Raw genomic sequence first — 54867 nt, forward strand, 5'->3', positions numbered from 1 at the left:
GCGGGTGACGTAGGCGGTGCGCAGGCCGAGGCGCTGCGCTCCGCGCAGGTCCCAGGCGTGGGCGGCGACCATCAGCAGCCGCTCCGGCGGTCGTCCGGAGACGGTGACGGCCAGCTGGTAGACCGCCGGGTCCGGCTTGTAGGTCCGGGCGTCCTCGGCGGACAGGGCCTGGTGCCAGCGCAGCCCGGCGTGGGCGTTGAGCCCCAGCAGCGCCGTCCGGCTCGCGTTGGAGAGTCCGATCAGCGGGAACCGTTCGGCGAGCCGGGCGAGCCCTGCCACGGTGTCGGGCCACGGCGGGAGCCGGCGACCCGACAGCGCCAGCGCCGCTACGGCGGCCGGGTCGTCGACTCCGGCGGCGTCGGCGACGAGCCGGGCGGCTTCCCGGTCCAGGGCGTCGCCGGCGAGGTAGGGCCGGCCGCCGTCGAGGATGCGACGCTGCTCGCGGTCGATGTGCTGCTGCCACACTGACAAGAGCCGCTCGGTCCTGGGAGCGTCGAGCGACGGGTCGAGTTCACGAATGCCGGCGCGGAGTCCGGCGGGTTCGTCGACGAGCGTGCCGAGCACGTCGAACACGACGGCATCGATCTCCAGCACTGACATGGGCGAGCTCTCCCGGACGAAGCTATGTAAGGGCTAAAGTGGCTGTTAACCGAACGTAGCGAGAGGTTCGCCAAGGATGCAAGTCACGTTGGACGATTACGCCTGGGCGGCGGGGGTCGCGACCGACCTGGTCAACACCACCGCCGAGGTCTGGCGCGGCGACGACCACCTGCCCGACCTGGCCGCCCTCGTCGCGTTCACCGACCTGCACGGCGACCAGTCCACAGACGACGAGGTTCCCGGCGCACTGTCCGAACTCGCCCGCCGCGCACGCACCGCCGACCTCCATGCGGTCCACGCCCTCCGGGAGACCGTGCGCGACCTGATCGATCACCCCGACCGCGCCCGCCTCATCGCCGGCGCCACCACGCTCACCTCACCCGCCCAGGGCGCCACCCTGATCCCCGACCCCGCACACGGGAACCGCACACGCTGGGCCGTCCCACTCCGTGCCGGAGCAACGATCGCCGACGCCCTCTCGCTGATCTGCGGCATTGGCATCCTCGGGGTCGTACACACCCTCGGCGAGCAGCGATTCCGCCCGTGCACCGCGCCCACCTGCCGGGGAGCGTTCATCGACACCACCCGGCCCGGCAGCCGCCGCTACTGCATGCCCGGCCTGTGCGGCAACCGCGTCAACGTCGCCAACCACCGCGCCCGCACCCGCCAAGCCCCAATACGCGACCGGCGCCCCAGCTCCGAGTAGGCCCTGCTCGGCGATGGACGTCAGCCTGGAGCAGGCCAGTCCTTCGGTATCCGCACCTTCGCGGCCTGTCGCAGGGCCTCGCCGTAGTGACGCATCTCGACATGAGCGGACACCGTGTGAAGCCTCACGTTCGTGGGGCCGAAAGACAGCCAATGCACGTCCGTGGCCTCACCCACCCGTGTTGCGTAGGACTTGGCCTCTGCGAGGTGGGCTGTCACCGCGTCTGCATCCTCGGCACGGGCAGCGATCACGCTTGCCCCGAGGTGAAGTTGCCCGGCAACCGCCTGCCTCTCCCGGGTCTCAGGGGATAGCTCCAGCAGCCCATGACCGGAAGCGACCAACCTCTGTCCGATGGTGTACTCGCCCTCCCGGAAGTAGACGAGCGCACGCATGTACTGGCGTACTGCGGACAGCAGCGGGTCGGAAGCCCTGGACGCGGCCCAGTCCATACGATCCAGAGCCACCGTCGACACGTCGTAGTAGCCCAGTTTCACGGCCAGGTCATGCGCGGTGCGGTAGGTACTCGACAGCGCAGCCCACAATACGGACGACGGGGACCGATACGCGGCTGTGGTGATCTCCGCAATCGTGTCGGGGAGATCAACAGCAGCATCGTGGAGCCTTGTAGCTCGGACCAGCTGACACAGCCCCTCGGCAGCTGCGACGAGCTGCGGAGTGGGCCGAGGCGTGATCGTAGGGTCGGCCCCCAGATCGTAGAGGTCGAGGGCTTCACGGATCGGCCGGACCAGCGCGGCCAACCGGTCTTGCTGGAGCTCGGTCACGTAGGGCTGACCGGTCAACGCCCTGACGTCGATGCTCAGGGCCTTGGCGACAGCGGCCACCAGGGCAGGGCTGGCCGGCTTGTGCCCGGACTCAACCTGGGTGAGCAGGCTGTACGAACAGGGCACCTTCTGAGCCAGCCCGCGCTGAGTCAGTCCAGTCCGTTTCCGGTGATGTGCGATCCGAGTGCCTGTGTGTTCGTCGCCGGGGAGCGGCATGCATGCCTCCCTTTCGTGACTCACTCAACGGAAACGCTACCCGCCCGGCCACGGAAGGCTACGGTGAACGGTGATCTCGGCCCCGATCGAGCAGGGTTTGCGGGTAAGGGGTGCGACGCGGTGAACTGCCGCCATGACCGCGAACCGCGTCTTGTACCTGTTGGGAAGCGCCGCACCACCCGTGCTGAACATCGCCGGCGTCATCGAGCAAGCACAGGCCGCCGACTGGGATGTCTGCCTCGGATTGACCCCCACCGCCGCACGCTGGCTCGAAGACGAGCTGCCGGCGTTGGAGGAGCGGACCGGGCACCCGGTACGCAGCCAGTACAAGCTGCCCCGAGAGCCGGACGTCTGGCCCCCCGCAGACGTCGCCGTCGTAGCGCCCGCGACCTTCAACACGATCAACCAATGGGCGCTGGGGATCACCGACAAGTTCATCGTCGGGGCGTGGCCGAGGCCATCGGCAAGGGCATCCCCACCGTGACCATGCCGTGCGTGAACGCCGCCTTCGTGCAGCACACACAGTTCGACACCAGCATTGCCACGCTGCGCGCGATGGGCGTACGCGTCCTGTACGGCGACGGTGGGTTCGTACCCAACAAGCCGGGCCAGGGCCGACCGGAAAACTATCCGTGGCACTTGGCCCTAGAAGCCGCCGCGTCAGCCGTCGGTGGGCCCGATTCCCGTGGGACATGAGCCGCCGTCGGACAGGTCACTTGGCTTGACGGCCGTGCCGACGAGCCTGTGCTGCTCTCCGGGCGTCCCCTGGGAAGGGCGTCAAGCGGCGTGCGGCACGAACGAGACCCGAGTTTCTTCCGTGTCGATTGACACGTCCAGTGCGGCGTCCAGTGCCTTGGCCAAGGTGCGTAGGAGTGGGAGCGTGGGCATGGTGCCGCCTCCTTCGAGGCGGTCGATGTCCTCCGTGGAGAGCCCCGTCCGCTCGGCGAGCGATGCCTGGTCGATGCCCAAGGCCGTGCGACGGTCGTAGACGGCCTGCCCGGGAAGAACCAACCGCCCGCCGCGTCCATGCGACGCAGGCCGCCCGGTCGGGGACCGTTGCCGAAGTCGCCGACATCGACCCCCATCCCGGCCAGGTCGGTCAGCTGCCCCGCGAGGCGCTCCACTTCGGTCACCACGTGAGCGGGGATGCCACCTGCAACGTGGGCGTGATCGGGGTCGTACTCCCAGCGCCAACCAGTGCTCACCGCGGCGGGAGGCCGAGCGCGGCGTGTGCGTCGTCCAGGATCTTGCCGATCGCGGACGCGGCGCGTCGGGCCTGCGTCGCATCGCCGGTCTCGGCGGTGTCCTCCCAGTGACGGAACTCTTTCGCGAGATTCGGCTGCCGCTGAATGTGGACGTAGACGGCCCACTGGGCGATGAACCGCTGGAGGGGGGAAAGATCGGAAGCCTGACGGGACTGATCGGCGGCCTGATCCAGCTCCCGGGTGAAGGAGGGCAGTGCGGCGGGGGCGATCTGCGCGACGGCCTGGCGGAGGGCCGTGACGGTGGCGGAGGGCTGAGGGATGAGTGGCTGCCCGGCGCTGGAGGTGGTCATTGCTGCTCCCATGGGCGAGATTCTTATCCCTGGGAGCAGCGTATCGAGTGCGGGCTCGACCACATCGCCCGAACGAGTGAGGACGCGGCCCTTCAGCTCCCAGCGGGGGCCACCCCGATCGGGCAGGAAACACCCGTGCCGCCGATGCCGCAATAGCCGGCCGGGTTCTTGTCCAAGTACTGCTGGTGATATGCCTCCGCCGCGTAGAAGGGGCCGGCGGGGAGGATTTCGGTGGTGATGTCGCCGTAGCCGGACTTGGTGAGGACGGACTGGTAGGAGGCGCGCGAGGCCTCGGCCTCGGACTGCTGCTCGGGGGAGTGGGTGTAGATCGCCGAGCGGTACTGGGTGCCGACGTCGTTGCCCTGGCGGAAGCCCTGGGTGGGGTCGTGGGACTCCCAGAAGAGCTTCAGCAGGGCGGCGTACGAGGTGACGGAAGGGTCGTAGACGACGCGGACCGCTTCGGTGTGGGCGGTCAGGCCGCTGCACACCTCTTCGTAGGTGGGGTTCTGGGTGTGGCCGCCCTGGTAGCCGACGAGGGTGGTCCAGACGCCGGGGGCCTGCCAGAACTTGCGCTCGGCGCCCCAGAAACAGCCGAGGCCGAAGTCGGCGATCAGGAGGCCCTCGGGGTAGGGGCCGGACAGCGGGTTGCCGAGGACGGTGTGGCGCTCGGGGACGGGGAATCCGGGTTCGGCTCGGCCCTTGAGCGCTTCCTCGGCGGAGGGGAGGTGGGACTTCTGGCGGCTGAACAACATCAATGGCTCCTAGGCTCCACATCGGGGAAGCGGTGGGTCGAAGCGGTCGGTGGGTCGTGGCGGCGGGGGCGCACGTCCTATAACAGGGTGGGGCGGTGGGCCATTCCAGGCGCCCCCGCACCCCTCAGCGCGGCAGCGTCGCCGGCGTGCCGCCCCGGCCCTCCCAGCCGGCCACCGCCAGCGCCCGGTAGACCGCGTACTCGGCGGCCGGGTCCGCGCCGTACGACCACGGGATCGCGCCCACGTGGCCGTCCACATGGCGGAGCTGCTCCATTGCCTCCGCGTAGCGCTCGGCGCGCACCAGGAACCAGATCAGCAGGTGGCGGACGTGGGGCTGGACCGGGTGGTCGGCCGGGGCCTCGCCGACCGCGAAGAGGGCGCCCTCGATGGCGCGGCTGACCACCGCGCTCTGGTAGAGGGTGCGCACCAGGTTGGCCTCCGGGAGGTGCTCGAAGACCGCGAAGAGGGGGAGAGCGGGGAGGAGGGTCTTGGCCGGGGCGGAGCCGGCGGCTGCGTGGCTGAAGGAGTCGGCGAGCTCCTGCGAGCCGTGCCACTTCTCGCACCAGTAGTGGAGCGCGGCGAGGTGGGCGCCCATGTGGTGCGGGGCGCGCTCGGTGACCTTGGACCAGAGCTCTTCGAAGTCGGCCTGCCGGTACGCGAGGCCGCGGGCGACGCCGAGCTCGACGATGTACGGCACCGGGTCGCCGGGGGCCAGCAGCGCCGCCTCGCCGCAGACCGTACGCGCCTCCTCCAGGATCATCCGGAAGTCGTCCGACGACGGGTCGCGCAGCGCCCGGCGGACCAGGAACTCGGCGTGCACGGCGGCCGCGCCCGGGTCCTTGGGCGCCGAGACCCGCCAGGTGCGCAGCCACATGCCGCCCTGGCCCGGCGCGTGGGCCAGCTCGAAGGCGGCGGCGCCGGCCAGCGTCTGCACGCGCTGCCAGCGGAGCTCGGAGTCCGCGTCGGTGAGGGCCAGCAGCCGGGCGGCGGGCTGCCAGTCCTGGGTGCGCTGGACCTCCTCCAGCGCCTCCAGCAGCTCGCGGTCCGGGCCGGGCAGCCGTACGTCCAGCCGGTCCTGCGGCACGAAGCCGTACGCGCCCGGGTCCGTGGCGAGCACCCCGCCGCGTTTGGCCTCGTCGGTGCCGCGGATCCGGCGCAAGGCCGGCACGACGAGGACACCGCCGATCATGACGATCGCGATGAGGAAGATCAGATTCTCCATTGTTGTCCCCTGCTGTCCCCTGCTGCTCCGGTGCTGTCCCGGCTGTCCCGTGAGAAGTCGGGCCCGGTCCCCCTAGGAGGAACGCCTGAGCTCCAGACTATGTGCCCGCGGAGTGCTTGAACCCGGTAGCACCGCGGTGGGCATTACCCTCGGCCCCATGACCGACCAGCACACCCAGCAGCCCGCCCCGCGCGACGATGCGCAGCGCGGCACGCAGAGCTTCGAGACGCTCGCCATCCACGCGGGGCAGGAGGCGGACCCGCTCACGGGTGCCGTCGTCCCGCCGATCTACCAGGTCTCCACCTACAAGCAGGACGGAGTGGGCGGGCTCCGCGGCGGATACGAGTACAGCCGCTCCGCGAACCCCACCCGCACCGCCCTCGAGGAGAACCTGGCGGCGCTGGAGGGCGGGCGGCGCGGCCTGGCCTTCGCGTCCGGTCTCGCCGCCGAGGACTGCCTGCTGCGCGCGCTTCTGGTGCCCGGTGACCATGTCGTCATCCCGAACGACGCCTACGGCGGCACGTTCCGCCTGTTCTCGAAGGTCGCGGAGCGCTGGGGCGTGGAGTGGTCGGTCGCCGACACCTCCGACCCGGCCGCGGTGCGGGCCGAGCTCCGGCCCCGTACCAAGGTGATCTGGGTGGAGACGCCCAGCAACCCGCTGCTCGGCATCACCGACATCGCCGCCGTCGCCGACATCGCCCGCTCCGCCGGGGCCCGGCTCGTCGTCGACAACACCTTCGCCAGCCCCTATCTCCAGCAGCCGCTCGCGCTGGGCGCGGACATCGTGGTGCACTCGACGACCAAGTACATGGGCGGGCACTCGGACGTCGTCGGCGGCGCGCTGGTGGTCTCCGACCCCGCCCTCGGTGACGAACTGGCCTTCCACCAGAACGCGATGGGCGCCGTCGCCGGGCCGTTCGACTCCTGGCTGGTGCTGCGCGGCGTCAAGACCCTCGCCGTACGGATGGACCGGCACAGCGCGAACGCCACCCGCGTCGCGGAGCTGCTGGTCGCCCACCCCAGGGTGACCGAGGTCTTCTACCCGGGGCTGCCCGGGCACGCGGGGCACGAGGTGGCGGCCAAGCAGATGCGGGCCTTCGGCGGCATGGTCTCCTTCCGCGTCGCGGGCGGCGAGCAGGCGGCGGTCGACGTCTGCGACCGGGCGCGGCTGTTCACGCTCGGTGAGTCGCTGGGCGGTGTCGAGTCGCTGATCGAGCACCCGGGCCGGATGACGCACGCCTCGGCGGCGGGGTCGGCCCTGGAGGTGCCCGCCGACCTGGTGCGTCTCTCGGTGGGCATCGAGGCGGTGGACGATCTGCTGGCGGATCTCAGTCAGGCGCTGGCCTAGGGCTTGGATTCTGGCTGGATTTGGGCCCTCGCCAGGCTCTCAGCAGGCCCTCACCAGCCTTCGACCGGCGGGCTGGTGTCGGTCGGCGGCATCGTCCACGGCTGGACGATCGCCGCCCACACCGCGAAGGCGATCACCGCGGCGATCAGCAGGACCCAGCCGGCGGCCCGTACGGCGCGGAGGCGGCGCAGCATCCGCCGCCCCCGTGTCGCCGCCCGGCCGGGCAGGTCCGGGGGCACCGCCGGATAGGGGCCGTCCAGCATCCGGCGGACCTCGTCCTCCTTGCGGTCGGGGAAGCTCATGCCGGGGCCTTCGCGTCCCCGCGGCGCACCGCGGCCCCGGGCGCGGGCGCGGGCGCGGCCCCGGGCGCGGCCCCGGGCGCGGGCGCGCCCGGCGGGCGGCTGCGCATCAGCGTCACCGAGCGCGTACAGATCGCCCGTACCCGCTCGACCGGCAGCCCGAGGGCGGCCGCGGCCTGCTCCTCCGCCACGCCCTCATGCAGCCGTAACACCAGCACCAGGCGCTCCTGGGGGGTGAGCCGCCCCAGGAGGCCGCCGCGGGGGCGGCGGTAGCGCCAGGCGCGATGGGCGAAGAGGGCGGCGAGTTCCCCGCGGGTGCGGTCGTACGGGTCCTCCCCGCGCAGCCGGTCCCAGCGGGCGTAGGTGCGGGCGAGCGCGGTGGTCAGCAGGCGCTCGGCGTCCTTGGATTCCCCCGGTGGTTCCCCCGTCAGCAGTGTCGCCGCATGCAGCAGCCGACCGCCCGCCCCCGCGGCGAACGCCGCGAACTCCCGGGCCCGGCGGCTCTCCCGTGCTGCCCGCCTCTCGCGCACCAGCCCTCCGCCTCCTGCCCCCTTTGGGACACGGGTCCCTTTCAGGACACGGCAGTCACGGCCATCCGGTCAAGAGGCGTGACGTCAGGGCGCGTTGGGCCGGGAACCCCTAGGAGGCGGACGCCGCCTGGGGCACGGGGGCGTGCGCGGCGGCCAGCGCGACGTTGAAGCGGCCGAGCAGGTCGCAGAAGATGTCCCGCTCCTCCGCGGTCCACCCGTCGGTGACCTGCGCCATCAGCGCGCGCCGCGAGGACCGCACCTCCTCCAGGCGGGCCTTGCCGCGCGGGGAGAGCTGGAGCACGACCGCGCGGCCGTCCTCGGGGTGGGAGGTGCGCTTGACCAAGCCGGAGTCGACCAGCGGGGCGACCTGCCGGGTGACGGTGGACGAGTCGATGCCCATGCCCGCGGCGAGCGCCTTGACACCCATCGGCCCTTCCTGGTCGAGCCGGTTGAGCAGGAGATACGCGGCGCGGTCCATGGAGTTGCGGGCCTGTCCGACGCCGCCGAGGCGGGTCTGTTCGGCGCGCCGGGCGAAGACCGCGACCTGGTGTTGCAGGAGGTCGAGTACGCCGGTGTCGAGGTGGGTCGTCATGTCCGATTGGGTGGGCATGGACTAAGGCTCACTTCATGCGGTGGTCTGTGGGATGGGGCACAGAGTACGCGGCTGGGGGCCCGCCCGTACGGGGGCTGCAGAAACCTGCCGCCTCGATCCGGCCCTCCCTGGTGCACGTGGGGCGAGCTGCGAGACTTGGGACCATGGCCCCACGCACGACCCCCGCTTCCGGTACCTCTTCTTCCGGTATTCCGCAGTCCGCTTCCGGAGTCCCGGCTTCCGGTGTCCCGGCGTCCGCGATCACGCTCGACGAGGTGCGCGCGGCGCAGAAGATGTTGTCGGGGGTCTCCCGGGTCACCGCGCTCGAAGGCAGCCGCTATCTGTCCGGCCTGGTCGGTGCTCCGGTCCATCTGAAGTGCGAAAACCTCCAGCGCACGGGCTCCTTCAAGCTGCGCGGCGCCTATGTGCGGATCGCCGGGCTCAGCCCCGAGGAGCGGGCCGCGGGCGTGGTGGCGGCCAGCGCCGGGAACCACGCGCAGGGCGTCGCGCTGGCCGCCTCGCTGCTGGGCGTGCGCTCGACCGTCTTCATGCCGCAGGGCGCGCCGCTGCCGAAGATCGCGGCCACCCGGGACTACGGCGCGGACGTGCAATTGCATGGCCAGATCGTGGACGAGACGATGCGCGCCGCACAGGAGTACGCGCGGGAAACGGGCGCGGTCTTCATCCACCCCTTCGACCACCCGGACATCATCGCGGGGCAGGGCACGGTGGGCCTGGAGATCCTGGAGCAGTGCCCCGAGGTGCGCACGGTCGTGGTGGGCGTCGGTGGCGGCGGGCTCGCGGCGGGGGTGGCGGTGGCGGTGAAGGCGCTGCGGCCGGACGTGCGGGTGGTGGGGGTGCAGGCGGCGGGCGCCGCGGCGTATCCGCCCTCGCTGGCCGCCGGGCACCCGGTGTCGATCGAGTCGCCCACGACGATGGCGGACGGGATCAAGGTGGGGCGGCCGGGCGAGGTTCCGTTCCGGATCGTGGACGAGCTGGTGGACGAGGTCCGTACGGTCTCCGAGGACGCGCTGGCCGGCGCGCTGCTGCTGTGCCTGGAGCGGGCGAAGCTGGTGGTCGAGCCGGCCGGGGCCAGCCCGGTGGCCGCGCTGCTCATGGAGCCGGAGGCCTTCGAGGGGCCGGTGGTGGCGGTGCTCTCGGGCGGCAATGTGGACCCGCTGCTGATGCAGGGCATCCTGCGCCACGGCATGGCCGCGGCCGGGCGCTATCTCTCGCTGCGGCTGCGGCTGACCGACCGCCCGGGGGCGCTCGCCACGCTGCTGGCGGCGCTGTCGGCGGTCGACGCGAATGTGCTGGACGTGGGCCATGTACGGACCGATCCGCGGCTCGGGCTGGCCGAGGCGGAGGTCGAGCTGCGCCTCGAGACGAAGGGGTCGGAGCACTGTGACGAGGTGCGGGCGGCGCTGCGCGAGGCGGGCTACACGGTGATCTCGTAGAGGTTTTCCACAGGCATGGACAGGCGGGGTAATTCGGGCGAAAGTTAGATCCTTCTATGAACACGCCCGATGGGGGACGCATATGCCAGGCGCCATCTATGCCGAAGGTCTGGTGAAGACCTTCGGCGATGTAAGAGCTCTGGACGGGGTCGATCTCGATGTACCGGAAGGGACCGTGCTCGGGCTGCTCGGGCCCAACGGGGCGGGGAAGACCACCGCGGTGCGCGTGCTGACCACCCTGCTCCAGCCGGACAGCGGTGCGGCGCGGGTCGCGGGCGTGGACGTGTTGCGCTATCCGAACGAGGTGCGCCGCTCGATCGGGCTGTCCGGCCAGTTCGCGGCGGTGGACGAGTATCTGACCGGCCGTGAGAACCTGCGCATGGTGGGCCAGCTGTACCAGATGAGCGCGCGGGAGGCGAAGGCGCGCGCGAGCGAGTTGCTGGAGCGGTTCCATCTGAAGGACGCGGCGGACCGCGTCGCCAAGACATACTCCGGCGGGATGCGCCGCCGCCTGGACCTGGCGGCCGCCCTGGTCGTCAGCCCGCCGGTGATGTTCATGGACGAGCCGACCACCGGTCTCGACCCGCGCAACCGGCAGGCGCTGTGGGAGGTCATCCAGGAGCTGGTGGCGGGCGGCACGACGCTGCTGCTGACCACGCAGTATCTGGAGGAGGCCGATCACCTGGCGGACGACATCTGTGTGATCGACCACGGCCGGGTGATCGCGCGCGGCACCTCCGACCAGCTCAAGGCCCGCACGGGCGGGGAGCGGGTGGAGGTGGTGGTCCATGAGCGGCCCCATATCGAGGTCGCGGAGGAGGTGCTGCGGGGCTTCGGCAAGGGTGAGCCGGCCGTGCAGCGGCACACCCGTAAGGTCACCGTGCCGGTCGTCGGCGGGGCCAAGCTGCTCGCCGAGGTGATCCGGGAGCTGGATGCGCGCGGGGTGGAGATCGACGACATCGGGCTGCGCCGCCCGACGCTCGACGATGTCTTCATCTCGCTCACGGGCCATGGCGCCGAGGGCGACGGGGCCGAGGGTGACGCGTCCGATGAGGAGGTCCAGTGATGGCCCAGGGACATCGCCCAGCGCTGGCTGGGGGAGAGACAACACCGGAGGCGGCTCCGGCGCGGGGGACCCGCGTCGCCGTGTCCCCCCGGATCCGGAGCGGGCCCGTTCAGTCGGTCCGCGACTCGCTGGTCGTCGCCCGTCGGAATCTCATCCGTATGATGCGGATTCCCGAGGTGGTGGTGTTCGGCCTGGTGCAGCCGATCATGTTCGTGGTGCTGTTCAGCTATGTCTTCGGCGGCGCGATCATGGTGCCGGGGCAGACCAGTGCCGACGCGAATGTGTACCGGGAATTCCTGATGGCGGGGATCTTCGCGCAGACCGTCACCTTCGCGACGGCGGGCGCGGGCGCCGGGATCGCCGACGATATGCACAAGGGCCTGATCGACCGCTTCCGCTCGCTGCCGATGGCCCGCGGCGCGGTGCTCACCGGCCGTACGCTCGCGGATCTGGTGCAGACGGCGCTGACGCTGGTGGTGCTGGCGATCGTCGCGGTCATCGTGGGGTGGCGGGTCCACGACGGGGTGCTGAAGGCGCTGGCGGCCTTCGGGCTGCTGCTTCTGCTGGGATACGCCTTCTCCTGGATCGGCGCGCTGATCGGGCTGTCCGTGCGGACCCCCGAGGCGGCCACCTCCGGCGGGCTGATCTGGCTGTTCCCGCTGACGTTCATCTCGAACGCCTTTGTGCCCTCCAGCAAGATGCCCGCCTTCCTGGGGCACATCGCCGACTGGAATCCGTTCAGCGCCACGGTGCAGGCGAGCCGTGAGCTGTTCGGCAATCCCGAGGGGCTGGTCTCGGACGCCTGGCCGATGCAGCACCCGGTGCTCGCCTCGGTCCTCTGGTCGACCCTGATCATCCTGTTCTTCCGGACGCTGGCGGTCCGGAAATACCGCTCGGCGACCGCCTGAGGGAGGCGGCCGCCGAGATCGGGGCGGTTCAGCTCTGGTAGGGCTTGGCCTCAAGGATCTTCACCGACGCGGTGCGACCGTTGGGCAGCTCGTACGAGGCGTCCTGGCCGACCTTCTTACCGTTCACACCCGAGCCCAGCGGGGACTGCGGCGAGTAGGTCTCGACGTCCGAGCTCGCGTACTCGCGGGAGGCGAGGAGGAAGGTCAGGGTGTCGTCAGGGTCGCCGTCGAAGGCGATCGTGACGACCATGCCCGGGGCCACCACACCGGTGTCCGCGGGGGCCTCGCCGACCTTCGCCTGCTGGAGCAGCTGAGTGAGCTGGCGCACGCGGAGCTCCTGCTTGCCCTGCTCCTCCTTGGCCGCGTGGTACCCGCCGTTCTCCCGCAGGTCACCTTCCTCGCGGGCAGCCTCGATCTTCTTCGCGATCTCGACACGTGCGGGACCCGACAGGTACTCCAGCTCGGCCTTGAGCTGGTCGTACGCCTCCTGGGTCAGCCAGGTGACGTTCTCGCTGGTCTGGGTCACAGGTGCTCCTCGTCGGTGCTGGGAATACAAATGAACGCCCTACTCAGAAGGGTGCGCCTTCAAAGCCGGGCGAAACCACGAGCCTAACAATTCCGGGTCGAAACGGGGAGGAGGATTGTGGGCGTAATGCGTACGAAACGCGTCAGCGCAGGTCGGGCGGGGCTCAGCCGCCCGACACAGGGTCGCAGCCGACAAGCTCGGCGGTGGTAGCCCGTCCTGTGGTGCGGACCGTCACGACCTTGACCGTGTCTCCCTGGCCCTTGCCGAAGGTGAAGTCCTTGCGACCCACCTCGGCGTGATCCGCGTCCAGGGTGCGGAGGGTGCACACTCCGGTGGTGCCCGTGTCCTTGGTGATCTCCAGGCGCACCTCGACCGCGTCGTCGGAGACCACCTTGAAGGCGATCACCCGGCCGCTGATCTCCTGCTGGCCCGTAATGTATGAGTAGCCGAACCAGGCGATCATGGCGAGGAACCCGGCGCCGAGCACGGCACCCAGGATCTTCAGCTTGCGGTCGGCACGCTGGTCCGCCGACCGGCCGTAACGCCCGTCCGGCAGCCCCTCACGCACCGTGGCCATGATCGTTCCTCCTGGTTGGCGGACGCGGAATTATTCGCCCCCGGTTTGGGTCACTATAGAAGCCGTCTTCCACGACGAATCACCGAGGATCGAGAGTTGACTGATCAGCTGCGTTTGATGGCCGTCCATGCCCACCCCGACGACGAGTCGAGCAAGGGCGCGGCCACCATGGCCAAGTACGTGTCCGAGGGGGTGGACGTGCTGGTCGCGACCTGCACAGGCGGTGAGCGCGGGTCCATCCTCAACCCCAAGCTCCAGGGGGACCCCTACATCGAGGAGCACATCCACGAGGTACGCGCCAAGGAGATGGACGAGGCGCGCGAGATCCTCGGGGTCAAGCAGGAGTGGCTGGGCTATGTGGACTCCGGGCTGCCCGAGGGCGACCCGCTGCCGCCGCTGCCCGAGGGCTGCTTCGCGCTCCAGGACGTGGACGAGGCGGCGGGGACGCTGGTCAAGCTGATCCGCGAGTTCAAGCCCCATGTCATCACCACGTATGACGAGAACGGCGGTTATCCGCACCCCGACCACATCATGACCCACAAGATCTCGATGGTGGCCTTCGAGGCCGCGGGGGACCCGGAGAAGTACCCCGAGGCGGGCGAGCCGTGGCAGCCGCTGAAGCTCTACTACAACCAGGGCTTCAACCGGCCGCGCACCGTGGCGCTGCACGAGGCGCTGCTCGCGCGCGGCCTGGAGTCGCCGTACGGGGAGTGGCTGGAGCGCTGGAAGGAGTTCGAGCGGGCCGAGCGCACCCTGACCACCTACATCCCCTGCTCCGAATTCTTCGAGATCCGGGACAAGGCGCTGATCGCGCACCGCACCCAGATCGACCCCGACGGCGGCTGGTTCCGGGTGCCGATGGACATCCAGAAGGAGGTCTGGCCGACGGAGGAGTACGAGCTCGCCAAGTCGCTCGTCGACACTTCCCTCCCCGAGGACGACCTCTTCGCGGGCATCCGCAACAATTGAGCTCATGATGAGCGCGACCAGCACCCTCGCCGCAACACAACTCGTGTCGCTCGCCAAGGAGCTCGACGAGAACAAGGTGACGCCGGGCGTCCTCGGCTTCATCGTCTTCGCAGTGATCGGCGGCGCGGTGTGGCTGCTGATGAAGTCCATGAACAAGCACATGAAGAAGGTGGACTTCGAGGAGGAGCCGGAGGCCGGGGAGACCCCGGCCGCCGCATCCTCGAAGGGAGCCCGGGGCGGCACCACGGGCGAGCGCACGGCCTGACGGCCGCCCTCCGGACCCGCCGCCCCTGGAGTGGCACCGGTGACGCGCGTGGCACCTGTGACATAGGGCGCCTTGTGTCATGGATCACCGTGTCATAGGTCACCCCGGTCGCCCTGGTCGTCGTGGTCACCTCGGTCAGCGGAGCCGTACGGGGCGTCCTGAACCTCCGCCGCAGCCGGCAGGACCGCCATGATCTCGCGCGCGTGGCGGCTCGGCACCATGCCGAGCTGCCATGCCTGCCATCCCGTCTCCGGCTCCACGCCGCGCTCCAGCACCAGCGTGAACGCCTCCGCGCACCCCTGGAGCCGGGCGTCCCCCGCCCAGTCGGCCGACCGCACCTCGCCCAGCAGCTCCATCAGCTCCTCCTGGGCCACCGCCGTGCCCACGACCGAGCCGCCCGCCGAGGCGAACGGGAGCAGCGTGCAGCGCAGGAACCGGGCCCAGCTCTCGCCGCGCCGGTCGCCGTATCCCGCGAACAGCCGTGCCGCCTCGTCCACCAGATCCAGCGCCTGCGACGCCCGGCCGTTTCCCGCGTCGATCACCGCCAGCTCCACACAGGACCACGCCTCGCCATGGGCCACCCCCACCCGGTGGAAGTCCTGCCGCGCGTCCTGGAGCAGCTGCCGGGCGAATCCGCTGTTGCGCAGCGAGCCCGTCTGCGCCGCCCGCAGATCCCGGGTGACCCGCGCCGAGTGGTGACGGGCGCAGGCCAGCCCGTACACATCCCTCATCCGGCTGAACATGGTGCGGGCCCGCTCCAGGTCGCGCACCGCCGAGTCGTGGTCGCCCCGCTCCTCCAGCGCCTGGCCCAGGTAGTACAGCGTCCACGCCTCGCCCCGCGCGTCCTCGTTCTCCCGGTGGCGGGACAGGGCCTGGCGCAGCCGGTCGACGGCCGCCGACGCATCCCCGGCCACCAGCCGGGCGCGGGCCAGCTGCGTCAGCGCCCACGCCTCGCCGCGCTGGTCGTGGGTGCGGCCATACGCCTCCAGCGCCTCGCGCAGCTCCCGCTCCGCGCGCGGCACATCGCCCATGCGCAGACACGCCTGGCCGAGCTGGAAGTGCGCCCACGCCTGGCCGTGCACGCTCTCGCTCTCCCGGTGCAGCTCCAGGGCCTCGTCCAGCAGCGCCAGCGCCTCGGCGAGCCGCCCCCGGTCGCGCTCCACCGCGGCCAGCGCGTGCATCGTCCACGCCCGGTCCGCGCGCAGCTCGCCGGCCGCCTGAAGCTCCATCGCCTCGGTCAGCTTCGCCGCGGCCTCGGTGAGATTGCCCTGGTGGTGCAGGGTGATGCCCAGGCTGCACAGCGCCCGGGCCGCGCCCGCCTCGTGCTGCGCCTCGAAATACAGGTCGACCACCGAGGACAGGGTGGTGCGGGCCTGGTCGAGCTCGCCCAGCTGCCGGGCCGCGATGCCGGTGCGCCACTGCACCGAGCGCATCAGCAGCCCCTGGTCGACGGCCTGCGTCAGCTCGCTGATCTCGCCGAGCCGGTACAGGTCGCCGCGCAGCAGGCAGTAGTCGCACAGCGCGCCCAGCAGATGCAGCACCGCGGACTGGTCGACGCCCTCGGCATGGCGCAGGGCCGCCGTGATGAAGCTCGACTCGTCGTCCAGCCAGCGCAGCGCCGCGTCCAGGGAGGTGAAGCCGTGGCCTCCGGCCGCGCCCCGGGTGAACATGTCGGCGCGGGTGGAGGTCTTGCCGTCGACCATCCGGATCACCGAGTCGGCCAGCTCCGCGTAGCTGCGGATCAGCCGCTCCTGGGCGGCGGTGCGCCGGGCCGGCTCCTCCTCGTCCATCAGCCGGCCGTGGGCGAAGCCGCGCACCAGGTCGTGCAGCCGGTAGCGGGTGCCGCGGACGTGCTGGATCAGCCCGGCGCGGGCCAGCGCGTCCAGATGGCGGACCGCCTCCTGGTCGTCCGTCTCCAGCAGCGCGGCCGCGGCGGCGGCGCCCAGGCTGGCCCGCCCGGCCAGCGCGAGACGGCGCAGCAGCCGCCGGGCGCCCTCGGTCTGGTCGGTGTACCGCAGCCACAGCGCCCGCTCGACGGGGCCCACCGGGCCGTATGCCTCCAGCGCGGTGACCAGGGCGCCGGGGGTGCGGAGGCCGAGCGAGGAGCCCGTGATGCGCAGCGCCAGCGGCAGCCGGCCGCACAGCTCGGCGATCCGCTCCACGGACTGCCCGTCATAGGGGCCCGCGCCCGTGGGCTCCTCGGCGGAGGCGCGCAGCAGTTCCTCGGCGCCCGGCTCGTCCAGCGGGCCCACCTCCAGCCGGTGGACCCACGCGGCCAGCTCGGGCGGCAGCGCGAGCGGGGCGCGCGAGGTGACCAGCACCAGGCTGTCGGACCGCTCCGGGACCAGGGTGCGCACCTGCTCGGCGTCGCTGGCGTCGTCCAGCACGATGGTGACCGGCAGCCCGGTCAGATGCTGGTGGTAGAGCTCGGTGAGCCGCCTGATGTGCTGCTCCTGGGCCGACCGCTCCCGGAACAGCAGCTGGTCGCGGGGCGCGCCGAGCCGGTTGAGCAGGTGCAGCAGCGCGTCTCGGGTGGGCAGCGGGGCCTGGTCGTGGCTGTCGCCGCGCAGATCCACCAGACACGCGCCGCGGAACTGGTCGCGCAGATGGTGCGCCGCCCGCACCGCCAGCATCGTCCGGCCCGACCCGGGCGGGCCCTCCAGCAGCACCACCGTCGGTCTGGTCTCCGTGCTCGCCCGCGCCTGCTGGACCCACTGGGCGATCTGGGTGATCTGCGCCCGGCGCCCAGCGAACGGGCCGTCCGCCTCGGGGAGATGGCCGAAGGACTGCTCCAGCACGCTGCGCCTGCGGGCCGCCTGGCTGCGGTCGGCACCGCGCAGCCGGGGCGCCTTCCCGGCGCGGCCCCCGGAGCCCAGACGGCTCGCGCCGCCCCCGGCCGAACCCGAACCGCCGCTCGCCCCCGGGCCGCCGCCCGAGCCGGACCCGGCGCCCGCCGCGGAGCCGGAGACCCGGTCGGTCCCGCTGCTTCTCCGCGTGGCGGCCGTCGTCATCCGATGCCGGTCGATGAACGGCCGGATGCCGCGCACCTCCACGGCCGTGAGCCACTGGAGCCTCAGCTGCTCCGCCCCGCCCGGCTGGTTGCGCAGCGCGGCCCGGCGGTGGGCGGCCGGCCAGTGGCCCGCCGTGAGCCCCACGACCGCGGCCGCCGAACCGGCCACCGCCGCGGTCACGCCCGCGCCCAGCGCCGTGCCCACCGAGGTGCCCCAGGAGAGGTCCGCGCCGATGGCCCCGGCCGCCGCGGCCGCGGTGGCCAGCATCGGCGTGCCCAGCTGCCGGCGCGTCAGCCGCGACGACAGCGGCCTGCTCTCCGCCTCCGACTCCTCCAGCGCGCGCACATACGCCCCGTACTCCTCGGCCGCGGTGGCCGCCATGCCCTCCATCGCGGCCCGCGCACGGCCCAGCAGCACCCCGCCGTTCGTCCGCCCGCCGGAGCGCCGCACCTCCTCCTCGACGGCGCGCGCGAGCAGCCGCTCGATCTCTCCACGATGACTGTCCCGCAGCGCGGTCGGTGATCCCGGCATCTTCGTCCCCCTCCTGCCAGCACCAAGTGTTCCGTTTCTGGCTCATATCCGGCAGGCCTGTGGATAACTCGCTTCGGACGTGAGTTGAGGGAGGATGGAGGCATGCCGAACCGTCTGGCGCACGAGACATCTCCGTACCTTCTTCAGCACGCGGACAATCCGGTCGACTGGCGGCCGTGGTCCGACGAGGCGTTCGGGGAGGCCCGCAGCCGCGGGGTGCCCGTGCTGCTGAGCGTCGGCTATTCCAGCTGCCACTGGTGCCATGTGATGGCCCGCGAATCCTTCGAGGACGAGGCCACCGCCGACTATCTCAACGCCCACTTCGTGTCCGTGAAGGTCGACCGCGAGGAGCGGCCCGACGTCGACGCCGTCTACATGGAGGCCGTGCAGGCCGCCACCGGCCAGGGCGGCTGGCCGATGACGGTCTTCCTGACGCCCGAGGCCGAGCCGTTCTACTTCGGCACGTACTTCCCGCCGGCGCCGCGCCACGGCATGCCGTCCTTCCAGCAGGTGCTGGAGGGCGTCCGCGCCGCGTGGGCGGACCGCCGGGACGAGGTGAAGGACGTGGCCGCGCGCATCGTGCGGGACCTGGCCCAGCGCGGCGGGGCCTCTCTGGAGTACGGGGACGCCCGGCCGCCGGGGCCGGAGGATCAGCCCACCGCGCTGATGGCCCTGACCCGCGAATTCGACGCCGTACACGGCGGTTTCGGGGGCGCGCCGAAGTTCCCGCCGTCCATGGTGCTGGAGTTCCTGCTGCGCCACCACGCCCGCACGGGCTCCGAGGCCGCGCTCCAGATGGTCCAGGCGACCTGCGAGGCGATGGCCCGCGGCGGCATCTACGACCAACTGGGCGGGGGGTTCGCACGCTACGCGGTCGACGAGACCTGGACCGTGCCGCACTTCGAGAAGATGCTGTACGACAACGCGCTTTTGTGTCGCGTCTATGCGCATCTGTGGCGGGCCACGGGCTCCGACCTGGCGCGCCGTGTCGCCGTGGAGACCGCCGAGTTCATGGTCCGCGAGCTGCGCACCGAGCAGGGCGGGTTCGCCTCGGCCCTCGACGCCGACAGCGACGACGGCAAGGGCGGCCACGCCGAGGGCGCGTACTACGTCTGGACCCCGGAGCAGCTGCGCGAGGTGCTGGGGGAGAAGGACGCCGAGCTGGCCGCCGAGTACTTCGGTGTGACGGAGGAAGGCACCTTCGAGCAGGGCGCCTCCGTGCTGCGGCTCCCCGACCGCGAGGCGCTGGCCGACGCCGGGCGCGTCGCCTCCGTACGGGAGCGGCTGCTCGCGGCGCGCGGGCGGCGGCCGCGGCCGGGCCGCGACGACAAGGTGGTCGCCGCGTGGAACGGCCTGGCGATCGCCGCACTCGCCGAGACCGGGGCGTATTTCGACCGCCCCGACCTCGTCGAGGCCGCGGTGGCCGCCGCCGACCTGCTGGTCCGCGTCCACCTGGACGACCGCGCCCGGCTCGCCCGCACCTCGCTGGACGGCACGGCCGGATCCCACGCGGGCGTCCTGGAGGACTACGCGGATGTCGCCGAGGGCTTCCTCGCGCTGTCGTCCGTGACCGGCGAGGGCGCCTGGGTCGAGATCGCGGGGCTGCTGCTGGACACCGTGCTGCGCCACTTCACGGCCGAGGACGGCACGCTGTACGACACCGCGGACGACGCCGAGGAGCTCATCCGCCGCCCCCAGGACCCGACGGACAACGCCGCGCCGTCGGGCTGGACGGCCGCCGCCGGGGCGCTGCTGTCGTACGCGGCCGTCACCGGCGAGGACCGGCCCCGGGAGGCGGCCGAGCGCGCGCTGGGGGTGGTGCGGGCGCTCGGGGCGCGCGTGCCGCGGTTCATCGGGTGGGGGCTCGCGGTGGCCGAGGCGCTGCTGGACGGGCCGCGCGAGGTGGCCATCGTCGGCCAGGGCGACGACCCGGCGACGCGCGCCCTGCACCGGGCCGCGCTCCTGGGCACCGCGCCCGGGGCGGTGGTCGCGGTCGGCGAGCCCGGCTCCGGGGAGGTGCCGCTGCTGCTGGACCGCCCGCTGCTGGAGGGGCGGCCCGCGGCGTACGTGTGCCGCCGGTTCACGTGTGACGCGCCCACGGGGGATGCGGGGGTGCTGGCCGGGAAGCTGGGGTGAGGTTTCTTGGGGGTGCCGTCTCGCGGCCACCCGTCGTCACAGGGTCAGGCCGCGGGCCAGGATCTCCAGCGCGTGGTCGATCTCCTTCTCCACGTCCTCGATCCGCCCGCGGTCGAAGCAGTAGAAGATCGCTTCCTGCACCGCCCCGAGGACTGCCGCCACGACCACCCGCACGTCGAGGTCGTCCGCGGCCCGCCCGCTGCGCTCGGCCAGCACCCCGCCCAGCATGTCGCGGGTCTGGGTCATGCCCTCGCTCATCCGCCCGCGCAGCGCCGGGACCTGCCGGATCAGGGTCAGCCTGACCTCCAACTCCCCGCGGGCGTCGTCGGCGTACTGGCGGATCAGGCCGACGAGCGAGTGGCGCAGGGACGTCACCGGCGGCTCGTCGAGGGGCCGCGCGCGCAGCGTCTCCAGGATGAGCGGGTCGTACTCGTCGGTGAGGACGATGTCCTCTTTGGTGGGGAAGTAGCGGAAGACCGTGCTGGGGGAGACCTCGGCGGCCTCCGCGATCTGGTCGACCGGGGTGGCGTCGTACCCCTGTTCCTGGAAGAGCCGGTACGCGGCGCGCCGGATCGCCTGCCGGGTCTGGATCTTCTTGCGCTCACGCAGTCCGAGCTTGGGCGGGGCCGCGGGGGTGGTACGTGCCATGAATCTCATTGTCGGGCATCGCTGTGCTCCTGGGCCATGGGTGGGGCCTCGGTGGTCTGACCGTCGGGTGTGGCGCGGCCTGGCATGAAGCTTGCGGTCAGGGCGGCCGCGGCCAGCGAGACGGCGGCGGTGACCAGCAGGGTCAGGCCCATGCCGTGGACGAACGCGCGGTCGGCGGAGGCGGCGAGCTCGGGGCTGTGCAGGCGCTCGGCCAGCAGCCGGGCCGCGATCACCGAGTCGTCGGCGATCTCCGCCGTGCCCGGCGGCAGTCCGGTGGTGTCCAACCGGTCCTGGTACGCGCTCGCGAGCAGGCTGCCCAGCAGGGCGATCCCGATCGCGCCGCCGACCTGCCGCAGCGTCATGAGCAGCCCCGAGCCGGTGCCCTCGCGGTCCTTGGGCAGCGAGCCGAGGGCCGCGTCCATGGCCGGGACGACGCCGAGGCCGAAGCCGAAGCCGGTGAGCGTCAGCCAGAGCGCGGTCATGCCGTAGCCGTCGCCCACCTGGGTGCGCGAGCCCAGGAACGCGGCCGCGGCGAGCACCAGCAGCCCGCCGGCGATCACGGGCCGGGCCCCGAAGCGCGCGGCGAGCGGGGCGGCCGTGCGGGCTGAGATCAGCAGCCCGCCCATCATGGGCAGCAGCCGCAGCCCGGTGCCGAAGGCGTCGTAGCCGAGCACGGCCTGGAGGTACTGGGGCAGGACGAACAGCAGGCCCAGCAGGCAGAAGCTCACCAGCATGGCGGTGACGGCGCTCCACAGGAAGGCCGGACGGCGCAGCAGCGTCAGGTCGAGCACGGGGCGTACGGCCCGCCTCTCGCGCAGCACGAGTCCGGTGAGCAGCGCCGCCGACGCGGCGAGCGCGGTGCAGATGAGCGGATCGGACCAGCCCCGGTGCGGGGCCTCGATGATGCCGTAGACGAGGGCGCAGAGCCCGGTGGTGCTCAGCGCGGTGCTGACGAGGTCGACCCTGGGGGCGGCCGGGTCTCGGGTCTCGGGGAGCAGGAACAGGCAGACGACCATGGCGATCGCGGCCATGGGGATGTTGATCAGGAAGACCGAGCCCCACCAGTAGTGGTCCAGGAGCCAGCCGCCGACCAGCGGTCCCAGCGGCATGCCGAGCGCCGCGGCCGCGCTGAGCGCGCCGATGGCCTTGGCGCGCTCCTCGGGGCCGAAGACGGAGGGCAGGACGGCCATGGACAGGGGCGTGATCAGTGCGGCGCCCAGGCCCATGATCACGCGGGCGGCGATGACGAGGCCCGCGGAGTCCACGAGGGTGCCGACGACCGAGCCGGCCAGGAAGATGCCCAGCCCCGCCACCAGCATCGAGCGGCGGCCGAACCGGTCGCCGAGCAGACCGGCCGGGAGCATTCCGGCGGCGAAGACGACGGTGTACGAGTCGGCGATCCACTGCTGTTGGCCGGTGTCGGCGCCGAGCGCCGTGGCCATCTGCGGCAGGGCGATGTTGAGGATCGTCGTATCGAAGCCGATCACCAGCAGGGCGGCGACCAGGGCTCCCAGCGCCCACCAGCGGCGCGGATCCGGGGCGTTCGGGATTTCCGGGGCAGGGGAGACAGCGGACAAGGCACACCTCCGAGAGTTACCGTCAAGTGACAGTAACTCTCAAAAGGTGGGGGCTGTCAATCGATGGGGAATGCGTTAGGCGTGCTGGTACGCCACCAGGGAAATGCCCACGTAGTGGACGACGAAGGCGGCCAGCGTGAAGGAGTGGAACACCTCGTGGAAGCCGAACCAGCGCGGTGAGGGGTTGGGGCGCTTGGTGCCGTAGATCACCGCGCCCACGCTGTAGAGCAGCCCGCCGACGACGATCAGGGTCATGACGGCGATGCCGCCGGTGCGCAGGAAGTCGGGGAGGAAGAAGACCGCCGCCCAGCCCAGCGCGATGTAGCAGGGGGTGTAGAGCCAGCGCGGGGCGCCGACCCAGAACACCCGGAAGGCGATCCCGGCGAGCGCCCCGGCCCACACCAGCCACAGCAGCAACTGCTGTTTGCCCTGGGGCAGAAGCAGCAGCGTGAAGGGCGTGTAGCTGCCCGCGATGATCAGGAAGATATTGGCGTGGTCCAGCCGGCGCAGGATGGCCGTGGCGCGCGGGCCCCAGTTGCCCCGGTGGTACAGGGCGCTCACGCCGAACAGCGCGCAGGCGGTGAGAGTGAAGACGGCGCAGGCCAGGCGCCCGCGCGGGCTGTCGGCGAGGGCGGTGAGGATCACCCCGGCGACCAGCGCGGCGGGGAACATGCCGGCGTGCAGCCACCCTCGCAGCCGCGGCTTGAGCGGTACCGGCGGAGCTGTTGGGGACCCGGGTGTGGTGTCAACCGAAGCGTCAACGGGGGGGTCGGGCACGGCGGCAGTCATGGCGCTCATGCTACCTACGCAACCGTAGGTTACCCCCCTGTTTCGAGTGGTGATGGTCACCAATGCGTCCACTGGACAGAACGGCCGAGCAGTCGGATGATCAAATGAGCGCGGTCGGCACCGGATGAGCTGAGCATTCGGGTCGCAGCCCCCAAGGGGCAGCTGTCTCCATAACCTCCAGAAGTCCAGATATGCGGGTATGAGTGCACATATCCGCCCAAACCCTCAATCAGTGACGCCGGACCGAGGTGGTCCCGGCGGGATGGAGCGATCGTGGCGCCCAGCAATGTGGCTTCCTCAACCACCACAGCCCCCACCAACCACCAGGAGCTGATCTCCTGGGTCGGCGAGATCGCCGAGCTCACCCAGCCCGACCGGGTGGTGTGGTGCGACGGCTCGGAGGCGGAGTACGACCGCCTGTGCGCGGAGCTCGTGGACAGGGGAACCTTCCAGCGTCTCGACCCGATCAAGCGGCCGAACTCGTACTACGCGGCCTCGGACCCCACCGACGTGGCGCGCGTCGAGGACCGCACCTTCATATGCTCCGAGCGCGAGCAGGACGCGGGCCCGACCAACCACTGGAAACACCCCGACGAGATGCGCGCCATCTTCTCCGGGGAGCAGGGCGTCTTCCGGGGCTCGATGCGCGGCCGGACCATGTACGTGGTGCCGTTCTGCATGGGCCCGCTCGGCTCGCCGCTGTCCGCGATCGGCGTCGAGATCACCGACTCCGCGTATGTCGCGGTCTCCATGCGCACCATGACCCGCATGGGCCAGGAGGTCCTCGACGTCCTCGGTGACGAGGGCTTCTTCGTCAAGGCCGTGCACACCCTCGGCGCCCCGCTGGAGCCCGGCCAGGCCGACGTCCCCTGGCCGTGCAACAGCACCAAGTACATCTCCCACTTCCCCGAGAGCCGCGAGATCTGGTCCTACGGCTCCGGCTACGGCGGCAACGCGCTGCTCGGCAAGAAGTGCTACGCCCTGCGCATCGCCTCCGTCATGGCCCGCGACGAGGGCTGGCTCGCCGAGCACATGCTGATCCTCAAGCTCACCCCGCCGCGGGGAGAGGCCAAGTACGTCGCGGCGGCCTTCCCCAGCGCCTGCGGCAAGACCAACCTCGCCATGCTGGAGCCGACCATCCACGGCTGGACGGTCGAGACCATCGGCGACGACATCGCCTGGATGCGCTTCGGCGAGGACGGCCGGCTCTACGCGATCAACCCCGAGGCGGGCTTCTTCGGCGTCGCGCCCGGCACCGGCGAGCACACCAACGCCAACGCCATGAAGACCCTGTGGGGCAACTCGGTCTTCACCAACGTCGCGCTCACCGACGACGGCGACGTGTGGTGGGAGGGCATGACGGAGGACGCGCCCGCGCACCTCACCGACTGGAAGGGCAACGACTGGACGCCCGGGTCCGAGACCCCCGCCGCCCACCCCAACGCCCGCTTCACCGTGCCCGCCGGGCAGTGCCCGATCATCGCGCCCGAGTGGGAGGACCCCAAGGGCGTGCCGATCTCGGCGATCCTCTTCGGCGGCCGCCGCGCCAGCGCGGTGCCGCTGGTCACCGAGTCCTTCGACTGGCAGCACGGCGTCTTCCTCGGCGCCAACGTGGCCAGCGAGAAGACCGCCGCGGCCGAGGGCAAGGTCGGCGAGCTGCGCCGCGACCCGTTCGCCATGCTGCCGTTCTGCGGCTACAACATGGGCGACTACATGGCCCACTGGGTGAAGATCGGCAAGGCCGCCGACCCGGCGAAGCTGCCGAAGATCTACTACGTGAACTGGTTCCGCAAGGACGCCGGCGGCCGGTTCGTGTGGCCGGGCTTCGGTGAGAACAGCCGGGTGCTCAAGTGGATCGTCGACCGCCTCGACGGCCGGGCCGAGGGCGTGGAGACCCCGATCGGCGTGCTGCCGACCCGCGAGGCGCTGGACACCGACGGCCTGGACATCGCCGACGCCGACCTCGACCTGCTGCTGACCGTCGACAAGGAGGTGTGGCGCGAGGAGGCGGCGCTGGTCCCCGACCACCTGCGCACCTTCGGTGACCACACGCCGAAGGAGATGTGGGACGAGCACCGCTCGCTCGTCGAGCGTCTCGGCTGAGCGAGAGCTCCGGGCGAGAGCTTCGCGCGCCGTTCAAGGCCAGGGCCCCGCACCCGTGTGCGGGGCCCTGCCTCGTTGGGGCGCGTCAGCCGCCGTTGGAGACCAGCTTCTTGACGCCGCGCTGGTCCGCGGCCGTGAACTTGCCGCCGTTGGTGTTCAGATAGCCGCCGTTCGGCGAGGCCATGACCGGCCGGTTCTCGTTCGGGCTGAACTTGGACGGGTCCGGGTGATCCAGACCCATCATGTGGCCCAGCTCATGGGTGACCGCGTTGAGGGTCATCGCGTGAGCCTTGGCCTTGTTCGAGCCGAACCAGGTGTTCTCCTTGCCCGTACTGGTCCAGTACTCGGTGTCCATCTCGACATATCCGCCCCAGGCGGAGTTGTTCCTGGTGTTGTAGCAGGGAAGGGCGTGCGAGAAGCCCGCCTTCCCCATCGGCCGGTACTTCAGCAGAAACATGATGTGGTTCTGCGGCCCGGCGCAGTACTTCTTGTTCTGGTAGTTCGTCCCACCCTCGATCTTGGTGGACAGCACGAACTTGATTCCCGCGTTCTTCACCTCCGGGATGGCGTTGAGCTGCTGGACCGGAACCTTCAGATACGGCGTGAGCCAGCTCTGCGACTTCTGCGTCACGAACGTGAGGGTGTACGTGCTGTTGTGCTGAAGATTCGTGATGTAGTACGGCGAGCCGGACTCCAGCTTCCAGCCCACGCCCTCGTTCGCGGCGCTCGCGGTCGAGGCCGTGGCGAATACCGACGCGAACGCGGCGGCCAGGGCGATTCCGCCGATTCTTTTCCTCATGTGGTGCTCCCCGTTGTACCGAGGCCCGCCGTGCACGCCGGGCCGATCGGATCCTAATCGCCGTCCGATGGCCCGGTGTCACCAGCTCTAGTGGTTGCGTCCCCGGTCCTCCAGGTACTGGGTGTGCGTCTGCTGGCGGCGGGCCTCCGCCTCCCGCAGGGCGGAGGCCATCGCGTCCGCCTCGTCGAACAGCAGCGTCAGCTGGCGCTCCAGATGGCGCTCGGGCGGGTCGGCGCCCGGGGAGAGCCGGGTCCACCAGCGGGTCCGGGCGTAGGTGTCCACGGCCTCGGGGACGTCGTGGCGGATGATCCGCGACAGCGCGTACGTCCCCTCCGGGTCGAGCAGCAGCGCCTCGCCCGCCAGCTCCGGGTCGAGCAGCGCCGCCAGCAGCCCGTCCAGCTCGGTGAGCCGGCCGGAGGCGGCGGGCCCCAGCTCGACCTGGGCGAGATACTCCTGGAGCCGCGTGAAGTCCTCGCGCAGGGCGTCCAGTTCCCGGGCGGGGTCGGCGAAGTCCGGCGCCGCGGGCCGCTCGGGCGGGGCGATCAGCGCGCCCGCGCCGTACAGGCCCGCCACCACCACCGGCCAGTACGCGCCCGCGAGACCGGTGAAGGTGAGGGCCAGGCCCGCGATCCCCGCCGCGCTGCCGGCGATGTTCTTGCGGGACTCCAGATAGCGCAGAGCCTTATTGGTAGCCACGGATCTCCTCGAAGGCCTCGTTCAGCGAGCTCTTGGTCGCGTCGAAGAGGCGTCCGCCGGTGAGGGAGGCGATGCCCTCCAGCTCGGCCCGGTCGGAGTCGCCGAAGACGATCGGGAAGACGGGGGTCACCCGCTGCGCCTGGGGGAGGCGCCGGTAGAAGGACTCGAAGTCGCCGGCGGACGCCCCGGTGGTGTTCTCCCCGTCCGTCATCAGCACGATCGAGGTGAAGCGGTCGTCCCCGAGGTCCGAGGCGCGCCGGGCGAGATGGCGGTACGCCTCCCGCAGGCTGCTGAAGATCGCGGTGTCGCCCTCGGCGGTCAGCGCCTTGGCGTCCGCGCGGATGGCGGCCAGCGCCGTGCCCGGGTCGTCCTCGGGGACCGTGTGCGTACGGACCGCCTTCACCGCGGAGCCGAAGGGCATCAGCGTCACCTCCTCCCGGTCCCGGAACCGCTCCCCGGTGGGGGAGCCGTCCGCGCCGGCCAGCTGGGTGAGCGCCGACTTGAGCCGGTCCAGCCGGTCGCCCTCCATCGAGCCCGAGGTGTCCAGCACGTACACCGTCCGCGAGGGCCGCCGCAGCTCGTTCTCGTACGCGGCGAGCAGCCCGTCGGCCACCGACCGGGTGCCGGGGAAGGGCAGTTCGCGCCGCTTGGCGGCGGACAGCGGGGCCGCGGGGCGTACGGAGGTGACGACGGGGCGCCGGAAGGTCCGCTCGGTCAGCGTCCGCTGGGCCTTGGCGGACCGCAGATACTCGGTGAGCGCGCGGACCGAGTCCCGCGCGTCCTGGGACGCCGAGGCGAGCGCGGTGAGCGGGTAGTCGGCGGTCACCACGCCGTCTTGGGGGCGGATCACCGTCAGGTCGGTGTGGTGGTCGCGGTTCAGGGACAGCAGGACGGACTCGTAGTTGATCAGGGCGTCCACGTCGCCGCGCCGGATGTACGCCTGGGCCAGCCACCCGGAGGAGCCGGACGTCAGCTTCTGCCCCGCGAAGAACTCCTTGAGCTTCGGCGTGACCTTCCGCACGTCCGCGTCGCGCAGCGCCGACTGGGCGCCGGACAGCCCCGAGGCGATCGAGATGAGCGCCGAGAAGCCGGAGTTGGAGCGCACCGGGTCGGTCATCCCGTACGTCAGCTTCCCGTCGGCCACCGCCTGGTGGATCCGCGCCCAGGTGACCTGGTCCGGGTGCCGGCCCAGCCGCCGTACGACGTCCGTCTTGACGCCGAGGGCGACCGGCGAGGTCATCACCGGCGTCTCCGAGGTGATCTTCTTGGCGGTCTCCGGGCGCAGCCGCAGGTAGTCGTTGGACGACAGCCAGATCGCGTCGTACACCCCGTCCGCCTTCCCGGACGCCACCTGCTCGACCGCGTCCAGGGTGCCGGACCAGGTGGCCTCGACGGTGACGCCGGTCGCCTCGCGCGCCGCGTCCAGCACCGGCTTCATGTCCGTCAGCTCGCTGCTCGCCAGGATCCGCAGGGTGCCGGGGGAGCCGCCCTTGCCCCGCTTGTTGTCCTCGCTCTCCGAGGTGCAGGCGCTCACCGGCAGCACGGCGGCGAGGCCGAGGGCCATCAAGGCGCGCCGGGGCACGCCGTCGGCTCTGCTCACTGGAGGCTCCCCTCGGCCGCGCCCGCCGCGCGGGTGCGTTCCAGGTACGTGCTCGCCTGCTGGAGCTCGTCGGTCAGGGCCTCCACCGTCGCCGCCATCGACTCGGTCGCCCGCGCCTTGTAGGTGTCGATCGCGTCCAGCGTCCGGTAGATCTGCTGGAACGCGCCGCGCAGCGTCTCCACGCCCACCGCCGGGTCGGCCGCGATCCGCTGGATCTCGCCGCTCTGCGTGGCCAGCATCTCCGCGTTGCCCCGGATCAGGTCCTCCGTGGTCCCGCGCAGGGCGTTGACCTGCTCGGTCACCTTGCGCTGGCTCTCCAGCGCGGAGGACAGCATCACCGCGATGCGCAGCGCCGAGACGGTGGTGGTCGCGGCCCGGTCGACGCCCTTGATGAGCTCCTCGTTGTTGCGGCGCACCACGTCCATCGCCAGATAGCCCTGCGCGCACACCGCGAGCTGCGTCAGCAGGTCCTGGTGCTTCTGCCGGACGGGGAAGAGCACATCGGCGCGCAGCGCGTCCGCCTGCGTCGGGTCGGTGGCCTCGACGGCCGTGATCTGCCGCTCGACCGCCGTGTCCAGGGCCTGGGCCAGCACCGCGTACTCCTGGAGCTTGCCCATGTTCTCCCACAGGCGGACCCGCTCGGTGTGCAGGGCTGCGTTGTCGCGGCGCAGCTCGTCCTGGCCGCCGCGCAGCGATCCGACGATCTTGTTGAGGGTGGACTGGGCGGAGGCGTACTTGGCGACGTGGTCGCGCAGCTTGTTGCCGCCCGGCAGCTTGGAGAGCAGCTTGCGGGCGCCCTTCAGCTGGGTGTCGCGCGGGTCCAGGTCCTCGACGGTGCGGCGCAGCTCGACCAGCGAGGAGGAGACCCGGGTCTGGGCGTCGCCGTCGCCCTGGGCGAGGGAGCGCACGGTGCGGTCCAGCATCCGGTTGGACTGCTGGGCGGCGCCGCGCATCTCGCCCGCGCCGAGCGCGGTGATCTCGCCGATCCGGGTGGCGAACTCGGGGGAGCGGGCGTCCAGTCCGGCCAGCGTGTTCACGTACTCGGCGGCGCGGCGCTCCATCTCCTCCCGTACGGACTCCTCGACCGGCACCAGGCCGGCCGCCTTCTCCTTGGGGACCGGGGCGACGGGCTCGGGCGGGGTGAGGACCAGGTCGTCGGTGTTGTCAGTGGCCATGATGGTCTCCCTAGCTCCTGGCTCGTCGCGCGAGGTCCCGCAGCACCTCGGCCTTGGGCACGGGCGCCTGCCGGACTCCGGTCAGCCGCTGGTTGAGATACGCGGTGTGGGGCGCGGTGGCGGCGATGAACTCCGGGGCCGCGCCCTGCGGCCGGAAGCCGTGCCGGACGGCCAGCTCGCGCAGCTTCTTGTCGCCGCTCAGCAGCTCGCCGAGCTTGCGGCCCTCAGAGGTCAGCGGCACCAGGGTGTGGTCGCTGTTGACCGTGACGTCCGGGTAGAGGACGACCATGTCGCCGACGTCCTGCTTCTGCATCAGCAGCGAGGCGACCTGCGACTCGTAGACCAGGACCAGCGGGTTGGCCGCCCCGCTGATGAAGTCCCGGAACGGGGCGTCGGAGCTGGACTGCTGGGCGCCCTGGACGCTGATGAGCTTCTTCATCAGCGGGGCGGTCCGGGCGATGTCCTGGTCATTGGCGACGATACGGCCGCCGTTCTCCACGTACGAGGCGGCGGCCAGATACAGCGCGCCCGAGTTGGACTGGGAGGGGTCGGTGCTGGTGATGGACACCACGCCGTTCAGCTCGCTGTACTTCCCCGAGCCCTTGAGCTGCTGCCAGGTCCCGTCCTCCTTGGCGGCCTTCAGGTACGCGGCCATCTTCAGCGTGCCGGTGTTCTTGCCGGTCAGCGTCGCGAGCCCGTTGTCGGCCAGCACCCCGGCGGCGTTGCGGTGCGCGACGACCACCAGGGGCGAGTAGAAGGGCCGCAGCGGCGTGCCGCTGACCCCGGCCTTCCGCGCCAGCTCGGCGGCGGGGGACTCGCTGCTCGGGAAGGCGAAGTCGTACCCCTTGAGCGGGAGGTTCTCCATCGCCCAGGAGCCGGATGTCTCCGTCTTGACGGTGAATCCCTTGGCTGCGAGGGCCTTCACCACGTCGGGGTCGGCGAAGAACTCGGCCTTCTCCGACCCGATCACTCCGCGCACGGTCGTCGTTGCCGTGCCCTTGTCCTTGTCGCGTCCCGCGACGACGGCGACAGCCACCCCGCCGATCAGCAGAACCGCCAGGACGATTCCGAATATGCGTCTCACGGCGGCAGCGTGCTCGCGGAAACCCACATTCCGGGCGCGGTCAGGTGACGGGAAGGTGAACGGCTGATCGCAGTCCGAAACGGGAACCGGCCATTCTGGAGCGCCAGTTGGGGACGGGGGTGAACGCCAGGCGACGTCCCTGGTCAGGGCCGGTATCGGGGGTCGTCGGGCGCTGTCGGAGGCGTGTGGCACGCTCTGCGCCATGAGCAGCCATCCGACCGACGCACCGACCGACGACCCGCACGACGACCTGATCGGCACGCAGACCCCGGTGCGCCGCCTCACCGATCCGGACGAGGCGATCGCCGCGCTGGAGCGCGCCGTGCCCGGTCTGGCGGCTCACCGTCGGCCGGAGCCCGTCGCGATCGACTGGGCGGTGCTGGAGGAGGGCCTGGGCACCCCGCTGCCCGCCGACTACAAGCGCCTGGCCGAGTGCTATCCCGATTTCATCCTCGGCGACTTCCTCCTTCCCAACCTCCCCAGGCCCGGGAAGGAGCGGTATCTGCTCGACGGCATCCGCGAGACGCTGACCGAGGACCTCCGGGACTGGTGGGAACACGACATGACAGCCGGCCTGCGCCTCTACCCGGCGCCGGGCGGGCTGCTGCCGTGGGGGGATTCCAACCAGGGCGACATGTTCCTGTGGAGCACGACCGGGGACGGCCCGGGGGAGTGGCTGGTCACCGTCGCCTCCCACAACGGCGGCTGGTGGCACTACGCGGGTGGCGCCGTCCAGTTCCTCGCGGAGCTGTGCGACGGCACGCTCGAACTCTGGGAGCTGCCCCGGGTCGGCGTCGACGTCATCGCGTTGTGACGGCCGTGCCGTCGAGCCGTCTGCGGAAGCACACGCGGGCCTGCCCCAGGCCGTCGTAGTCGCTGTGCACGGGCACTCCGTCGAGCTCGCGGTCGCCCGCTTCGAGTTCGAAGCCCAGGGCCCGGTGGAACGCGATGGACCCGGTGTTCCCCGGCGAGGTGATGGCCCGTACCTCCGTCCGGCCCGCCCCGGCGGCCCGCCGGAAGAAGGCCTCGTAGAGCCCGCGCGCCACGCCCTGCCCGCGCAGCCGCGGGTCCACCCCCACGAAGTGGATATACGCCTCACGGTCGTTGTCGCCGGAGTAGAAGCCGACCAGGAACGCCTCGACCTCCCCCGAACCGCCCTCCCGCACCAGGCTGGTGCCGGAGAAGAACTGGAGAAACAGCCTCGGCAGCAGCAGGGACAGCTCGCGGGCCTGCTGAGGCGTGCGGGAGTCGCCCCACCACGTCCGTACGCACTCCACGAGCGCGGGGTGGTCGGACACGCGGGCCTGGCGCGGATCCGGCATTCCTGCCTCCTTCGGGACGGGACACGTCCGGTACACCACGACAGGGTGTCAAACGGGCCCTCGCCCGCCGCTCACCGGTCGTCCGCGGGCCCCCTCAGGACCTCGATCACCCCCGCGAAGCTGTCCGGGCCGTGGCCCGCCGCCGAGGCCCGCTCCATGGTGGACTTCAGCAGCTCGGGCAGGGCGTTGTCGACGCCCCGGGACGCGGCCGCGTGGAGCAGGTGCTCGATGGCCGCGATCTGCACGTCGATGGTCGCGTCGTCGCCCGGGTAGCGGCCGGCGTCCACCTGAGGTGCGTAGGTGGTGAGGAAACCGGCCACGGCGGTCAGCCAGCGGATCGCGATGGGGGTGAAGGCCGTGGCCGGCGTCTTCTCCGCGCCGACCAGCGCGGTGCCGTGCAGCCAGCCGGCCATGGTGGACCACATCAGGCCGAGCAGGGCCGCGTCGTAGAGGGAGGCCAGGCCGGGTTCTTCGGACAGGTGCAGGGGGTCGCCCAGGGCCGCCAGGGTCGGCCGGTGGGCCTCGAAGACGGCCCGCGGACCGCTGTAGAGGAACATCATCTCGGGGCTGCCGACGCCGGGCGGGGTGGTCATGATCGCGCCGTCGAGATAGTCGGCGCCATGCGACCGGGCCCACCCGGCCATCTCATCGGCCTGCTCCGGCGAGCCGGAGGTGAGATTGACCAGGACCTTGCCCGCGAGGGACTCGGCGACGGGGGCGAGGACGGTGTGCAGCGCGTCGTAGTCCAGTACACAGGCGAGGACGAGCGGGCTCGCCGCGATCGCCTCCCGGGGCGTCGCGGCCGGGCGGGCGCCCCGGTCGGCCAGCGGCCGGGCCTTGTCCGCCGAGCGGTTCCACACGGTGGTCGGGTGGCCGCGGTCCAGTAGCGCGGAGGCCAGCGCCGAGCCCATCGAGCCCAGTCCGACGACCGTGACGGCCTGGTGGCCATGGTCGGTGTTCAATTCACAGCTCCTCGTATGTCCGCACACAGCGGTTGTTCCGTCGCCTGCCACGCTCGCAGCGCTCGGCGGCCGCGGACAGTGACACCGATGACGACCGCCACCAAATTCCTGCCATACGCTGCGAGGCATGAGCGCTGGTTCCGTGGCCGTGGTCGTGACCGAGGAGATAGGGCTCCCCTCCTGGGACCTCTACGAACTGAGCATCCCCTGCACCGTCTTCGGGAAGGCACAGGCCGACCTGGCCGACCCCTGGTACGACCTGAGGCTGTGCGGCATGGGAGCGGCAGCGGCAGCGGGAGCGGGGGAGCGGCCGGAGGACGGCGGCACCGGGCTCGTGCTGCGGACCGGCCACGGCCTCGACGACCTGGTCGGAGCCGACACGGTCATCGTGCCCTCGGTGCCCGACGCCTGTGTCGAAGAGGGCAAACCCCTGCCGGAGGCGCTGATCCTGGCCCTGCGCCGGGCCTACGACGCGGGCGCCCGCATGGTCTCCCTGTGCACCGGAGCCTTCGCGCTCGCCGAGGCCGGGCTGCTCGACGGGCGGCGCGCCACGGCCCATTGGCTGCACACCGCGCAACTCGCCGAGCGCTACCCGAAGGTGCGGGTCGACGACTCGGTGCTGTACGTGGACGACGGCGACGTGCTCACCAGCGCGGGCCTGACCGCCGGGCTCGACCTCTGCCTCCACCTGGTGCGCCGCGACCTCGGCGCCCATGTCGCGAACCAGCTCGCCCGCCGCATGGTGGTGCCCGCCCACCGGCCCGGCGGCCAAGCCCAGTTCATCGACCTGTCCGTGCCCGCGACCGACGACGACGCGCTGGCCCCCGTACTGGAGTGGGCCCGGTCCCACCTGGACCGGCCCCTGACGGTGCGGGACCTGGCGCTGCGGGCCGCGATGAGCCCCCGCACCTTCTATCGGCGGCTCCAGGAGGCCACGGGGACGACCCCCTTGCGGTGGCTGCTCACCCAGCGCCTCGGGCGGGCCCAGGCCCTGCTGGAGTCGACCGACCTCCCCATCGAGAAGATCGGCGAACTCAGCGGCCTGGGCACGGCCAACAACCTCCGCCACCACTTCCTCCGGCACATCGGGGTGTCGCCGAGCGAGTACCGGCGGGCCTTTCCGCGGTCGGTTCCCGGGGCCGTTCGCGGGGCCGGGTGAGGCGTCTCCTGACGCGCTCGGCGTCAGGCCGTGTGCTGATACGCCGAGTAGGTCAGATAACCCGCGTCGCCGCCCTGGTAGTACGTGGCCTCGTCGGCCGGGGCGATCGGGAGGCCGGTGCGCAGCCGCTCGACCAGATCGGGGTTGGCGATGAAGGCGCGCCCGAAGCTGATGAGGTCGGCCCCCAGCCCGAGCCAGTGGTCGGCCTCGGTCCGCCCGGTCTGCTTCGGGCCCATCGGAAGCACCGGGTTCATGATGAGGGTGCCGGGCCACGCACGGCGCAGGCCCATCAACACCTCCTCGTCGGCGGTGGCTTCGAGATGGACGTACGCCACCTCAAGGCGGGCCAACTCGGTCAGGAGCGCGGTGTAGAGCTCCGGAACATCGGCCTCCGCCACGCCCCAGAACGTCCCGCCCGGGGAGAGCCGTATACCGGTCCTGGCCCCGCCGACGGCCTCGACGGTCGCCGACACCGCTTCGACGGCGAACCGGATCCGGCCCGCGACCGAGCCTCCGTAGCGGTCCGTGCGCAGATTGGCGTTCGAGGAGAGGAACTGGGAGATCAGATAGCCATTGGCGCCGTGCAGCTCGACACCGTCGAACCCGGCGTCGACGGCGCGGCGGGCGGCCTGCGCGTACGACCGGGCGTGCTCGGGCACCTCGGCGGCCTCCAGGGCGCGCGGCGTCGGCGCGGGCTGGGGCCCGGTGGGGGTGAACACCTCGCCGACGGCGGCGACGGCCGAGGGCCCGACCGGGCGCATACCGGTGGTGTCCGGATGTGAGACCCGCCCGCCGTGCATCAGCTGGGCGAAGATCCGGCCGCCGTTGGAGTGCACGGCGGCGGTCACCGGGCGCCACGCGGCGACCTGATCGTCGGTGTGCAGCCCCGGTGTGCCCGGATTGGACTGCCCGATCAGACTCGGCTGCACGCCTTCGCTCACGATCAGCCCGGCGGTGGCCCGCTGCGCGTAGTACGTCGCCATCGACGGCGTCGCCAGACCGCCGTCGGCGGCCCGGATCCGCGACATCGGGGCCATCACCACCCGGTTGGGCAGCGTCAGGTCACCGAGCCGATAGCTGTCGAAAAGGGTCGTCGTCGTCACGTCGGGTTTCCTCCGCGATCCGCGGCGCCCGCTTCTCGGGCGCTCGGCGGTTACGCTAAAACCTCACATGGATGTCAGAGGCAAGGCTCTGTGTCGCGGGTCACAGTCGGGAGGACGGCATGCGCATCGGGGAGCTCGCCGCACGGGCCGGGGTCAGCGTCAGATCCCTGCGCTACTACGAGGAACAGGGGCTGCTCGCCAGCGCCCGCAGCGCCAGCGGGCAGCGGCACTACACGGACGACGAGGTCGAACGGGTCACGTTGATCCAGCGGCTGTACGCCGCGGGGCTGTCCAGCCGCACTATCTACGAACTGCTGCCGTGTGTCGACGCGCCCAGTGAGGAGAATTCCGACGCCGCGCTGGAGCGGATGGCACAGGAGCACGACCGGCTCTCCCGCCACATCGACGAACTCATCCACACCCGGGACGCACTCGAAGGGCTGATGGCCACGAACCGCGCGCATCGCGAGACTCTGCGGGCAACGGCGGCCTGCTGACCGCGGCCAGCCGATCGTCCCGACCGCGCCCTAGGGGGTGTACGCCGGACAGGGCCTAACTCGCGTGCGCGGCGAATGCCGCGTACGCGGGCTCGTCGAAGAGGACGAACCTGACCTCCTCGACCGCGGTGTCCGCGGCCCGCACCGTATCGACGGCGATGCGGGCGGCGTCCTCCAACGGCCACCGGTAGACGCCGGTCGAGATGGCCGGGAACGCGACCGTACGGGCGCCGAGTTCGTCAGCGACCCGCAGCGCCTCGCGGTGGCAGGAGACGAGAAGCTCCGAGCGGTCCTCGGTGGCGGACCACACGGGCCCCACGGTGTGGATGACCCAGTCGGCGTGCAGCCGCCCCGCGGTCGTGGCCACGGCCCGCCCCGTCGGCAGCCCCTTGCCGTAGTGCGACGCGCGCAGCGCCCGGCACGCCTCCAGGATCTCGGGGCCGCCCCGGCGGTGGATGGCGCCGTCGACGCCTCCGCCGCCGAGGAGGGAGGAGTTCGCGGCGTTGACGATGGCGTCGGCGTGCTGGTCGGTGATGTCGCCGCGGACGAAGGTGATGGTGGTGCTCATGGGGTCATCTTCCGTGGTCTACGGCCGCTCGGGCGAGCTGACGCGCTCCGTCGGGCCGCCGAACGGCAGGAACGTGGACCGGGTGGCGAGCAGCCAGACGCCGTTCTCCTTGCGGAACGTGTCCTCGTAGTGGCCCACGTTCGCGGGCAGCCGGGGCGGCAGCATGCCGCCCGTGTAGCCGTCGACGCGGTACGTCGCGAAGTACGACGTGGCGGAGGCCGTCGTCGGGGACTCCACGGTGACCAGGATGTTCGTACACATCCGCCGCGACAGCCGGTCCGCCGGCCGCGACCCGAAGTACTCCCGCAACGCCTCACGCCCCTCGACCCGGCGGGCGCCCTGCGGCCATTCCCACACCCCGTCGGGCGTGAACAGCTCGGCCACGGTGGCGGGGTCTCCGAGGTCGAGACGGCGGAGGAACTCGACGATCAGCCGCTCGCAGGCGCGCTCGGCGAGCAGGCGGGCCAGGTCCTGGGCTTCGGCGGTCATCTCCACTTCTTAGCAGCGGCGCGGGTGGCGCCACGAACCGTTTTCCACACCGTCGCGGCCCGGCGCTCTTGCTTCGAGTGCACGCGAACTGCTTAGCGTCCTCGGCACGACCGTGATCGACAGCACCCCCGCGGAAAGGGCTCGAGCGTCATCATGAGCAACGCCATCGAACAGATCAGCAAGGTCGAGCTGGGCCACGGCGGCCCCCTCGTCGGCGTCCAGGGCTTCGGCGCCATGGGCATCAGCCACGCCTACGGGCAGACGGACGACGCGGCGGCCCGCGACACCCTGGAGGCCACCGTCGAGGCGGGCGTCACCCTCATCGACACCGCCGACATGTACGGCGCCGGCGCCAACGAGGAGTTCCTCGCGCCGTTCGTCGCCGCGCACCGCGACGAGATCACCCTGGCCACCAAGTTCGGCGTCGAGCGCCGCGCCGACGACCCGGACTACCGGGCCATCCGCAACGATCCCGGCTACGTCAAACAGGCCGTCGAGGCGAGCCTGCGCCGCCTGAACGTCGAGGTCATCGACCTCTACTACATGCACCGCCGCGACCCCGCCGTCCCGCTGGCCGAGTCCGTCGGCGCCATGGCCGAGCTGGTGCGGGAAGGCAAGGTCAGGCACCTCGGTCTGAGCGAGGTCACCGGTGCCGAGCTGCGCGAGGCGCACGCCGTGCACCCGATCACCGCGCTCCAGTCGGAGTGGTCGGTCTTCAGCCGGGACGCCGAGCGCGGCGCGGTGGGCGCGGCCGCTGAGCTCAACGTCGCCTTCGTGCCGTACTCGCCGCTCGGCAAGGGCTTCCTGACCGGCGCGTTCACCGACACGGGCACAGTCCTCTCCAGCGGCGACGTCAGGCAGTCGCATCCGCGCTTCACCGGCGACAACGCCAAGGCGAACGCCGCTCTCCTGGCTCCCCTGCGCACCATCGCGGCCGACCATGGTGCCACCACGGCGCAGATCGCCCTGGCCTGGGTGCAGCAGCGCGCCCAGGCGCACGGCCTGACCGTCGTTCCGATCCCCGGCACCCGCAGCCGCGGCCGCCTCCTCGAGAACGCCGCGGCGACCCGGATCACGCTGACCTCCGACGAGCTGGCGCTGCTGGAGCCGGTCGCCGCCCAGGTGGCGGGCGACCGTTGACCGGTCTGTGAGCGCGTGTTCAGGGGCGGCGCGGGCGGAGACCGTATCCATGGGGGAGAGATACGCGATCCACTGTGGACGAGGAGAGGGTGGCCATGAGCAGCGAGCGCCCCGCGCTGTACGAGATGTTCGACGAACGGTTCCGCACCGGGCGGTGCATGGACGGCGATGACCGTCTTGAGGTCCTGTACGGCGGCTGCCGCTGGGCCGAGGGGCCCGTGTATCTGCCTGCCTGGCGGCAGGTGATCTGGAGCGACATCCCCAACGACCGGTTGCTGCGGTGGGACGAGGAGACCGGCGCGGTCGGCGTCTTCCGCCGCGGCGCCGGGAACACCAACGGCAACACCCTTGACCGCGAGGGCCGTCTGATCAGCTGTGAGCAGGGCAACCGCCGCGTGACCCGGACCGAGCACGACGGCACGGTCACGGTGCTGGCCGACCGCTGGCAGGGCAAGCGTCTGAACAGCCCGAACGACGCGGCGGTGAAGTCGGACGGCTCGATCTGGTTCTCCGACCCGGACTTCGGCATCCTCAGTGACTACGAGGGCTACCGGGCGCAAAGCGAGATCGGCTCCAACAACGTCTACCGGATCGACCCGGACAGCGGCCAGGTGCGGCTGGTCGCCGACGGCCTCGGCGCCCCGAACGGCCTGGTGTTCTCGGCCGACGAGCGGCGGCTGTTCGTCTCCGACACCCGGGCGGGCTGCGTCCGGGTCTTCGATGTGCGTGACGACGGCACGCTGTCGGACGGCGAGATCTTCGCCGAGGCCGCGGCCCGCGAGGGCGCCCGCTTCGACAACCTCCGCTTCGACGACGGCGGCAGGCTCTGGGTGGCCGCGATGGACGACGGCGTGCACTGCTACGACCCGGACGGCACGCTGATCGGGCGGCTCGTCGTCCCCGAGACGGCCGCAAACATCTCCTGGGGCGGCGCCAAGCGCAACCGTCTCTTCATCGCGGCGCGGACCGGCCTCTACTCGGTGGTCATGAGCGTCACGGGCACGCACCCGACCGGGCCGGGGCCCAGGCCCTGACCCGAGGGGCCGTGCCCCGTCCGGGACCGGTCCCGGACGGGGCACGGGAGGGTCGGGGTGGTGCCGGGGGCCGCCCCGGTCGTACGGCGCACGGCGAATGGGGTGGGCTCCGATGGCGGATCAGGTCCTGGAGCGGATGCCGGGCAGGGTCAGGTTCGCCCTGGCGGGCGTCTGGGGCCAGGCGGTGGTCAACTTCTTCGCCGGGGGCTCGCTGCTCTCCGAGCTGGACAGCCGGCTCGCCCATGGCCAGCACGTCGCGGAGCCCGGCCTGGTGCGGGGCCTGGCGTACTTTTCCATGGCGGTGGCGGTCCTGCTGGCCGTCGTGGGCGTCTGCGCGCGGAAGCGGTTCGGCTGGGTGTGGACCGTGATCGTTCTCGTCGAGATGCTGGCCGTGATGAGCGGGATGGTCGGGTTGTACTGCGTGTGGATGGGGCTCATCGCGGTGAGCGAGTCCGCCCTGCTGATCGGGCTGGCCCTGCCGCTGGCGATCGGCGGGGCGCTGATCACCGGGCGGGGTCAGGAGTGGTTCAGCCGCTGATGCCGAGCGCCGCCGCGTGGGTCTCCAGGCGCTCGGCGGCCAGGGCGCCGGCCGCCTCGTCGTCGCGGGAGGTGGCGACGACCAGGGCGCGGCCGGCCAGGGTGTGGGCGCGCTGGTGGAGGGCGGCGATATGGGTCGGGGCGGTGGAGGCCGTGGTGGGTGCGGCGCGGAGCGGGGAGCGGCCGTCGCGCAGGCGGGTGACCTGGTCGGTGAGGCGCTGGGCGGCGGTGTCGAGCGCGGGGGCGGGCACGAGGGCGCGCAGCTCGTCGGTCACGGTCAGCAGCGCGGTGAGATGGCCCGCCAGCTGGATGTCCAGCTCCTCCTCGCGCGAGCGGTGCGGGAAGCCCCGCCCGGGCTCGGCCATGGTGTGGACCGACTTGGCGCGGATCGGCTCGTACATGGGTGGCCTCCAAGGGATCTCAGGAGGCCATCCTAGCTTAGACTCTGTCTAAAGTTGAGTTCTTGCTAAGTATCTGCCAAGTGTCTGTCGCCCGGCCGCCCGGTGCGACCACGAGCCCGGGGTGATCGAACTGATCGAACTGATCGAAGTGAAGGTGCTGACGCCGGACGACTGGGCGATCTGGCGGGAGCTGCGGCTCACCGCCCTCGCGGACGCGCCGTACGCGTTCGGGTCCCGGCTCGCGGACTGGCAGGGCGACGGCGACCGCGAGGAGCGGTGGCGCGCCCGCCTGGAGATCCCCGGTTCGTACAACCTGGTGGCCGCGCTCGACGGGGCGCCGGTCGGGATGGCCGGCGGGGTCCCCGGCCCGCACCATGGCGTGGTCGAGCTGATCTCCATGTGGGTGAGCGCGGCCGGGCGCGGGTGCGGGGTCGCCGATCGGCTGGTGCGGGCCGTGGAGGAGTGGGGCCTGCGGGCGGGGGCCGAGGTGCTGCGGCTGAACGTCATGCCGGACAACGCGCGCGCCCTCGCCTTCTACCGGCGCATCGGGCTGGCCGAGGCCGGGGAGGAGGAGGGGGAAGTGGTGATGGAGAAGGCGCTACGGCCCCGCTGAGCGAGCCGCGCGTGACCGGGGCGGCGTCAGTGCTGGCCGTAGCCGTCCAGGAACCTTCCGATCCGCGTCACCGCGTCCGCCAGGTCCTTCTTCGCCGGGAGCGTCACGATCCGGAAGTGGTCCGGCTCCGGCCAGTTGAAGCCCGTTCCGTGCACGATCATGATCTTCTCGGAGCGCAGCAGGTCCAGGACCATCTGCCGGTCGTCCTTGATCTTGTAGACCGCGGGGTCGAGCCGGGGGAACGCGTACAGCGCGCCCTTCGGCTTGACGCAGGTCACGCCCGGGATCTGGGTCAGCAGCTCATACGCCGTGTCGCGCTGCTCCAGCAGCCGGCCGCCGGGCAGCACCAGGTCGTTGATCGACTGGCGGCCGCCGAGGGCCGCGGCCACCGCGTGCTGGGCGGGCATATTGGCGCACAGCCGCATATTGGCCAGGATGGTCAGGCCCTCGAGATAGTTGGTGGCGTGGGCCTTCGGGCCGCAGACCGCGAGCCAGCCGCTGCGGTAGCCCGCGACCCGGTAGGCCTTGGAGAGCCCGTTGAAGGTCAGGGTCAGCAGGTCGGGGGCGACGGCCGCGGTGGGGGTGTGGGTCGCGCCGTCGTAGAGGATCTTGTCGTAGATCTCGTCGGAGCAGACGACCAGATTGTGGCGGCGGGCGATCTCGGTCAGCCCGCGCAGCATCTCCTCGTCGTAGACCGCGCCCGTCGGGTTGTTGGGGTTGATGATGACCAGGGCCTTGGTGCGGTCCGTGACCTTGCGCTCGATGTCGGCGAGGTCCGGCATCCAGTCCGACTGCTCGTCGCAGCGGTAGTGCACGGCGGTGCCGCCGGAGAGCGAGACCGCGGCGGTCCACAGCGGGTAGTCGGGGGAGGGGACCAGCACCTCGTCCCCGTTGTCCAGCAGGCCCTGCATCGCCATCTGGATCAGCTCGGAGACGCCGTTGCCGAGGTATACGTCCTCGACGTCCAGGTAGATGCCCTTGGTCTGGTAGTGCTGCATCACCGCGCGCCGGGCGGACAGCAGCCCCTTGGCGTCGCCGTACCCATGGGCCCCGCCGAGGTTGCGCAGCATGTCCTCCAGGATCTCCGGCGGACAGTCGAAGCCGAAGGTCGCGGGGTTGCCCGTGTTGAGCTTGAGGATGCGGTGACCGGCGGCCTCCAGCCGCATCGCCTCCTCGAGTACCGGGCCCCGGATCTCGTAGCAGACGTTGGAGAGCTTCGTGGACTGGATCACCTGCATGTCGGCCACCTTACGGGCGTGTAACCGGGACCGCTCGGTGTTCTTCGCCACGTCGACGGTGTAAGGGGGCGTCTTCGGGCGGATGGGGCGGCGGCGCGCGCCGGGTAACGAGTCGGTTTCCCGGGTTAATTTCCGTGCGCGATGGGTTGGCCCGGACGTGTCGGCTGGCTATCGTTCACGAACTTCAACGAATCGTTCCGCTGAACGAATAGCGGAGAAGGGTGGCCGGCCCATGTCCGACACCTCACCCCGAAACGCCCCAGGGGCGGCGGGGATACCGCGCCGGTCGCTGTTGGTCGGCGCGGCGGCGGGCGGCGCCGCACTCGGCGCGTCCTGGCTGCTCAGCGGCTGCTCCGGCGCGGCCTCCGCGTCCCCGGCCGACGCCCTCCCCAGCGCCGGGCCCACCGGCCGCCCCGACCGCGGCGGCACCCTGCGCATCGCCCGGCCGCCCGCCTCCGACGCCGAGACCCTGGACCCGGCCAGCTCCCTGTCCGCCTACGAATACCTGGGCGCCCTCTACAACCGGCTGGTGCGGATCGGCCCCGACGGCGGCCTCGCCCCCGACCTCGCCGAGTCCTGGGAGCCCGACGACAAAGCCCGCACCTGGACCTTCCGGCTGCGCCGCGGCGTCACCTTCCACAACGGGCGCGCCTTCACCTCCGCCGACGCCGCCTACACCCTGCGCCACATCCTCGACGAAAAGACCGGCTCCCCGCAGGCCGGCGTGCTGGCCCCGCTGGTCGACCCGAAGAAGCTGCGCACCCCCGACGCGCACACCCTCGTCGTCCCCCTGAAGACCCCGAACGCCGAGTTCCCCAGCCTGCTCACCCACTACAACTGCTACGTCATCCCCGACGGCAGCGCCGCCTCCATCGGCCGCACCGGCATCGGCACCGGCCCCTTCAAGCTGGTCTCCTTCTCCGCCGCCGGGCCCGGCCGGATCACCGCGTACCCGGACCACTGGGCCGGCCGCCCCGTCCTGGACGCCATCGACTTCTACTCCGTCGCCGATATGCAGGCCCGCTCCAACGCCCTGCTCGCCGGCCAGGTCGATCTGCTCTCCCAGACCAACCTGGACTTCGCCACCGCCCGCGTCGTCGCCAACTCCGACCGCGCCACCCTCGCCCGGGTGAAGAACGCGCAGTGGTACGTGCTGCCGATGCTCACCACCGAGAAGCCCTTCACCGATGTGCGGGTGCGGCAGGCGATGAAGCTCGCGTACGACCCCGAGCACGTCATGAAGGTCGCCCTCCAGGGCGCGGGCACCGCCGGCTGGGACAACCCCGTGCCGCCCAGCGACCCGGGCCACCTCGCCCGCCACCCGGCCCACGACCCCGAAAAGGCCCGCCATCTGCTGAAGCAGGCCGGGCAGGAGCGGCTCGCGGTCGACCTCTACACCTCCTCCTACGACCCGATCTTCACGCCCATGGCCCTCGCCTACCAGGAGTCCGCCAAGCGGGCCGGCATCCGGATCCGGGTCAGAACGGCCGCCGCCGACTCGTACTACACCCAGATCTGGATGAAGAAGCCGCTCATGGCCACCTACTGGTACACCGGCCGCCCCATCGACCAACTCCTCAACCAGGTCTTCCGGGGCGGCTCCTCGTACAACGAGACCGCCTGGGCCGACAAGGACTTCGACGCCCTGCTGGACCGGGCCCGCCGCGAGACCGACGACGCCCGGCGCCGCGAGCTCTACCAGCAGGCGCAGACCGCGGTCGTGGAGCGGGGCGGGGCGATCACCCCGATGTTCGCCGACCGGCTCGTCGGCATCTCCCGCAAGGTGCGGGGCTACGCGGAGCACGGCTTCGAGTTCGACTACCTCGGCATCGGGCTGAAGGGGGCGTGAGGGGCGTGCTCACCTTTCTCGTACGCCGCGTCGTCGCCGCGCTCGGCACGCTGCTGCTCTCCTCCGTCCTCGTCTTCCTCGCCGTCCAGTCGCTGCCCGGCGACGTCGCCACCCAGGTGCTCGGCAAGGACGCCACCCCCTCCGCCGTCGCCGCGCTGCGCGACAAGCTCCACCTCGACCAGCCCGCCTGGGAGCGCTACCTGGAGTGGGTCAAGGGCGCGCTCCACGGCGACTTCGGCGCCTCGCTGGTCAACGCCAAGCCGGTGGGCGGCGAGGTCGCCCAGTACCTCGGCAACTCCGCGCTGATCGCCGTCGTCACCGTCCTCTTCGCGGTCACCGGCTCGCTCGTGCTGGGCGTCGTCGCCGGGCTCTACCGCGACCGCTGGCCCGACCACCTCATCTCCACGGTCAGCCTGATCGGCATGAGCGTCCCCGAGTTCGTGGTGGCCACCGTGCTGGTGCTGCTCTTCTCCATCGCCGTCCCCGTCCTGCCCGCCGTGGTGCTCTACGGACCCGAGGCGAGCGTCGGACAGCTGCTCCCGGCCGTATGGCTGCCCGCCGCCTCGCTCGCGATCGTGATGGCCGCGTACATCGTGCGCATGGCCCGCACCTCGGTCATCGACGTCATGGCCGGCGAGTACGTCACCACCGCCCGGCTCAAGGGCCTGTCCACCTGGCGCGTGGTCACCCGCCACGCCCTGCCCGGGGCGCTGCTGCCCACCCTGCATGTCATCGCGCTCAATGTGGCATGGCTGGTCGGGGGCGTCGCCGTCGTCGAGAACGTCTTCAACTACCCCGGCATCGGCAAGCTGATGCTCTCCTCCGTGCAGAACCGCGACCTGCCGGTCATCCAGGCCATCGCCCTGATCAGCGCGGTCGTCTACGTCTGCTGCAACCTGGCCGCCGACCTCGGCGCCATGGCCCTCAACCCCAAGCTCAGGACCCGAGGAGGGCGGACCCGATGAGCACCCTGAAGACCCCCGACGCTCTTGTCGCGGCCGGGCCGGTCGCCGCATCGCCCGGCTTCGCCGCCCGCACCTGGCGCACCATACGCTCCTCCCGCGCCGCCACCATCGGCCTGGCGATCGTCGCCGTCCACCTCCTGATCGCGCTGCTCGCGCCCGTGCTGACCTCGTACGAACCGACGGTCGGCGACGCCTCGCAGGCCCTGCTCGGCCCCGGCGCCGACCACTGGGCCGGCACCGACCAGTACGGGCGCGACGTACTGGCCCGGGTGCTGTACGGCGGGCGGTACGCGCTGGGCGTCTCGGTCGCCGCGACCCTGGTGACCATCGCCCTCGGCACCGTCCTCGGCTGCGCGGCCGCGCTGCGCGGCGGCTGGCTGGACGACCTGCTGATGCGGGTGCTGGACGCCGTGCTGTCCATCCCGTCCATCCTCGCCCTGCTGGTCGTCGTCACCGCGCTCGGCACCGGGCCCGCGGTCATCGTGCTCGCCATCGCCGTCGTCTACGTCCCGCAGGTCGTCCGGGTCGTCCGGGGCGCCGCGCTGGCCGTCGTCCCCGCCGACTACGTCACCGCGGCCCGCGCCCGCGGCGAGCGGACCTGGTCGATCCTGTGGCGCGAGGTGCTGCCCAACATCACCGACGTGGTGTGCGTCGAGTTCGCGATGCGCGCCTCATGGGTGGTGCTGCTGATCAGCTCCCTGTCCTTCCTCGGCTTCGGCGCCAACCCGCCCACCCCCGACTGGGGGCTGATGGTCGCCGAGAACCGCACCGCCATCACCGTCGTCCCGATGGCGAGCCTGGCGCCGATCATCGCCCTGGCCACGCTCGTGATCGGGCTCAACCTCGCGGCCGACGGCCTGTCCAAGGCGTGGGGCGTGGACCGGATCCGGGAGGGCTCCTGATGACCGCCATCGTCTCCGTGGAAGGCCTGAGCGTCGCCTACCGCTCCGCGGGCCGGGACATCCCCGTCGTCCACGAGGTCGGCTTCGAGCTGTGCCCCGGCCGGACCCTCGCCCTCGTCGGCGAGTCCGGCAGCGGCAAGTCGACCGTCGCCGCGACCCTGCTCGGACATCTGCGGCACGGCTCGCGGATCACCGCGGGCACGGTGCGCGTCGAGGGCAAGGACGTCTTCGCCCTCCCGGCCAGGGAGTTGCGGCGGCTGCGCGGCGGCACGGTCGCCATGGTCGCGCAGAACGCCGGGCACGCCCTGACCCCCTCGATGCGGGTCGGACGGCAGATCGCGGAGGCGCTGCGCGGCGACGCGGCCGGCTCCGTCGCCGTCACCGACCTCCTCGACCAGGTCCGCCTCCCGCGCCCCGCCGAACTCGCCCGCCGCTACCCGCACGAACTCTCCGGCGGGCAGCAGCAGCGCGTCGCGATCGCCATGGCCATCGCGGCCCGCCCCAAGGTCCTCGTCCTCGACGAACCCACCACCGGCCTCGACGTCATCACCCAGCGCGGCGTCCTGGACCTGCTCGCCGCGCTGCGCGACGAACTCGGCCTCGCGGCCGTCCTGGTCAGCCACGACCTGGGCGTCGTCGCCCACATGGCCGACGAGGTCGCGGTGTTGCGGGAGGGCCGGGTCGTGGAGGCCGCGCCCACCCGCCGCCTCTTCGCCGCCCCCGCCGACCCGTACACCCGGCGGCTGCTGGCCAGCGTCCCGCGCCTGGCCGACTCCGGGCTCGCGGTCGTCGCCGAGGACGGCACCCGCGAGATCCGGCCCAAGGCCGAGGTGCCCGCCGACGCCCCGGAGGCGGTCGCCGTCCGCGACGTCACCATCGACTACGGCGCGAGCCGCGCCGTCCACGGCGTGTCCTTCCGCGTGCGGCGCGGTGAGGTGCTGGCGCTGGTCGGCGAGTCGGGCAGCGGCAAGTCCACGCTGGCGTGGTCGCTGGCGGGGCTGCGGGCGCCGTCGGGGGGTGAGATGACCACGAAGGGAACCGACGGCGACCTGGCCCGCCCGGCGCGGCAGCGGCCGCTGTCCCTGCGGCGCAAGGTCCAGCTCGTCTTCCAGAACGCCGACACGTCCCTGAACCCCCGGCGCTCGGTGGGCGAGGCGGTACGGCGGCCGCTGCGCTTCTTCGGCACGGCCGCCTCCCGTGGGGAGGCCGCCACCCGCGCCCGGCAGCTCATCGCCGACGTACGCCTCGACCCGGCCCTCGCCGACCGCCTGCCCGCGCAGCTCTCCGGCGGGCAGCGGCAGCGGATCGGGATCGCGCGGGCGCTGGCCGGCGAGCCGGACGTACTGATCGCCGACGAGATCACCACCGCGCTCGACGTCTCCGTCCAGGCCGAGGTGTTGCGCCTCCTGGACGACCTGCGGCGCGAACGCGAACTGGCGTGCCTCTTCATCAGCCACGACCTGGCCGTGGTGCGGGGGATCGCCGACCGGGTGGTGGTGCTGCGGCACGGGGTGGTGGTCGAAGAGGGCCCGACCGAGGCCGTCTTCGCGTCCCCGGGCCACCCCTACACCCGCCGCCTCATGGCCGCGGCGCTGGACCCGGACGGGGACGCGCACCCGGACGCGGGCGCGGGGGTGGCCGACGACTGGCAGGACGCCGCGGAGCCGGACGCCCCCTGGACCGACCTGGGCCCCGCCCACCGCATCCGCCGCTGGCGCCCGGCAGCGCCATGACTGCCCGCGATGGCCCGTTCCGGACGGGCGCAACCATCAATTGAGCAACCCCCATGGCGAGCAACCAGGTCCGCGAGAGCGGCGCCGGTTTAGGCGCAAAAGAAGGGCTACACCACGTGAGATACCGCGAGCAGTTCGACCGCGAGGTCCGGACGGAGGACGTCTGGATCCCCACCCGGGACGGCACCCGGCTGCACGCCCGTATCTGGCGCCCCGTCGACGCCACCGCGGACCCCGTCCCCGCGCTGCTGGAGTACCTCCCGTACCGCAAGAGCGACTGGACCGCCCCGCGCGACGCGCAGCGTCACCCCTGGTACGCGGGGCACGGCTACGCCTCCGTCCGGGTCGATCTGCGCGGCAGCGGGGACTCCGAGGGCGTGATGCTCGACGAGTACACCGCGACCGAGCTGGCCGACGGAGTCGACGTCGTGGAGTGGCTGGCCGCCCAGCCGTGGTGCACGGGCAAGGTCGGCATGTTCGGCATCTCGTGGGGCGGGTTCAACTCCCTCCAGATCGCCGCCCTGCGCCCGGAGCCGCTGAAGGCGATCGTCACCGTCTGCTCGACCGACGACCGTTACGACAACGACGTCCACTACACCGGCGGCGCCGTCCTCGGCATCGACATGCTCGCGTGGGCGGGCACCATGCTCGCGTTCACGGCCCGCCCGCCGGACCCGGCCACCGTGGGCGAGAACCGGTGGCTGCCCATGTGGCGGGAGCGGCTGGAGGCGCTGGAGCCGTATCTGCACACCTGGCTGGCGCACCAGCGACGGGACGACTACTGGCGCCACGGCAGCGTGTGCGAGGACTACGGCGCCATCGACGCGGCGGTCCTCGCGGTGGGCGGCTGGGCCGACCCGTACCGGGACACCGTGCTGCGCCTGGTGGAGCATCTCGACGCGCCCGTGCGGGGGCTGATCGGGCCGTGGTCGCACCAGTACCCGGACCGGGGCCTGCCGCCGGGCCCGGCGATCGGCTTTCTCCAGGAGACGCTGCGCTGGTGGGACCACTGGCTCAAGGGCGTGGACACCGGGGTCATGGCGGACCCGGCCCTGCGCTCCTGGATCAACGACCCGGTGCCGCCCGCGACCCACTACACGACCATGCCCGGCCGCTGGGTCGCCGACGACGCCTGGCCGTCCCCGGCGGTCACCTGGGACGAGCGGCCGCTGGGCGGTGAGGGGACGGAGCCGGTGATCGTGCGCTCCCCGCTGCACACCGGCATCGACGCGGGCCGCTTCTTCCCCTTCGGCAACGCCACCGACCTGCCACCCGACCAGCGCGAGGAGGACGGCCGTTCGGTCTGCTTCGACTCCGCGCCGCTGACGGAGCGCGTGGAGATCCTGGGCCGCCCGCGCGTCCGGCTGCGCCTGGACAGCGCCACCCCGCGCGCGCATGTCATCGCGCGCGTCTGCGACGTCGCCCCCGACGGCTCCTCGACGCTGGTCACCCGGGGCGTGCTCAACCTGCTGTCGCGGCACGGCCGGGACAAGGCGGTGGAGTGGACGCCGGGGACGTACGAGGACGTGGAGTTCGAGCTCAACGGCATCGGGTACGCCTTCCCGCCCGGCCACCGCATCCGGGTCGCGGTCTCCGACCAGTACTGGCCGTGGGTGTGGCCGCACGGCGAGCGCGACGAGCACGGCGCGCTGACCGTGCGCCCCGCGGACAGCGCCGTACTCCTCCCCGTACGGGACCCGGGCGCCGACGCCGGCCGCCCGCCGATCACCTTCGAGGAGCCGGAGCAGGCCCCGCCGCTCCCCGTGACGACCGAGCCGCCCGCCGGGAACCGGCCCGAGCGGCTGGTGCGGCACGACGTGGCGACGGGGGAGTGGACCCTGGAGGTGGACCCCAACTACGGCGGCTCCCGCACCTACCCCGACGGCCTGCGGTACGAGGAGAGCGCGCTGGAGACGTACCGGATCCGCGGCGGCGATCCGCACTCGGCCGTGGCAAGCTCCCAGTGGACCGTCCGGCTGCGGCGCGGCGACTGGGACGCAGTCGTCGTGGCCCGCACCGAACTCCGCGCCACAGCAACGGAGTTCATCATGGACAGCAGCATCGAAGCACGTGCGAACGGAGACACAGTGGCCAAGCGCACCTGGCACCACACCACCCCCAGGACCTCGGCATGACACGACCCGTCCGCCCCAAGGCCGCCCGGCGGGCCGTCGCCGCCTCCGAGCGCACCCGTCAGCCCACCGAGGTGCGCCGCCGGCTGATCGTGGAGGCCGCCGTACCGCTCATCGTGGAGCGGGGTTCCGCGGCGGTGGGCGTACGCGATGTGGCGGCCGCGGCGGGGGTCTCGGTCGGCACGGTCACCTACCACTTCGAGAGCGTCCAGGAAGTCCTCTCCGAGGCGATGGTGCTGCACATCGAGCGCTACTACGCCGCGCTCAGCGAGGCCGCCGCCCATGCCACCAGCGGCGCCGAGGGGCTGCGGCTGCTCATCGACGCGCTGTTCACCGACGACACCGACCGCCACTGGCGGATGTGGTTCGACTACTGGCACGCGGGCGACCGCGACCAGGCGTTCGCCCGCGGCCAGGCCGCACGCTACGAGAGCTGGCACGGCGAGATCCGCTCCCTGGTCGAACGGGGCGCCGACGAGGGCGACTTCGGCTGCGCCGACCCCGCCGAATTCGCCGTCCGCTTCGCGGCCCTCGCGGACGGCCTCGCCCTGCAACGGCTGCGCCAGGCCCCGCCGCTGACCACGGAGGCGGCGCGGCGGCATCTTTATCGGCTGGTGGAGGTGGAGCTGAAGGCGGCTGGGTGAATCGCCCGCCCATGGCCATAATGGTGGGTCGTATGCCGACACGGGGGGACAGTGAACGGTGACGGACTCAGAGGGTTCCGGCGAGTGGACGACGTTCTCCTTACTCAACGACGAGCCGGTGGCCGCGGAGCCTGACGACCAGCTCGGCGCCGCGCTCGTGGCGAAGCGACTGGCTCAGCTGCTCCTCACCTCGCGCGCCTCCACCCCCTTCACACTCGCCGTGGACGCGGGCTGGGGCATGGGCAAGAGCAGCCTGATGCGGCTGGTCGATGCCGAGCTCCAGAAGGAGCCCGGCGTGCACACCGTCTGGTACAACGCGTGGACCTCCACCGGCGCCGACGCCCTGGAAGGGCTCATCAAGTCGGTGCTGATGCGCTTCGACCGGCGGGTGCTGCGCCGGGGGCTGCGGCGGGCCACCGATCAGCGGGCGCTGATCCGCGCGGCCCGCGCCCTGTTGGTGCTGCTCGCGGGCCCGCTCGGCGTCTCCCGCCTGGTCGACGAGCTCTGGAGCAACCTTTCGGCCAAACCCGAAGCGCGCAATGACATGCGTGACGCCATCAAGGACCTGACGCAGGAGTGGGCCGAGACAGGCGAGTTCACGCCGCGCCGCATGTTGGTGGTCTTCATCGACGACCTGGACCGCTGCTCGGAGGAGACCGTGCTCGCGGTGTGCGAGGCGGTCAAGGTCTATCTCGACGTGCCCGGCCTCGCGTTCGCCATCGGCGGTGACCGCTCCGCGCTGGGGCCGAACGGCCTGCTGCGCGATCTGTCCCCGGCGGGCGCCGCGTTCATGGAAAAGATCTTCCAGACCAGCTATCGGGTCCCGGCGGCGGACGGCCGGGACTTCGAGGCGTACATCCGCCGGTGTATGCGGGCCACGGGCATCCACCGGGTGGTCGACGACGAGCTGGTCCCGCTCCTCGCCGAGCGCTCGGGCCGCAATCCGCGCCGCGTCAAGCGGCTGCTCAACGGCTTCGTCCTGGAGGCGACCCTCAACCCCATGTGGGCGGGGTTCGGCTCCGAAGCCGTGATCCGCACGCTGCTGCTCCAGTACTTCTACGCCGACTTCTACCGGATGATGGCCGACCCCGGGCCGGGCGCGGGCGACGTGGTCGCGGAGTTCCGCCGTTACCGGGAGGTACGGCGGATCCTGCTGGCGGGGCCCGGAGCGGCCGTGGTCGGCGACGACAGGAAGGCGCAGCGGATGTTCGAGGAGTACGAGGTGGCGCCGCCCCACTCACTGGACCAGGACACGCCGGTGGCGGCCCTCGCCCGGCTCGAGCAGTACCTGCCGAGCGGTTTCCCGGCCCTGACCACGGACCAGGCCTTCATCTCGCTGCTCGACGAGCTGCTGCGGCTGCCGAGGTCGGCCGAGCTGCTGATGGCGATCAGGAACGGGCCGAAGGACCGTGTGCCCTCCACGCTTTCGCAACTCGTGGACGTGGAGGTGAACATGGAGATGGACACGGCGGAGGAGTACGCGGGCCTGGAGCGTGGGGCCACCCCCACCCGCCTGGGGGGCCTGCGCATCCTGTGGGTGGACGACCGCCCCGAAAACAACACGGACCTGGTCGGGCTGCTCATGGAGTGGGGGGCGGGGGAGGTGGACATCGCTCGGAACCAGGAGGAGGCCGACCGCGCGATAGCGGCCCGGCCCCCAGACCTGTTGATCTCCGACGTCAGCAGAGGCCGTGCGGCCGAGGCGGGCTTCACGTATGTGGAGCGGCTGGTGCGAGAGCGGCGATACCGCGGGGACGTGGTGTTCTTCACCGGGCGGGTCACGCCCGCGCGGGAGGCCCGCGCCCGGGAGCTGAACGCCCTCGGCATCACGACCGACCCGTACCAACTGCTGCGGCTCGTCGACGAGGCCGCCGACCGCCGCCGGTGAGGCCGCGCGCTCACCCCGCCTGCGTACGCCGCACCGACCGCCCCGCCAGGACGTCCGTACGCCGCCCGTCCTCGATGACGAAGCGGCCGTCGATGAGCACGTGCGGGATCCCCGCAGGCAGGGTGCGCGGGGACTCGAAGGTGGAGCCCGCGGCGACCGTGTCCGGGTCGAAGAGGACGAGGTCGGCGCGGTAGCCCTCGCGGACCAGGCCCCGGTCGGGGAGGCGGAGACGGGCCGCGGGGCGCGCGGTGAGGTGGGCCACGCACTCCTCCAGGGACAGCACGCCCAACTCGCGCACATAGCGGCCCAGATACTGCGGGAAGGTCCCGTACGCGCGCGGGTGCGGTTTGGCGCCTTGCAGGATGCCGTCGCTGCCGCCCGTGTGTACGGGGTGCTTCATGATCGCCCGCACGTTCTCCTCGTTCCCGGCGTGCTGAAGGATCGTCGAACCGAGCCGGTCCTCCAGCAGCAGTCGGCGCGCGGTGTCCCACGGCGCCTCGCCGCGCTCGCGCGCGGACTGCGCGACCGTCCGGCCGGCGTACGCCGCGAGGGCCGGCTGGCTGACCCCCGAGATCTCGATGGTGTCCCAGTCGACGGGCACGCCGTGACAGCCGTCCGCCCCCTCCACCTCCATGACGTGCCGGATCCGCTCCGCGGTCGCCTCGTCGCGGAGCCGGTCCAGGATGGCCTGCGGCCCGCCTTCGGCGGCCCAGCTGGGCAGCAGAGCGGCGAGCGTGGTGCAGCCCGGGAGATAGGGATAGGTGTCGAGGCTGATGTCGGCACCCTCGGCGAGCGCCCGGTCCAGCAGCGCGAGCAGTTCGGGCGCGCGGCCCTTGTTCAGGCCGAAGTTCATGGTCGCGTGCGCGAGATGCAGCGCGCAGCCCGCCTCGCGGGTGAGCGCCACCATCTCCTCGTACGCCTCCAGGGCGCCCGCGCCGTACGAGCGGTGGTGCGGGCAGTAGTAGCCGTCGTACGCGGCGACGACGCGGCACAGCTCGGTCAGTTCGGCGTCGGACGCGTACATCCCGGGCGTGTACGTGAGCCCGGACGACATCCCGACCGCCCCCTGCTCAAGACCCTCCGCGACCAGCCGCTTCATCCGCGCCACCTCGTCCGGGGTGGCGGCCCGGTCCTCCCAGCCGAGCGCAAGCATGCGGACGGAGCCCTGGGGGACGAGATACGCGGCGTTGACCGCGATGCCCTGGCCGTCGAAGCCGCGGTCGAGCCGGTCCAGGAACCCGCCCACGGTGCGCCAGTCGAAGTCGATGTCGGAGCCGTCGCCGTTCCAGCCGGTGATGGCCGTGCGGATCTCGGCGAGGGTGCGGTCGTCGGCGGGCGCGTACGACAGGCCGTCCTGGCCGAGCACCTCCAGCGTCACGCCCTGCGCGGCCTTGGCGGAGTGGTCCGGGTCGCGCAGCAGGGCGAGGTCGCTGTGCGCATGCATGTCGATAAACCCGGGCGCGACCGCGAGCCCGTCCGCCTCCACCACCCGCTGACCTGTCGGGCGCGGCCCGGCGCCCTCCGGCACGATGCGGGTGATCCGCCCGTCGTCGACCCCGACGTCCGCCCTGAAGCGGGCGCCGCCGCTGCCGTCGACGACCTGCGCGTTGCGAATGACCAGGTCCATGTGCGTAGGCCTCGCTCAGAAGAACGTGCGGATGTAGTCCGTGACCGTGCCGTCCGCCTCGGCCAGCGGGATCAGCTGCCACTTGTCGAAGCTGGTGCACGGGTGGGAGAGGCCGAGGGCCACCCAGTCGCCGACCTCCAGGGACGTGCCCTCCTCGACCGCGAGCCAGGCGTGCTGGTCGGACAGGCCGGTGACGGTGAGGCCGGTGGCGGGGCGTTCGGTGCCGTCGGGGGAGCGGATGATCTGGGGCTCGGGCAGGTCGAGGTCGTACGCCGCGTCGCGCTTGCCCGCGTTGAGGAAGGCCTGGCCCTGCTCGGGGCGGGAGACGACCTGGGCCCAGAGGCGGAAGGCCGGGTGCAGGGCGCCCTCGTCGGGGACGCGGTTGAAGGGGGTGATGTGGCGGTAGTGGCCGTCGTCGTGGGAGACGTACGCGCCGGAGCGCAGCAGCTTCAGGACCGGGCCGGACAGTTCGGGCAGCTCCGCGAAGACGTCCGCGACCGCGTCGAACCACGCGCTGCCGCCCGCGCTGACCACGATCTCGTCCGCGTCCGCGAACCGGCCCTCCCCGTCGAACGCGACGGCCAGCGCGGTGAGCCGGCGCAGCCAGGCCCGGACCCGCTCGCCGTCCGGCTTCGGCACCTCGCCCTCGTAACCGGCGACGCCGACCAGGCGCAGGGTCCCGGTGGCCGCCACCGCGTCGGCGACGGCCGCGCAGTCGGCCTCCGTACGGGCGCCGGTGCGGGCGCCGGGGCCCGCGCCGAGTTCGACGACGACGTCGAGGGGGCGGCGGGCGCCGGCCTCGCGCAGGGCCGCGTCCATCAGCTCGACGCCGCGCGGGGAGTCGACGTACGCGATGAAGCGGAACTCGGGGTCGGCGTCCAGCTCGCGGGCGAGCCAGCGGAGCGCGGCGGCGTCCACGACCTCGTTGGCGAGGAAGATCCGCTGGATGCCGAAGGCGCGGTACATGCGCACATGGCCGGGGACGGCGGCGGTGATGCCCCAGGCGCCGTGGGCGAGCTGGCGCTCGAAGAGCTGGGGGGCGAGGGAGGTCTTGCCGTGCGGGGCGAAGGCCAGCCTGTGGGCGGTGGAGTAGCGCTCCATGACGGCGAGGTTGTGCTCCAGGGCCTCGGCGGAGAGCGCCAGGACGGGGGTGGTGAAGCCGCCGGTGAACAGGGAGCGGCGCTCGGCGGCCAGCTCGCCGACGGTGCGGCCCTCGGCGTCCGGGGGCAGGCCCTTGAAGCGGTGGTCGACGCGCTCGTGGGCGAGGCGCCCGACGGGTGAGCCGGGCGTGTCGGCGGCGTGGTCGACGGCCATGGAGCCTCCCATGCGGATCCGTGCTGCAACATGTGCAACGCTCATTGCGTATGGCGCTTACCGCTGTCTAACATCCCGCCAAGCACCCGGTCAACGGTGCGCGCCACCCCCCGGAAGGCGCCAGAGCCCACAGCAAGGAGCGAGCCCCGCCGTGTCCGCAGCCCTCCACGTCGACGTCGTGTGCCTCGGTGAGTCGATGGTCACCTTCAGACCGTCCCGGCCGGGCAGGCT

The 54867-nt window shown here is 71.9% G+C and carries 52 protein-coding genes and 2 pseudogenes (2 of these 54 only partly in view); 25 read left to right on the forward strand and 29 right to left on the reverse strand.

Features of this window, described 5'->3' with window-relative positions:
• On the reverse strand, positions 1-600 hold the 5' portion of the coding sequence (locus ACZ4WQ_RS16985) for a haloacid dehalogenase type II (RefSeq protein ID WP_311726273.1). 90 nt of this gene lie to the left of the window's left edge; the window shows 600 of its 690 coding nt (coding positions 1-600); its start codon is at positions 598-600; the stop codon falls past the left edge of the window.
• An 88-nt stretch (positions 601-688) separates the two neighbouring features.
• On the opposite strand from ACZ4WQ_RS16985, the gene ACZ4WQ_RS16990 reads away from it, so the two are divergent.
• Positions 689-1306: a CGNR zinc finger domain-containing protein gene (locus tag ACZ4WQ_RS16990; protein WP_311726272.1), complete on the forward strand. Its 618-nt coding sequence runs from the start codon at positions 689-691 to the stop codon at positions 1304-1306.
• A 35-nt stretch (positions 1307-1341) separates the two neighbouring features.
• On the opposite strand, the pseudogene ACZ4WQ_RS16995 reads toward ACZ4WQ_RS16990, so the two are convergent.
• Positions 1342-2304, reverse strand: a pseudogene (locus tag ACZ4WQ_RS16995) (helix-turn-helix domain-containing protein); the annotation flags it as partial.
• A gap of 133 nt (positions 2305-2437) precedes the next feature.
• Between ACZ4WQ_RS16995 and ACZ4WQ_RS17000 the strand changes: the two are divergent.
• Positions 2438-3000, forward strand: a pseudogene (locus ACZ4WQ_RS17000) (flavoprotein).
• Between the two features lie 81 nt (positions 3001-3081).
• Here the strand turns inward: ACZ4WQ_RS17000 and ACZ4WQ_RS17005 are convergent.
• From ACZ4WQ_RS17005 to ACZ4WQ_RS17020, 4 genes are all read right to left on the reverse strand, one after another.
• Positions 3082-3591: a helix-turn-helix domain-containing protein gene (locus ACZ4WQ_RS17005; protein WP_398370951.1), complete on the reverse strand. Its 510-nt coding sequence runs from the start codon at positions 3589-3591 to the stop codon at positions 3082-3084.
• Entirely contained in the window at positions 3506-3859 is a 354-nt protein-coding gene (locus tag ACZ4WQ_RS17010) for a DUF6247 family protein (protein WP_311726268.1), read from the reverse strand. The genes ACZ4WQ_RS17005 and ACZ4WQ_RS17010 overlap by 86 nt, the downstream gene beginning before the upstream one ends.
• A 92-nt stretch (positions 3860-3951) precedes the next feature.
• The gene (gene msrA / locus ACZ4WQ_RS17015) at positions 3952-4611 is read right to left on the reverse strand and encodes a peptide-methionine (S)-S-oxide reductase MsrA (protein WP_385340583.1); all 660 of its coding nucleotides are present in this window, start codon (positions 4609-4611) and stop codon (positions 3952-3954) included.
• Between the two features lie 124 nt (positions 4612-4735).
• A complete protein-coding gene (locus ACZ4WQ_RS17020; protein WP_385340581.1) occupies positions 4736-5833 on the reverse strand; it encodes a hypothetical protein in 1098 nt (365 codons plus the stop codon).
• A gap of 157 nt (positions 5834-5990) precedes the next feature.
• Between ACZ4WQ_RS17020 and ACZ4WQ_RS17025 the strand changes: the two genes are divergently transcribed.
• Complete coding sequence (locus tag ACZ4WQ_RS17025) at positions 5991-7181, forward strand: cystathionine gamma-synthase (RefSeq protein WP_398370954.1); 1191 nt, start codon at positions 5991-5993, stop codon at positions 7179-7181.
• Positions 7182-7231: 50 nt separating this feature from the next.
• Here ACZ4WQ_RS17025 and ACZ4WQ_RS17030 read toward each other — a convergent pair whose 3' ends face one another.
• The 3 genes from ACZ4WQ_RS17030 to ACZ4WQ_RS17040 all read right to left on the reverse strand — a co-directional run bounded on the left by ACZ4WQ_RS17030 (position 7232) and on the right by ACZ4WQ_RS17040 (position 8620).
• Positions 7232-7483, reverse strand: coding sequence for a hypothetical protein (locus tag ACZ4WQ_RS17030; protein ID WP_311726264.1), 252 nt, complete (start codon positions 7481-7483; stop codon positions 7232-7234).
• The gene (locus tag ACZ4WQ_RS17035; RefSeq protein ID WP_398370956.1) at positions 7480-8010 is read right to left on the reverse strand and encodes a sigma factor-like helix-turn-helix DNA-binding protein; all 531 of its coding nucleotides are present in this window, start codon (positions 8008-8010) and stop codon (positions 7480-7482) included. The genes ACZ4WQ_RS17030 and ACZ4WQ_RS17035 overlap by 4 nt, the downstream gene beginning before the upstream one ends.
• Before the next feature lie 109 nt (positions 8011-8119).
• Entirely contained in the window at positions 8120-8620 is a 501-nt protein-coding gene (locus ACZ4WQ_RS17040) for a MarR family winged helix-turn-helix transcriptional regulator (RefSeq protein ID WP_311726262.1), read from the reverse strand.
• Between the two features lie 275 nt (positions 8621-8895).
• On the opposite strand from ACZ4WQ_RS17040, the gene ilvA reads away from it, so the two are divergent.
• The 3 genes from ilvA to ACZ4WQ_RS17055 all read left to right on the forward strand — a co-directional run bounded on the left by ilvA (position 8896) and on the right by ACZ4WQ_RS17055 (position 12033).
• Positions 8896-10059 carry a threonine ammonia-lyase gene (gene ilvA / locus ACZ4WQ_RS17045; RefSeq protein ID WP_311726493.1) on the forward strand — a complete coding sequence of 388 codons (1164 nt, stop codon included), beginning with the start codon at positions 8896-8898 and terminating at the stop codon, positions 10057-10059.
• Between the two features lie 82 nt (positions 10060-10141).
• Positions 10142-11125, forward strand: a complete 984-nt coding sequence (locus ACZ4WQ_RS17050) for an ATP-binding cassette domain-containing protein (protein WP_385340575.1) — start codon at positions 10142-10144, stop codon at positions 11123-11125.
• Positions 11125-12033, forward strand: coding sequence for an ABC transporter permease (locus ACZ4WQ_RS17055; RefSeq protein WP_311726260.1), 909 nt, complete (start codon positions 11125-11127; stop codon positions 12031-12033). Before ACZ4WQ_RS17050 ends, ACZ4WQ_RS17055 begins: the two co-directional genes overlap by 1 nt.
• Positions 12034-12061: 28 nt before the next feature.
• Here the strand turns inward: ACZ4WQ_RS17055 and greA are convergent, their stop codons facing one another.
• Positions 12062-12559 (reverse strand): transcription elongation factor GreA, encoded by a 498-nt coding sequence (greA, locus tag ACZ4WQ_RS17060; RefSeq protein WP_311726259.1) that lies wholly within the window; start codon positions 12557-12559, stop codon positions 12062-12064.
• A 163-nt stretch (positions 12560-12722) separates the two neighbouring features.
• Entirely contained in the window at positions 12723-13136 is a 414-nt protein-coding gene (locus ACZ4WQ_RS17065) for a DUF4307 domain-containing protein (RefSeq protein WP_385340572.1), read from the reverse strand.
• Positions 13137-13232: 96 nt separating this feature from the next.
• Here ACZ4WQ_RS17065 and mca point away from each other — a divergent pair, with 96 nt between their 5' ends.
• Positions 13233-14105: a mycothiol conjugate amidase Mca gene (gene mca, locus ACZ4WQ_RS17070; RefSeq protein WP_311726257.1), complete on the forward strand. Its 873-nt coding sequence runs from the start codon at positions 13233-13235 to the stop codon at positions 14103-14105.
• A 7-nt stretch (positions 14106-14112) separates the two neighbouring features.
• Positions 14113-14370 (forward strand): RAMP4 family protein, encoded by a 258-nt coding sequence (locus tag ACZ4WQ_RS17075; protein ID WP_385340657.1) that lies wholly within the window; start codon positions 14113-14115, stop codon positions 14368-14370.
• A 92-nt stretch (positions 14371-14462) separates the two neighbouring features.
• Here ACZ4WQ_RS17075 and ACZ4WQ_RS17080 read toward each other — a convergent pair whose 3' ends face one another.
• Entirely contained in the window at positions 14463-17912 is a 3450-nt protein-coding gene (locus ACZ4WQ_RS17080; protein ID WP_398370961.1) for a tetratricopeptide repeat protein, read from the reverse strand.
• A gap of 102 nt (positions 17913-18014) precedes the next feature.
• Here ACZ4WQ_RS17080 and ACZ4WQ_RS17085 point away from each other — a divergent pair, with 102 nt between their 5' ends.
• Positions 18015-20048, forward strand: coding sequence for a thioredoxin domain-containing protein (locus tag ACZ4WQ_RS17085; protein WP_398370963.1), 2034 nt, complete (start codon positions 18015-18017; stop codon positions 20046-20048).
• A gap of 36 nt (positions 20049-20084) precedes the next feature.
• Here ACZ4WQ_RS17085 and ACZ4WQ_RS17090 read toward each other — a convergent pair whose 3' ends face one another.
• From ACZ4WQ_RS17090 to trhA, 3 genes are all read right to left on the reverse strand, one after another.
• Positions 20085-20696, reverse strand: coding sequence for a TetR/AcrR family transcriptional regulator (locus ACZ4WQ_RS17090; protein WP_398370965.1), 612 nt, complete (start codon positions 20694-20696; stop codon positions 20085-20087).
• 5 nt (positions 20697-20701) lie between these two features.
• Positions 20702-22273, reverse strand: a complete 1572-nt coding sequence (locus tag ACZ4WQ_RS17095; protein WP_311726252.1) for an MFS transporter — start codon at positions 22271-22273, stop codon at positions 20702-20704.
• A gap of 75 nt (positions 22274-22348) precedes the next feature.
• Entirely contained in the window at positions 22349-23071 is a 723-nt protein-coding gene (gene trhA / locus ACZ4WQ_RS17100; RefSeq protein WP_385340564.1) for a PAQR family membrane homeostasis protein TrhA, read from the reverse strand.
• A gap of 264 nt (positions 23072-23335) precedes the next feature.
• On the opposite strand from trhA, the gene ACZ4WQ_RS17105 reads away from it, so the two are divergent.
• Positions 23336-25165 carry a phosphoenolpyruvate carboxykinase (GTP) gene (locus tag ACZ4WQ_RS17105; protein WP_398370968.1) on the forward strand — a complete coding sequence of 610 codons (1830 nt, stop codon included), beginning with the start codon at positions 23336-23338 and terminating at the stop codon, positions 25163-25165.
• Positions 25166-25250: 85 nt separating this feature from the next.
• On the opposite strand, the gene ACZ4WQ_RS17110 is transcribed toward ACZ4WQ_RS17105, so the two are convergent.
• From ACZ4WQ_RS17110 to ACZ4WQ_RS17130, 5 genes are all read right to left on the reverse strand, one after another.
• Complete coding sequence (locus tag ACZ4WQ_RS17110; protein WP_311726250.1) at positions 25251-25964, reverse strand: hypothetical protein; 714 nt, start codon at positions 25962-25964, stop codon at positions 25251-25253.
• An 87-nt stretch (positions 25965-26051) separates the two neighbouring features.
• Positions 26052-26660 (reverse strand): hypothetical protein, encoded by a 609-nt coding sequence (locus ACZ4WQ_RS17115; RefSeq protein WP_385340560.1) that lies wholly within the window; start codon positions 26658-26660, stop codon positions 26052-26054.
• Entirely contained in the window at positions 26647-28224 is a 1578-nt protein-coding gene (locus ACZ4WQ_RS17120; protein WP_398371811.1) for a substrate-binding and vWA domain-containing protein, read from the reverse strand. The genes ACZ4WQ_RS17115 and ACZ4WQ_RS17120 overlap by 14 nt, the downstream gene beginning before the upstream one ends.
• A 32-nt stretch (positions 28225-28256) precedes the next feature.
• Complete coding sequence (locus ACZ4WQ_RS17125) at positions 28257-29435, reverse strand: toxic anion resistance protein (RefSeq protein ID WP_385340558.1); 1179 nt, start codon at positions 29433-29435, stop codon at positions 28257-28259.
• A 10-nt stretch (positions 29436-29445) separates the two neighbouring features.
• Positions 29446-30519 carry a hypothetical protein gene (locus ACZ4WQ_RS17130; RefSeq protein ID WP_398370971.1) on the reverse strand — a complete coding sequence of 358 codons (1074 nt, stop codon included), beginning with the start codon at positions 30517-30519 and terminating at the stop codon, positions 29446-29448.
• Positions 30520-30721: 202 nt separating this feature from the next.
• On the opposite strand from ACZ4WQ_RS17130, the gene ACZ4WQ_RS17135 reads away from it, so the two are divergent.
• The gene (locus ACZ4WQ_RS17135; protein ID WP_398370973.1) at positions 30722-31333 is read left to right on the forward strand and encodes an SMI1/KNR4 family protein; all 612 of its coding nucleotides are present in this window, start codon (positions 30722-30724) and stop codon (positions 31331-31333) included.
• Here the strand turns inward: ACZ4WQ_RS17135 and ACZ4WQ_RS17140 are convergent.
• Together ACZ4WQ_RS17140 and ACZ4WQ_RS17145 are read right to left on the reverse strand one after the other, a co-directional pair.
• On the reverse strand, positions 31320-31841 hold the full coding sequence (locus tag ACZ4WQ_RS17140) for a GNAT family N-acetyltransferase (RefSeq protein WP_311726245.1): 522 nt from the start codon (positions 31839-31841) through the stop codon (positions 31320-31322). The genes ACZ4WQ_RS17135 and ACZ4WQ_RS17140 overlap by 14 nt on opposite strands.
• Positions 31842-31912: 71 nt before the next feature.
• Positions 31913-32803 carry an NAD(P)-dependent oxidoreductase gene (locus ACZ4WQ_RS17145; RefSeq protein ID WP_398370975.1) on the reverse strand — a complete coding sequence of 297 codons (891 nt, stop codon included), beginning with the start codon at positions 32801-32803 and terminating at the stop codon, positions 31913-31915.
• Positions 32804-32951: 148 nt separating this feature from the next.
• Between ACZ4WQ_RS17145 and ACZ4WQ_RS17150 the strand changes: the two genes are divergently transcribed.
• Complete coding sequence (locus ACZ4WQ_RS17150) at positions 32952-33962, forward strand: GlxA family transcriptional regulator (protein WP_468022337.1); 1011 nt, start codon at positions 32952-32954, stop codon at positions 33960-33962.
• Between the two features lie 23 nt (positions 33963-33985).
• On the opposite strand, the gene ACZ4WQ_RS17155 is transcribed toward ACZ4WQ_RS17150, so the two are convergent.
• Positions 33986-35065 (reverse strand): alkene reductase, encoded by a 1080-nt coding sequence (locus ACZ4WQ_RS17155; RefSeq protein ID WP_398370979.1) that lies wholly within the window; start codon positions 35063-35065, stop codon positions 33986-33988.
• 119 nt (positions 35066-35184) lie between these two features.
• Between ACZ4WQ_RS17155 and ACZ4WQ_RS17160 the strand changes: the two genes are divergently transcribed.
• Positions 35185-35562, forward strand: a complete 378-nt coding sequence (locus ACZ4WQ_RS17160) for a MerR family transcriptional regulator (protein WP_311726241.1) — start codon at positions 35185-35187, stop codon at positions 35560-35562.
• A gap of 55 nt (positions 35563-35617) precedes the next feature.
• Here the strand turns inward: ACZ4WQ_RS17160 and ACZ4WQ_RS17165 are convergent, their stop codons facing one another.
• Positions 35618-36130: an O-acetyl-ADP-ribose deacetylase gene (locus ACZ4WQ_RS17165; RefSeq protein ID WP_398370982.1), complete on the reverse strand. Its 513-nt coding sequence runs from the start codon at positions 36128-36130 to the stop codon at positions 35618-35620.
• 18 nt (positions 36131-36148) lie between these two features.
• The gene (locus ACZ4WQ_RS17170; RefSeq protein WP_358844909.1) at positions 36149-36619 is read right to left on the reverse strand and encodes a nuclear transport factor 2 family protein; all 471 of its coding nucleotides are present in this window, start codon (positions 36617-36619) and stop codon (positions 36149-36151) included.
• 153 nt (positions 36620-36772) lie between these two features.
• On the opposite strand from ACZ4WQ_RS17170, the gene ACZ4WQ_RS17175 reads away from it, so the two are divergent.
• From ACZ4WQ_RS17175 to ACZ4WQ_RS17185, 3 genes are all read left to right on the forward strand, one after another.
• A complete protein-coding gene (locus tag ACZ4WQ_RS17175; RefSeq protein WP_398370984.1) occupies positions 36773-37759 on the forward strand; it encodes an aldo/keto reductase in 987 nt (328 codons plus the stop codon).
• Between the two features lie 95 nt (positions 37760-37854).
• Entirely contained in the window at positions 37855-38793 is a 939-nt protein-coding gene (locus ACZ4WQ_RS17180) for an SMP-30/gluconolactonase/LRE family protein (RefSeq protein ID WP_398370986.1), read from the forward strand.
• 112 nt (positions 38794-38905) lie between these two features.
• Positions 38906-39331, forward strand: a complete 426-nt coding sequence (locus tag ACZ4WQ_RS17185) for a hypothetical protein (RefSeq protein ID WP_398370988.1) — start codon at positions 38906-38908, stop codon at positions 39329-39331.
• Here ACZ4WQ_RS17185 and ACZ4WQ_RS17190 read toward each other — a convergent pair.
• Positions 39321-39731 carry an SCO4983 family protein gene (locus ACZ4WQ_RS17190; protein WP_311726237.1) on the reverse strand — a complete coding sequence of 137 codons (411 nt, stop codon included), beginning with the start codon at positions 39729-39731 and terminating at the stop codon, positions 39321-39323. The genes ACZ4WQ_RS17185 and ACZ4WQ_RS17190 overlap by 11 nt on opposite strands.
• Before the next feature lie 139 nt (positions 39732-39870).
• Here ACZ4WQ_RS17190 and ACZ4WQ_RS17195 point away from each other — a divergent pair, with 139 nt between their 5' ends.
• Positions 39871-40344 (forward strand): GNAT family N-acetyltransferase, encoded by a 474-nt coding sequence (locus ACZ4WQ_RS17195; protein ID WP_385340653.1) that lies wholly within the window; start codon positions 39871-39873, stop codon positions 40342-40344.
• Positions 40345-40370: 26 nt separating this feature from the next.
• On the opposite strand, the gene ACZ4WQ_RS17200 is transcribed toward ACZ4WQ_RS17195, so the two are convergent.
• On the reverse strand, positions 40371-41582 hold the full coding sequence (locus ACZ4WQ_RS17200; protein WP_398371814.1) for a pyridoxal phosphate-dependent aminotransferase: 1212 nt from the start codon (positions 41580-41582) through the stop codon (positions 40371-40373).
• Between the two features lie 232 nt (positions 41583-41814).
• Here ACZ4WQ_RS17200 and ACZ4WQ_RS17205 point away from each other — a divergent pair, with 232 nt between their 5' ends.
• The 7 genes from ACZ4WQ_RS17205 (at position 41815) to ACZ4WQ_RS17235 (ending at position 51695) form a co-directional block, all read left to right on the forward strand.
• The gene (locus ACZ4WQ_RS17205; protein WP_398370990.1) at positions 41815-43431 is read left to right on the forward strand and encodes an ABC transporter substrate-binding protein; all 1617 of its coding nucleotides are present in this window, start codon (positions 41815-41817) and stop codon (positions 43429-43431) included.
• A gap of 5 nt (positions 43432-43436) precedes the next feature.
• Entirely contained in the window at positions 43437-44396 is a 960-nt protein-coding gene (locus tag ACZ4WQ_RS17210) for an ABC transporter permease (RefSeq protein ID WP_361182934.1), read from the forward strand.
• Positions 44393-45298: an ABC transporter permease gene (locus ACZ4WQ_RS17215; RefSeq protein ID WP_361182932.1), complete on the forward strand. Its 906-nt coding sequence runs from the start codon at positions 44393-44395 to the stop codon at positions 45296-45298. The genes ACZ4WQ_RS17210 and ACZ4WQ_RS17215 overlap by 4 nt, the downstream gene beginning before the upstream one ends.
• The gene (locus ACZ4WQ_RS17220; RefSeq protein ID WP_398370993.1) at positions 45298-47031 is read left to right on the forward strand and encodes a dipeptide ABC transporter ATP-binding protein; all 1734 of its coding nucleotides are present in this window, start codon (positions 45298-45300) and stop codon (positions 47029-47031) included. The genes ACZ4WQ_RS17215 and ACZ4WQ_RS17220 overlap by 1 nt, the downstream gene beginning before the upstream one ends.
• Positions 47032-47147: 116 nt before the next feature.
• Positions 47148-49166 (forward strand): CocE/NonD family hydrolase, encoded by a 2019-nt coding sequence (locus ACZ4WQ_RS17225; RefSeq protein ID WP_398370995.1) that lies wholly within the window; start codon positions 47148-47150, stop codon positions 49164-49166.
• The gene (locus ACZ4WQ_RS17230) at positions 49163-49807 is read left to right on the forward strand and encodes a TetR/AcrR family transcriptional regulator (RefSeq protein WP_385340532.1); all 645 of its coding nucleotides are present in this window, start codon (positions 49163-49165) and stop codon (positions 49805-49807) included. Before ACZ4WQ_RS17225 ends, ACZ4WQ_RS17230 begins: the two co-directional genes overlap by 4 nt.
• A gap of 58 nt (positions 49808-49865) precedes the next feature.
• Positions 49866-51695, forward strand: coding sequence for a P-loop NTPase fold protein (locus ACZ4WQ_RS17235; protein ID WP_398370997.1), 1830 nt, complete (start codon positions 49866-49868; stop codon positions 51693-51695).
• A gap of 10 nt (positions 51696-51705) precedes the next feature.
• Here ACZ4WQ_RS17235 and ACZ4WQ_RS17240 read toward each other — a convergent pair whose 3' ends face one another.
• Complete coding sequence (locus ACZ4WQ_RS17240) at positions 51706-53322, reverse strand: amidohydrolase family protein (RefSeq protein ID WP_398370999.1); 1617 nt, start codon at positions 53320-53322, stop codon at positions 51706-51708.
• 15 nt (positions 53323-53337) lie between these two features.
• Positions 53338-54636 (reverse strand): amino acid deaminase, encoded by a 1299-nt coding sequence (locus tag ACZ4WQ_RS17245; protein ID WP_398371001.1) that lies wholly within the window; start codon positions 54634-54636, stop codon positions 53338-53340.
• A 196-nt stretch (positions 54637-54832) separates the two neighbouring features.
• Between ACZ4WQ_RS17245 and ACZ4WQ_RS17250 the strand changes: the two genes are divergently transcribed.
• On the forward strand, positions 54833-54867 hold the start of the coding sequence (locus tag ACZ4WQ_RS17250) for a sugar kinase (RefSeq protein ID WP_385340649.1). Its footprint extends 976 nt past the window's final position; 35 of the gene's 1011 nt are visible here — the first part of the coding sequence; it begins with the start codon at positions 54833-54835; its stop codon lies off the right edge, out of view.

The sequence above is a fragment of the Streptomyces sp. NPDC028305 genome (assembly GCF_055569495.1).

What these genes read in the sequence shown, in the direction of transcription:
- ACZ4WQ_RS17110 (WP_311726250.1), bottom strand. Translation starts at nt 25,964, where the DNA reads ATGAGGAAAAGAATCGGCGGAATCGCCCTGGCCGCCGCGTTCGCGTCG.
- ACZ4WQ_RS17050 (WP_385340575.1), top strand. Translation starts at nt 10,142, where the DNA reads ATGCCAGGCGCCATCTATGCCGAAGGTCTGGTGAAGACCTTCGGCGAT.
- ACZ4WQ_RS17180 (WP_398370986.1), top strand. Translation starts at nt 37,855, where the DNA reads ATGAGCAGCGAGCGCCCCGCGCTGTACGAGATGTTCGACGAACGGTTC.
- ACZ4WQ_RS17020 (WP_385340581.1), bottom strand. Translation starts at nt 5,833, where the DNA reads ATGGAGAATCTGATCTTCCTCATCGCGATCGTCATGATCGGCGGTGTC.
- ACZ4WQ_RS17160 (WP_311726241.1), top strand. Translation starts at nt 35,185, where the DNA reads ATGCGCATCGGGGAGCTCGCCGCACGGGCCGGGGTCAGCGTCAGATCC.
- ACZ4WQ_RS17245 (WP_398371001.1), bottom strand. Translation starts at nt 54,636, where the DNA reads ATGGCCGTCGACCACGCCGCCGACACGCCCGGCTCACCCGTCGGGCGC.
- ACZ4WQ_RS17215 (WP_361182932.1), top strand. Translation starts at nt 44,393, where the DNA reads ATGAGCACCCTGAAGACCCCCGACGCTCTTGTCGCGGCCGGGCCGGTC.
- ACZ4WQ_RS17165 (WP_398370982.1), bottom strand. Translation starts at nt 36,130, where the DNA reads ATGAGCACCACCATCACCTTCGTCCGCGGCGACATCACCGACCAGCAC.
- ACZ4WQ_RS17170 (WP_358844909.1), bottom strand. Translation starts at nt 36,619, where the DNA reads ATGACCGCCGAAGCCCAGGACCTGGCCCGCCTGCTCGCCGAGCGCGCC.
- ACZ4WQ_RS17220 (WP_398370993.1), top strand. Translation starts at nt 45,298, where the DNA reads ATGACCGCCATCGTCTCCGTGGAAGGCCTGAGCGTCGCCTACCGCTCC.
- ACZ4WQ_RS17040 (WP_311726262.1), bottom strand. Translation starts at nt 8,620, where the DNA reads ATGCCCACCCAATCGGACATGACGACCCACCTCGACACCGGCGTACTC.
- ACZ4WQ_RS17135 (WP_398370973.1), top strand. Translation starts at nt 30,722, where the DNA reads ATGAGCAGCCATCCGACCGACGCACCGACCGACGACCCGCACGACGAC.
- ACZ4WQ_RS17080 (WP_398370961.1), bottom strand. Translation starts at nt 17,912, where the DNA reads ATGCCGGGATCACCGACCGCGCTGCGGGACAGTCATCGTGGAGAGATC.
- ACZ4WQ_RS17075 (WP_385340657.1), top strand. Translation starts at nt 14,113, where the DNA reads ATGAGCGCGACCAGCACCCTCGCCGCAACACAACTCGTGTCGCTCGCC.
- ACZ4WQ_RS17090 (WP_398370965.1), bottom strand. Translation starts at nt 20,696, where the DNA reads ATGGCACGTACCACCCCCGCGGCCCCGCCCAAGCTCGGACTGCGTGAG.
- trhA (WP_385340564.1), bottom strand. Translation starts at nt 23,071, where the DNA reads ATGAGCGCCATGACTGCCGCCGTGCCCGACCCCCCCGTTGACGCTTCG.
- ACZ4WQ_RS17055 (WP_311726260.1), top strand. Translation starts at nt 11,125, where the DNA reads ATGGCCCAGGGACATCGCCCAGCGCTGGCTGGGGGAGAGACAACACCG.
- ACZ4WQ_RS17030 (WP_311726264.1), bottom strand. Translation starts at nt 7,483, where the DNA reads ATGAGCTTCCCCGACCGCAAGGAGGACGAGGTCCGCCGGATGCTGGAC.
- ACZ4WQ_RS17125 (WP_385340558.1), bottom strand. Translation starts at nt 29,435, where the DNA reads ATGGCCACTGACAACACCGACGACCTGGTCCTCACCCCGCCCGAGCCC.
- ACZ4WQ_RS17205 (WP_398370990.1), top strand. Translation starts at nt 41,815, where the DNA reads ATGTCCGACACCTCACCCCGAAACGCCCCAGGGGCGGCGGGGATACCG.
- ACZ4WQ_RS17140 (WP_311726245.1), bottom strand. Translation starts at nt 31,841, where the DNA reads ATGCCGGATCCGCGCCAGGCCCGCGTGTCCGACCACCCCGCGCTCGTG.
- ACZ4WQ_RS17200 (WP_398371814.1), bottom strand. Translation starts at nt 41,582, where the DNA reads ATGCAGGTGATCCAGTCCACGAAGCTCTCCAACGTCTGCTACGAGATC.
- ACZ4WQ_RS17175 (WP_398370984.1), top strand. Translation starts at nt 36,773, where the DNA reads ATGAGCAACGCCATCGAACAGATCAGCAAGGTCGAGCTGGGCCACGGC.
- ilvA (WP_311726493.1), top strand. Translation starts at nt 8,896, where the DNA reads ATGTTGTCGGGGGTCTCCCGGGTCACCGCGCTCGAAGGCAGCCGCTAT.
- ACZ4WQ_RS17085 (WP_398370963.1), top strand. Translation starts at nt 18,015, where the DNA reads ATGCCGAACCGTCTGGCGCACGAGACATCTCCGTACCTTCTTCAGCAC.
- ACZ4WQ_RS17065 (WP_385340572.1), bottom strand. Translation starts at nt 13,136, where the DNA reads ATGGCCACGGTGCGTGAGGGGCTGCCGGACGGGCGTTACGGCCGGTCG.
- ACZ4WQ_RS17230 (WP_385340532.1), top strand. Translation starts at nt 49,163, where the DNA reads ATGACACGACCCGTCCGCCCCAAGGCCGCCCGGCGGGCCGTCGCCGCC.
- ACZ4WQ_RS17010 (WP_311726268.1), bottom strand. Translation starts at nt 3,859, where the DNA reads ATGACCACCTCCAGCGCCGGGCAGCCACTCATCCCTCAGCCCTCCGCC.
- ACZ4WQ_RS17005 (WP_398370951.1), bottom strand. Translation starts at nt 3,591, where the DNA reads ATGCGACGCAGGCCCGACGCGCCGCGTCCGCGATCGGCAAGATCCTGG.
- msrA (WP_385340583.1), bottom strand. Translation starts at nt 4,611, where the DNA reads ATGTTGTTCAGCCGCCAGAAGTCCCACCTCCCCTCCGCCGAGGAAGCG.
- ACZ4WQ_RS17120 (WP_398371811.1), bottom strand. Translation starts at nt 28,224, where the DNA reads ATGGCCCTCGGCCTCGCCGCCGTGCTGCCGGTGAGCGCCTGCACCTCG.
- ACZ4WQ_RS17240 (WP_398370999.1), bottom strand. Translation starts at nt 53,322, where the DNA reads ATGGACCTGGTCATTCGCAACGCGCAGGTCGTCGACGGCAGCGGCGGC.
- ACZ4WQ_RS17185 (WP_398370988.1), top strand. Translation starts at nt 38,906, where the DNA reads ATGGCGGATCAGGTCCTGGAGCGGATGCCGGGCAGGGTCAGGTTCGCC.
- ACZ4WQ_RS17190 (WP_311726237.1), bottom strand. Translation starts at nt 39,731, where the DNA reads ATGTACGAGCCGATCCGCGCCAAGTCGGTCCACACCATGGCCGAGCCC.
- ACZ4WQ_RS17025 (WP_398370954.1), top strand. Translation starts at nt 5,991, where the DNA reads ATGACCGACCAGCACACCCAGCAGCCCGCCCCGCGCGACGATGCGCAG.